The 43,402-nt window shown below is 72.2% G+C and carries 36 protein-coding genes; 27 read left to right on the top strand and 9 right to left on the bottom strand.

From position 1 onward, the window contains the following. The 4 genes from AB0912_RS30560 to AB0912_RS30545 form a co-directional block, all read left to right on the top strand. A partial coding sequence (locus AB0912_RS30560) for a class F sortase (protein WP_366705534.1) occupies positions 1–581 on the top strand: 581 nt, incomplete at its 5' end. A gap of 289 nt (positions 582–870) precedes the next feature. Further along, entirely contained in the window at positions 871–1,362 is a 492-nt protein-coding gene (locus AB0912_RS30555; protein WP_366705540.1) for an RNA polymerase sigma factor, read from the top strand. Continuing rightward, a complete protein-coding gene (locus AB0912_RS30550; RefSeq protein WP_366705532.1) occupies positions 1,346–1,861 on the top strand; it encodes a hypothetical protein in 516 nt (171 codons plus the stop codon). The genes AB0912_RS30555 and AB0912_RS30550 overlap by 17 nt, the downstream gene beginning before the upstream one ends. A gap of 189 nt (positions 1,862–2,050) precedes the next feature. Continuing rightward, positions 2,051–3,415, top strand: coding sequence for an FAD-dependent oxidoreductase (locus tag AB0912_RS30545; protein WP_366705530.1), 1,365 nt, complete (start codon positions 2,051–2,053; stop codon positions 3,413–3,415). A gap of 165 nt (positions 3,416–3,580) precedes the next feature. On the opposite strand, the gene AB0912_RS30540 is transcribed toward AB0912_RS30545, so the two are convergent. Further along, entirely contained in the window at positions 3,581–4,264 is a 684-nt protein-coding gene (locus AB0912_RS30540) for a glycerophosphodiester phosphodiesterase (RefSeq protein ID WP_366705528.1), read from the bottom strand. A gap of 17 nt (positions 4,265–4,281) precedes the next feature. Beyond that, positions 4,282–5,343 carry an adenosine deaminase gene (locus AB0912_RS30535; RefSeq protein ID WP_366705526.1) on the bottom strand — a complete coding sequence of 354 codons (1,062 nt, stop codon included), beginning with the start codon at positions 5,341–5,343 and terminating at the stop codon, positions 4,282–4,284. 286 nt (positions 5,344–5,629) lie between these two features. Here AB0912_RS30535 and AB0912_RS30530 point away from each other — a divergent pair, with 286 nt between their 5' ends. Continuing rightward, positions 5,630–6,769 (top strand): DUF4190 domain-containing protein, encoded by a 1,140-nt coding sequence (locus tag AB0912_RS30530; protein ID WP_366705524.1) that lies wholly within the window; start codon positions 5,630–5,632, stop codon positions 6,767–6,769. A gap of 207 nt (positions 6,770–6,976) precedes the next feature. Here the strand turns inward: AB0912_RS30530 and AB0912_RS30525 are convergent, their stop codons facing one another. Together AB0912_RS30525 and AB0912_RS30520 are read right to left on the bottom strand one after the other, a co-directional pair. Continuing rightward, on the bottom strand, positions 6,977–8,584 hold the full coding sequence (locus AB0912_RS30525; RefSeq protein ID WP_366705538.1) for an MFS transporter: 1,608 nt from the start codon (positions 8,582–8,584) through the stop codon (positions 6,977–6,979). Between the two features lie 287 nt (positions 8,585–8,871). Continuing rightward, positions 8,872–9,423 (bottom strand): NADAR family protein, encoded by a 552-nt coding sequence (locus tag AB0912_RS30520; protein WP_366705522.1) that lies wholly within the window; start codon positions 9,421–9,423, stop codon positions 8,872–8,874. Positions 9,424–9,631: 208 nt separating this feature from the next. Between AB0912_RS30520 and AB0912_RS30515 the strand changes: the two genes are divergently transcribed. The 8 genes from AB0912_RS30515 to AB0912_RS30480 all read left to right on the top strand — a co-directional run bounded on the left by AB0912_RS30515 (position 9,632) and on the right by AB0912_RS30480 (position 19,588). Beyond that, a complete protein-coding gene (locus AB0912_RS30515; RefSeq protein ID WP_366705520.1) occupies positions 9,632–11,158 on the top strand; it encodes a gamma-aminobutyraldehyde dehydrogenase in 1,527 nt (508 codons plus the stop codon). 73 nt (positions 11,159–11,231) lie between these two features. Continuing rightward, positions 11,232–12,479 (top strand): spermidine/putrescine ABC transporter substrate-binding protein, encoded by a 1,248-nt coding sequence (locus AB0912_RS30510; RefSeq protein ID WP_366705517.1) that lies wholly within the window; start codon positions 11,232–11,234, stop codon positions 12,477–12,479. After that, positions 12,476–13,636 carry an ABC transporter ATP-binding protein gene (locus AB0912_RS30505; protein ID WP_366705515.1) on the top strand — a complete coding sequence of 387 codons (1,161 nt, stop codon included), beginning with the start codon at positions 12,476–12,478 and terminating at the stop codon, positions 13,634–13,636. Before AB0912_RS30510 ends, AB0912_RS30505 begins: the two co-directional genes overlap by 4 nt. Then, positions 13,636–14,565: an ABC transporter permease gene (locus AB0912_RS30500; protein WP_366705513.1), complete on the top strand. Its 930-nt coding sequence runs from the start codon at positions 13,636–13,638 to the stop codon at positions 14,563–14,565. Before AB0912_RS30505 ends, AB0912_RS30500 begins: the two co-directional genes overlap by 1 nt. Beyond that, a complete protein-coding gene (locus tag AB0912_RS30495) occupies positions 14,566–15,366 on the top strand; it encodes an ABC transporter permease (protein WP_366705511.1) in 801 nt (266 codons plus the stop codon). It abuts the gene before it with no gap. 31 nt (positions 15,367–15,397) lie between these two features. Beyond that, the gene (locus tag AB0912_RS30490; protein ID WP_366705509.1) at positions 15,398–16,825 is read left to right on the top strand and encodes an FAD-dependent oxidoreductase; all 1,428 of its coding nucleotides are present in this window, start codon (positions 15,398–15,400) and stop codon (positions 16,823–16,825) included. A gap of 161 nt (positions 16,826–16,986) precedes the next feature. Next, positions 16,987–17,439: a hypothetical protein gene (locus AB0912_RS30485; protein ID WP_366705507.1), complete on the top strand. Its 453-nt coding sequence runs from the start codon at positions 16,987–16,989 to the stop codon at positions 17,437–17,439. A 358-nt stretch (positions 17,440–17,797) separates the two neighbouring features. Continuing rightward, positions 17,798–19,588 (top strand): glycoside hydrolase family 18 protein, encoded by a 1,791-nt coding sequence (locus tag AB0912_RS30480; protein ID WP_366705505.1) that lies wholly within the window; start codon positions 17,798–17,800, stop codon positions 19,586–19,588. Positions 19,589–19,675: 87 nt separating this feature from the next. On the opposite strand, the gene AB0912_RS30475 is transcribed toward AB0912_RS30480, so the two are convergent. Beyond that, positions 19,676–20,503: a phosphatase PAP2 family protein gene (locus AB0912_RS30475; protein WP_366705503.1), complete on the bottom strand. Its 828-nt coding sequence runs from the start codon at positions 20,501–20,503 to the stop codon at positions 19,676–19,678. A gap of 171 nt (positions 20,504–20,674) precedes the next feature. Next, positions 20,675–22,009 carry a 4-aminobutyrate--2-oxoglutarate transaminase gene (gene gabT, locus AB0912_RS30470; RefSeq protein ID WP_366705501.1) on the bottom strand — a complete coding sequence of 445 codons (1,335 nt, stop codon included), beginning with the start codon at positions 22,007–22,009 and terminating at the stop codon, positions 20,675–20,677. A 402-nt stretch (positions 22,010–22,411) separates the two neighbouring features. Here gabT and AB0912_RS30465 point away from each other — a divergent pair, with 402 nt between their 5' ends. The 10 genes from AB0912_RS30465 to AB0912_RS30420 all read left to right on the top strand — a co-directional run bounded on the left by AB0912_RS30465 (position 22,412) and on the right by AB0912_RS30420 (position 38,099). Next, positions 22,412–24,556, top strand: a complete 2,145-nt coding sequence (locus tag AB0912_RS30465; RefSeq protein WP_366705499.1) for an ATP-binding protein — start codon at positions 22,412–22,414, stop codon at positions 24,554–24,556. A 251-nt stretch (positions 24,557–24,807) separates the two neighbouring features. Further along, positions 24,808–26,466 carry a PucR family transcriptional regulator gene (locus AB0912_RS30460; RefSeq protein ID WP_366705497.1) on the top strand — a complete coding sequence of 553 codons (1,659 nt, stop codon included), beginning with the start codon at positions 24,808–24,810 and terminating at the stop codon, positions 26,464–26,466. A 188-nt stretch (positions 26,467–26,654) separates the two neighbouring features. Further along, positions 26,655–28,100 carry an aldehyde dehydrogenase family protein gene (locus AB0912_RS30455; RefSeq protein ID WP_366705495.1) on the top strand — a complete coding sequence of 482 codons (1,446 nt, stop codon included), beginning with the start codon at positions 26,655–26,657 and terminating at the stop codon, positions 28,098–28,100. A 233-nt stretch (positions 28,101–28,333) separates the two neighbouring features. Next, positions 28,334–30,265, top strand: coding sequence for an acyl-CoA dehydrogenase family protein (locus AB0912_RS30450; RefSeq protein WP_366705493.1), 1,932 nt, complete (start codon positions 28,334–28,336; stop codon positions 30,263–30,265). 110 nt (positions 30,266–30,375) lie between these two features. Further along, positions 30,376–31,632, top strand: coding sequence for a 1-deoxy-D-xylulose-5-phosphate reductoisomerase (gene dxr / locus AB0912_RS30445; RefSeq protein ID WP_366705491.1), 1,257 nt, complete (start codon positions 30,376–30,378; stop codon positions 31,630–31,632). Continuing rightward, a complete protein-coding gene (locus AB0912_RS30440; RefSeq protein ID WP_366705489.1) occupies positions 31,629–32,933 on the top strand; it encodes a site-2 protease family protein in 1,305 nt (434 codons plus the stop codon). The genes dxr and AB0912_RS30440 overlap by 4 nt, the downstream gene beginning before the upstream one ends. A gap of 162 nt (positions 32,934–33,095) precedes the next feature. Then, positions 33,096–34,253, top strand: a complete 1,158-nt coding sequence (ispG, locus tag AB0912_RS30435; protein WP_366705487.1) for a flavodoxin-dependent (E)-4-hydroxy-3-methylbut-2-enyl-diphosphate synthase — start codon at positions 33,096–33,098, stop codon at positions 34,251–34,253. 515 nt (positions 34,254–34,768) lie between these two features. Then, the gene (locus tag AB0912_RS30430) at positions 34,769–35,617 is read left to right on the top strand and encodes a GNAT family N-acetyltransferase (protein ID WP_366705485.1); all 849 of its coding nucleotides are present in this window, start codon (positions 34,769–34,771) and stop codon (positions 35,615–35,617) included. A gap of 149 nt (positions 35,618–35,766) precedes the next feature. After that, on the top strand, positions 35,767–36,336 hold the full coding sequence (locus tag AB0912_RS30425) for a GNAT family N-acetyltransferase (protein ID WP_366705483.1): 570 nt from the start codon (positions 35,767–35,769) through the stop codon (positions 36,334–36,336). A gap of 71 nt (positions 36,337–36,407) precedes the next feature. Next, on the top strand, positions 36,408–38,099 hold the full coding sequence (locus tag AB0912_RS30420) for a proline--tRNA ligase (protein ID WP_366705481.1): 1,692 nt from the start codon (positions 36,408–36,410) through the stop codon (positions 38,097–38,099). Between the two features lie 388 nt (positions 38,100–38,487). Here AB0912_RS30420 and AB0912_RS30415 read toward each other — a convergent pair whose 3' ends face one another. The 3 genes from AB0912_RS30415 to AB0912_RS30405 are packed head-to-tail and all read right to left on the bottom strand — an operon-like array spanning position 38,488 to position 40,607. Continuing rightward, complete coding sequence (locus AB0912_RS30415; protein ID WP_366705536.1) at positions 38,488–39,432, bottom strand: aminoglycoside phosphotransferase family protein; 945 nt, start codon at positions 39,430–39,432, stop codon at positions 38,488–38,490. Positions 39,433–39,471: 39 nt separating this feature from the next. After that, positions 39,472–39,945, bottom strand: coding sequence for a ferritin-like domain-containing protein (locus AB0912_RS30410; RefSeq protein WP_366705479.1), 474 nt, complete (start codon positions 39,943–39,945; stop codon positions 39,472–39,474). Continuing rightward, positions 39,942–40,607 carry a hypothetical protein gene (locus AB0912_RS30405; RefSeq protein WP_366705477.1) on the bottom strand — a complete coding sequence of 222 codons (666 nt, stop codon included), beginning with the start codon at positions 40,605–40,607 and terminating at the stop codon, positions 39,942–39,944. Before AB0912_RS30405 ends, AB0912_RS30410 begins: the two co-directional genes overlap by 4 nt. Positions 40,608–40,928: 321 nt before the next feature. Between AB0912_RS30405 and rimP the strand changes: the two genes are divergently transcribed. From rimP to AB0912_RS30385, 4 genes are all read left to right on the top strand, one after another. Continuing rightward, entirely contained in the window at positions 40,929–41,426 is a 498-nt protein-coding gene (gene rimP, locus AB0912_RS30400) for a ribosome maturation factor RimP (protein ID WP_366705475.1), read from the top strand. Positions 41,427–41,428: 2 nt separating this feature from the next. Then, a complete protein-coding gene (gene nusA / locus AB0912_RS30395; RefSeq protein WP_366705473.1) occupies positions 41,429–42,427 on the top strand; it encodes a transcription termination factor NusA in 999 nt (332 codons plus the stop codon). A gap of 101 nt (positions 42,428–42,528) precedes the next feature. Then, positions 42,529–42,807 (top strand): YlxR family protein, encoded by a 279-nt coding sequence (locus AB0912_RS30390; RefSeq protein WP_366705471.1) that lies wholly within the window; start codon positions 42,529–42,531, stop codon positions 42,805–42,807. Positions 42,808–42,953: 146 nt separating this feature from the next. After that, positions 42,954–43,402 (top strand): translation initiation factor IF-2 N-terminal domain-containing protein (locus tag AB0912_RS30385; RefSeq protein ID WP_366705469.1); only part of this gene is annotated, 449 nt, incomplete at its 3' end.

Here is a 43,402-nt window from a genome sequence, read left to right as displayed (position 1 = left end):
CGGACGGCCGGGGACGGGAGGCGCCGGACGCGACCGGCGGGAGTACGGCCGGCCGGGCCGGCGCCACAGCGCCCTCCGCGTCCCCGTCCACCCGCGCCGAACCGGAACCGGCCCGCCCGCTGGCGCGTTCGGTCCCGGTCGCCCTGCGGATTCCCGCCATCGGCGTCGACACCCCGGTCATCCGGCTGGGGCTGGCGCCGGACGGCAGCGTGCAGGTGCCACCGGTCGTGGCGCACGACCGGGCCGGCTGGTACCGGCACTCGCCGACGCCGGGACAGACCGGCCCCTCGGTGATCCTCGGTCACGTCACGGTCGGCGCGTACGGGGACGGCGTCTTCCGTCACCTCGCGCGCCTGCGCCGGGGCGACCGGATCGAGGCGCGCCTGGAGAACGGCACGTCCGCGGTGTTCACCGTCGGCTCCGTACGGACCGTCGCCAAGGCGGAGTTCCCCTCCGAGGACGTCTACGGAGACGTGGACCGGCCGGAGCTGCGGCTCATCACCTGCGGTGGTCCCCGTACGGGCGACGGCTACGCGGACAACGTGATCGTGTTCGCGGCGCTCGGCACCAACGGGCCCTGACGGGCGGGCGGACGGCTCCGCTGTCCCGGCCGGGACACCGTTCGTCGTACAACCGCGAGCAACCGCGACCGACTGACAGCAACCGCGAGCAACTGCGAGCAACTGCGAGCGACCGACAGCAACCGCAAGCAACCTCAAGGCAACCGCAGAGCATCCGCAAGGCGGGAGCGGGGCCCCCGGGGGCCCGAGGCGGGATGCTGGGCCGACGGACCGTACATCCGCGGCCCAGGATCCCGCCCCCCGCCGGGGGTGAAGCGTTTCCCGCGTTCCGTCACGACCATGGAGAGTGTTGAAAGGGTCCCGCGAGAAGGCAGCGTCCGAGCTGTTCGCCGCCCTCTACCCGCGCCTCGCCGGCTGGTGCCGCCGTCTCGTCGACGACGACGGGACGGCCCACGAGATCGCCTCCGAGGCGTTCACCCGGCTCTGGGCGCGCTGGACGACCGTGGCCGAACCCCGCGGCTTCCTCTACGTCACCGCCGCCAACCTCGTCCGGGACCACTGGCGCAAGCTGGAGCGCGAGCGGCGGGCCGTGCACCGGGCGACGGCCGAGGTGGCCGTCGGGCCGCCCAACGAACAGGCCGACCCCTCGGTCCGGCTGCTCGTGCAGTCGCTGCCCGAACGGCTGCGCGTCCCGATCCTGCTGCACTACTACGCTGACATGCCGATCCGGGAGGTGTCCGTGCTGACCGGGCGCAAGGAAGGGACCGTCAAGGCCGATCTCCACGCGGCCCGCGAACTGCTCCGCGCGCACCTGAGGAGAAGCCTTGATCACACACTCTGACGACGAGGGCCCGGACTTCGAGTCCGACGACCCGCTCGCCGTCATCCTGCGGCCCCCCTCCGACCTCCTCGGCCCCCCGGCCGGCCGTTACGAGGCGATCCGCAGGGGCGCGGCCCGCCGCCGGCTGGCCCGCGCGGCGGCCGGAGCGGGCCTGGTGTGCGCGGTGGCGGCGCTCGTCGTCCTGCCGCTCCGGGCGGCGCGGCCCGAGGCACCCGCCCCGCCCACGGTTCCGCTGGCCCCGCCGCCCGCGAGCACTCCGTCGACCGTGCCCGACCCGTCCGCCTCGCAGCGGCCCGCCAGTCCCCGGCCCGGGGTGAGCGATCCGCCCGGCCGGGCGCCGGAGACCTCCGCTCCGAGGACCCCGCCCACCCGTGGCTCCACGGACCCCTCCTCCGTCCCCGGCCGGACACCGCCCACCACGCCGACCGCCGTCTCCGTCGAACCCTCGGCTGCCCGCACCGGCACCGCCCCGGCGCCTTCACGCCGGGAGCGCATGTAGGGGAGGGGGAGTCGGGAGAAGCGGCGGCCCGCTCATAAAGGAGAAGCGGCGGCCCGCTCATAAAACAGTCCTTGGCCCCCCATAAGCCGCCCTTATGAGGTCATAGCCCGGACCCGCCTACTGACTTAGGTTTGCCTTAGTTTAGGCTTCCCGTCGAGCCCCCTGCCTCTGCCCGAAGGGAACCTGATCATGCCTCGCCCTCTGCGGGTAGCCATTGTCGGAGCCGGCCCCGCCGGAATCTACGCCGCCGACGCGCTCCTGAAGTCCGCAGTGGCCGCCGAGCCCGGTGTGTCCATCGACCTGTTCGAGCGGATGCCGGCCCCGTTCGGTCTCATCCGCTACGGCGTCGCGCCGGACCACCCCCGGATCAAGGGCATCATCACGGCCCTGCACCAGGTGCTCGACAAGCCGCAGATCCGCCTCTTCGGCAACGTCGACTACCCGCGGGACATCAACCTGGACGATCTGCGCGCCTTCTACGACGCGGTGGTCTTCTCGACGGGCGCCACGGCGGACCGGGCCCTCGACATCCCGGGCGTCGACCTCGACGGCTCGTACGGCGCGGCCGACTTCGTCTCCTGGTACGACGGCCACCCGGACGTTCCGCGCACCTGGCCGCTGGAGGCGGAGAAGGTCGCCGTCCTCGGAGTCGGCAACGTCGCGCTCGACGTGGCGCGCATCCTCGCCAAGACCGCCGAGGAACTGCTGCCCACCGAGATCCCGCCGAACGTTCACGAGGGGCTCAAGGCCAACAAGGCCCTGGAGGTCCACGTGTTCGGCCGACGCGGCCCGGCGCAGGCGAAGTTCAGCCCGATGGAGCTGCGCGAGCTGGACCACTCGCCGAACATCGAGGTCATCGTCGACCCCGAGGACATCGACTACGACGAGGGCTCGATCGCCACCCGGCGCGGCAACAAGCAGGCCGACATGGTCGCCAAGACCCTGGAGAACTGGGCCATCCGCGACACCGGCGACCGCCCGCACAAGCTGTTCCTGCATTTCTTCGAGTCCCCGTCCGAGATCCTCGGCGAGGACGGCAAGGTCGTCGGCCTGCGCACCGAGCGCACCGCCCTCGACGGCACGGGCAACGTCAAGGGCACCGGCGCCTTCAAGGACTGGGACGTCACCGCCGTCTACCGCGCCGTCGGCTACCTCTCCGACAGCCTGCCCAAGCTCCCCTGGGACGTCGACTCCGGCACGGTCCCGGACGAGGCCGGCCGGGTGATCGAGGAGAACGGCGGGCACCTCCAGTCCACCTACGTCACCGGCTGGATCCGGCGCGGCCCGATCGGTCTGATCGGCCACACCAAGGGCGACGCCAACGAGACGGTCGCGAGCCTCCTCGACGACCACGCCAACGGCCGTCTGCACGAGCCGACTTCACCCGACCCGACGGCCGTCGACGCCTTCCTCGGCGAGCGCGGCGTCCGTTTCACCACCTGGGACGGCTGGTACCGGCTGGACGCCGCCGAGAAGGCACTCGGCGAGCCCCAGGGCCGCGAGCGCGTGAAGCTCGTGGAGCGCGAGGACATGCTGAAGGCAAGCGGCGCCTGAGCACAACGCCCCCGCCGGGCAGGGCAGTTCTGGAGACTGGTTCACGGCAGCGCGTACGCCCCTGACCCGACCCCGGAGCCGCCCCGACCCCGGAGCCGTCCCGGCCTCAGAGCCGCCCCGCCCCGGAGTCGCGCCGCCCCGGGGTGTCGGCGGAGCGGCGCCGGTTCAGGCGTCCCGCAGGGCGATCAGGGTGCTGACGCGGTTCGTGGTCAGCGAGTCGACGCCCGCTGCGATGAGGCGGCGCATGGTGCGGCGGGTGTCCGGGGTCCATACCGACACCAGCATGCCGTCCCGGTGGACGCGGGCCACGAGGTCCCGGTCCACCAGCCCGAAGCGGTAGTTGAGCCAGCGCGGGCGCACCGCGTCGAGCAGCGCCGGGCGCGGCGGGGCCAGCGTCGTCCAGGTCAGGGCGATCTCGGCGGCGGGATCGACGGCCCGCACCGCGAGCATCGCGGCCGCGCCCGCGCAGTAGTACACCCGGTCCTGGGCCCCGCACGCCCGCACCACGTCCACGACCTCGCGGACCGCCTTCTCGTCCACGGGGGCCGGCAGATCGACCATGACCCGGTGGCCGTCGGTCGCCCCGAGGGCGTCGGCCAGTGTCGGCACCCCGCCGTCGGTCAGGCCCTTCACCTCGTCCGAGGAGAGCGACCGCAGCGGACGGTCGTGCCCCCACAGCCGGTTGAGCGTGTCGTCGTGCAGTAGCACGGGTGTACGGTCACGCGTCAGTCGGACGTCGATCTCGACGGCGTCCGCGCCCTGGCGGAGCGCGGAACGCAGCGAGTCGATCGTGTTCTCACGGACGCGGTAGGGGTCGCCGCGGTGGGCGACTGCGGTCACGGTGCGCATGGGCCCATTGTGCGGGGTCAGAGGGCCAGCCAGGTCGCGGCATAGGTGTCGATCTCGGCCGCGAGTTTCGCCTTGGATGCCTCGTCGAGGAACGCCGCCTCCACCGCGTTGCGGGCGAGCGAGGCGACGCCCGCCTCGTCCAGGTCCATCAGCCGGGCGGCGACCGCGTACTCGTTGTTGAGGTCGGTGCCGAACATCGGCGGGTCGTCGGAGTTGACGGTGACCGTCACCCCGGCCGCCACGAACTGACCGATGGGGTGCTCGTCCAGGGTGCGCACCGCGCGCGTCGCGATGTTCGAGGTCGGGCACACCTCCAGGGCGATCCCGTGCTCGGCGAGGTGGGCGAGCAGCCTCGGGTCCCGAGCGGAACTCGTGCCGTGGCCGATGCGCTCGGCGCCCAGGAAGTTCAGCGCGTCCCAGACCGTCTCGGGGCCCGTTGTCTCGCCGGCGTGCGGCGCCGACCGCAGGCCCGCCGCGATCGCCCGGTCGAAGTACGGCTTGAACTGGGGCCGGGGAACGCCGACCTCGGGTCCGCCGAGCCCGAACGAGACGAGCCCCTCGGGCCGCAGCCGGTCGTCGGTCGCGAGCCGCACGGTCTCCTCGGCCGCCTCCAGACCGGCCTCGCCCGGGATGTCGAAGCACCAGCGCAGGACGACGCCCAACTCGGCCTCGGCGGCCCGGCGGGCGTCCTCGATCGCCTCCATGAAGCCGAGTTCGTCGATCCCGCGCCGGGTGGACGACCACGGGGTGATGGTCAGCTCGGCGTAGCGCACCTGCTGACGCGCCAGATCCCGGGCGATCTCGTACGTCAGCAGCCGGACGTCTTCCGGGGTGCGGATCAGGTCGACCACGGACAGGTACACCTGGATGAAGTGGGCGAAGTCCGTGAACGTGAAGTAGTCGGCGAGCGCCTCGGGATCGGTCGGCACCATCGAGTCGGGGTGCCGGGCGGCGAGCGTGGACACGATGCGCGGGGAGGCGGATCCGACGTGGTGGACGTGCAGTTCGGCCTTGGGCAGCCCGGCGATGAAGGAGTGCAGGTCGCGTACGTCGTCGCGGGCGGTGATGTGCTCGGTCAAGGGGTTCCTCCCCGGAACGGCGTCTCCGGACCGTGCGCACGTGCTCGGCGGGACGCGGGTGATCGGCTGATCGATGACTCGGGATCATCGTAGGCGCCGGGTCCGGCCGGGCGGGGCCGGCCTGTCCGGGCGGAGGATCACCGACGGCGGGCCACGGCTCGGCCGTCGCCCCCGGCCGCGCCGACGCCGGAACGGCCGCCTGTCCGGGGGCCGTCCTCCCGTGGAGATCCACAGGACACACCCGGGCCGTAGCATGACGGCACGCAGAAGAGAGGGGACTTCGCGCATGTCCGAGGACGCGAGGACACCGGGGACACCACGTGACGCCGACTCGTGGACACCGACCGGCCAGGGGAACGGGTGGACCGCGCCGGGCGACGGCGAGAACGGTACGCGGGGCGACCACGGCGCCCGGTGGGTGGACGACGCGACGGGGGAGGGCCCGCAGTACGCCGTGTCCGGTGAGTCCGGTGAGTCCGGTGAGCGGGGTGCGCGGAGCGAGTCCGGCGGGCCTGTGACCGGTGAACGCGGTGCACTCGGTGAGGGGGCCGGGGCCGGTGAACAGGCCAGGCCCCCGGCAGAGCGGGCTTCGGCCGAGGGACCGGGCTCCGTCCAGTCCCCGGCTGACCGGGCCCCGGCCGACGGCACCCAGCGTGCGGTGCCCGCCCAGGCCGGCGAGCCGTTCGCCGCGCCCGCCCGGACGCCCGCCCCGCCGGTCTCCCTCGGCAAACCCGGCACCGACCGGCAGCCGGAGCCCAATCCCTGGGCGCCGCCCCAGGAGACCGACGCGTCCGGCGGGAACGGCCGGGGTGGCGGGAACGGCACTCCCGCTCCCGCCCACGGCCTGCCGACGATCACCTCGTTCCCCGGCGCGGGGGTCCCGTCCGGCCCCACGGTTCCCGGCGGACCGGCCTGGGACAACCCGTTCGCGGCGCCGACCGCGCCCACGCCCTACCCGCAGCCCGGCCCGGGGGAGCCCGTGCCCCCGCCGCCGATAGCCCCCGACGGCCCGGGCCAGGTCCCGTACGGCTACGGCTATCCGCAGTACCCCGGCGCCGGTCCGGCCGCGCACGGCGGGGTCCCCGGCTACGGCTGGCCGCCGGCCCCGCCCGCGCCGAGCAACGGCATGGGTACGTCCTCGCTCGTCCTCGGCATCATCGCGGCGGTCCTGTTCTGCGCGTGGCCGCTGGCGATCCTCCTCGGCATCCTCGCGGTGATCTTCGGTGTGATCGGCCGGGGCAAGGTGCGCCGGGGCGAGGCGACCAACCCGGGTCAGGCGCTGGCCGGGATCATCTGCGGAGTGGTCGGCATCGTCCTCGGCGCCGTGCTGATGGTCGTCGTCATCGCCGTGCCGGACGACTTCGGCGTCGACGACTCGGATGGCTCGGACGGGTTCAATACGTCGTTGGTGACGCAGCAGGGTTGATCCGCCGGGAGCCGGGAGCCGGGAGCCGGGAGCCGGAAAGCCGGGAGCCGGAAAGCCGGTTGCCGGTGGCCAGTACCGGGGAGCCGGTGCACGGCGCGGTGGGCGGTGCACCGGCCGCGAGGGGCGCGCGGCCCGTGGGACGCCGGGCGCCGAGCCGGGCCGCCAGGCGACTGGCCGACGCTCGTCAGCCGCCGCGTCGGACGTGCGTCAGGCGCTCGTCCGGCGCTCGCCCTCGGAGGCCCCGGAGGCACCGGAGGCATCGGAGGAAGGTCCCGAGGGCGTCGGAGCCGTCGCGGCCGGCCGCTGGCCGGTCTCGGTGGTGGCGGGTGTCCCCTTGCCTCCGGGGTGGCGCAGGGCGACGAGGAACGCGATGCCGAGCGCGATGGCCATGCCGTAGAAGACCCACTGGTTGGCCTGCGCGAAGTCCATCCGCACGCTCGACATCGCGTCGCGGGTGGCGGTGGCGGCGGCCCCGGTGCCGGTGGGCTGCCGGGTGTCGCCGTTTCCGGTGACCGCCTCGGCGATGTCCTTCGCCACCCCGTGGGCGGTGCCCGAGGGCACTCCCCGGGCGGTCAGCGTCGACACCACGTTCTCGGTGGTCCGGTGCGTGAGGATCGTCCCGAGGACGGCCAGGCCGACGCTCGCCGCGTAGTTGCGCACGGTCTGCGTGATGCCGGTGACCTCGCCGTACGAGGCTCCGATGGCCCGGTTGACGGCGTCCGTGGAGGCGGGCGCCAGGATGAACCCGATACCGGCGCCGGCCAGCGCCACGTAGGGCCACTGGTCGTGCATCGACAAATCGGTGAGCTTGTTGGCCCACAGGGCGAAGCCGACGGCGCCGACGATCGTGCCGATCTTCATGGCCGGCCGGGGTCCCTGCTTGTCCAGCATGCGCCCGCCCCACTGGGAGGCGATCGCGAAGCCCGCGAAGAAGTACAGCAGGTACAGCGCCGCCTGGTTGGGGGAGGCGCTCAGGGAGACCTGGGCGTAGACCGAGGCGAAGAAGAACACCGGGACGAAGGCCAGCATGGCGAAGAACAGCACCAGCGAGTCGACGGTGAACGCCTTGTCGCGGAAGACGGCCAGGTTGACCAGCGGGTGCCGCTTGTCCCGTTCGTAGCGCCAGAACAGCACGAGCACCGCCAGGCCGCCCGCGATGCAGCCCCAGGTCGCCGCGCTGTCCCAGCCCCAGGTCGCGGCCTGCTGGAAACCGAGCACGCTCAGGCCCATGCCGACCGCGATGAGGACGGCGCCGACGCCGTCCAGCGACTCGTCGCGCCGCCGGTCCGGGACGCGCGCCATCATCGTCAGGACGAGGGCCACGACGGCGACGGGCACGTTCACCCAGAAGATCGCCCGCCAGGTCCAGGAAGTGAGCCAGCCGCCCAGCAGCGGGCCGATGGCGGTGAGCGCCCCGGACAGGCCGAAGAACAGCGCCAGGGCACGGCCGCGCCGCTCCACCGGGAAGACGGCGACCACCACGGCGAGGGCGGCCGGGAAGAGGAGCGCCGCGCCGAGGCCCTGTGTGGCCCGGAAGATGATCAGCCAGGTCTGGGCGAAGTCTCCCTTGGGGACGCAGCCGCAGAGCACGGAGGAGATCACGAAGACGAGGGTGCCGATGATGACGACCCGGCGTGGCCCGAAGAGGTCCGCCAGGCGGCCGCCGAGGGCGAAGAACGCCGCCAGCGACAGCAGGTACGCGTTTACCACCCACTGCATGCCCGACGCCGTCAGGCCCAGCTCGTTCACGATGTCCGGGGCCGCGATGGAGACGATCGTCTGGTCGATGAAGGTCATCGCCACCGCGAAGAGCATGGCCGCGAGGGCCAGCGTCTGGTTCGGGGTCCTGGGCGCCGGTTCAGCGGCCGCGCCCCGTGCCGAATGAGAGCCACTCACCCCAGCATTCTCAGCCCCCACGAGGGGCGCCGCATCTCCACGACGATCACCCCCGCCGGCCTCCGGCCACCACCCCGGCCGCCGAGTTCGCCCAGTCCGACCGGCAGGCGACCCGCGCCTTCAGGAACGGCCCGGGCCGGCAGCGACGACACCCGAAGCGAGCCGCCGCCCACCCCCCCCGGAGCGCCGCCGGCCCCCGCCCGCTACTACCTGACCCTCTCCCGCGCCTCCATCAGGGCGAAGCCCAGCAGGTTGGTGCCCCGCCAGCGGTGGGGGTCCGAGGCCGCTTCGTCCGTCGCGGCGAGGCCGATGCCCCAGACGCGGTCCAGGGGGCTGGCCTCGACGAGGACGCGGTCGCCCGTGCCGGTCAGGAACGCTCTGAGGTCGTCGTGCGCGGTGAACTTGTGGACGCTGCCCTCGACCACGATGCCGAACCGCTCGCGCTCCCACACGGCCTCGTCGAAACCGCGCACCAGGCGGCCGGCCTTCTTCGCCAGCGCCGGGTTCGCCGCCTCCACCGCGCGGCGCTCCGCCTCGGTGTCCCCGAAGAGGCGCGCCTTGGAGGCCATCATCCAGTGCTCGGCCGTAGCGTAGGCGGTCCCGTCGACCACGAAGGGTGACGGCCACCACTGGCTGAGACAGCTCGATCCGACCTGTCCGTCCGCCCGGGGGCGGTGCCCCCAGAACGGCAGGTACCTCACCCGCGCCCCCGACTCGATCGCCCTGACCAGTGCTTCCCGCGTGCCGATCGTCCCCATGCACGCCACTGTGGCATGCACCACTGACATTCCGTCCCGCCTTTTCCAGCAGGACTCGACACCTGGTCGAAGGATTCCGTCGCGTAACCAAAAGGCAACAACGGAATCACTTGTTGGAGTCCCTTAGCTCTGTCAGGATCGGCACTCAAATCGAGCTGGAGCTACGCCGACCCCCGTTCCGACGGGGAGGGCGGCGGAGGAGAGCGACATGCACAATCCGGGCCATCGCTTCCAGGCGCAGGACCGCCTCGCCGGCGGAGCGCAGTACATCGCGGGCCGACTGACCAAGGGCACCTCGGGCCGTACGCACGCGGTCGTTGACCCCGCCACCGGCGACGAGGTGTACACCTACGAGCTGGCGGGCACCGCCGACGTGGACGCGGCCGTCGCCGCCGCCCGCGCGGCCTTCCCGGGCTGGTCGGGCGCCACCCCCGCGGAGCGCTCCGAGGCGCTGCACCGCTTCGCCGCCGTGCTCGCCGAACGCGCCGAGGAATTCGCCCAGGCCGAGTCGTTGCAGTGCGGCAAGCCCCTCAAGCTGACCCGCGAGTTCGACGTACCGGGCACGATCGACAACACGTCGTTCTTCGCGGGCGCCGCCCGGCACCTCCAGGGCCAGTCGGCCGGCGAGTACTCCGGCGACCACACCTCGTACGTACGCCGTGAGGCCATCGGGGTCGTCGGCTCCATCGCGCCCTGGAACTACCCGCTCCAGATGGCCGCGTGGAAGATCCTCCCGGCGATCGCGGCCGGCAACACGATCGTGCTGAAGCCGGCCGAGCTGACCCCCCTGACCTCGCTGCTGTTCGCGGAGGCGGCCACCGCGGCCGGCATCCCGGACGGCGTGATCAACATCGTCACGGGCCTCGGCCGCGAGGCGGGCGAGCACCTCGTCGGCCACCCCGACGTGGCGATGACCTCCTTCACCGGGTCGACCGCCGTCGGCAAGCGCGTCGCGGAGATCGCCACCTCCACCGTCAAGCGCCTCCACCTGGAACTCGGCGGCAAGGCACCCTTCGTCGTCTTCGACGACGCCGACCTGGAGGCCGCCGTGCAGGGCGCGGTCGCCGGCACGCTGATCAACACCGGCCAGGACTGCACGGCCGCCACGCGCGCGTACGTGCAGCGGCCCCTCTACGACGCCTTCGTGGAGCGGACGGGCGCCCTGATGGCGAGCGTCCGGGTGGGCGACCCCTTCGCGGCCGGCACCGACCTCGGCCCGCTCATCTCGCACGCCCAGCGCGACCGCGTCGCCGGGTTCGTCGACCGGGCCCGCGGCTACGCGCGCGTGGTCACCGGCGGAGAGGCTCCCCAGGGCGAGCTGAAGTCCGGCGCGTACTATGCGCCCACGCTCGTCGCCGACGCCGGGCAGGACAGCGAGATCGTGCAGGCCGAGATCTTCGGTCCGGTCCTCGTGGTGCTCCCCTTCGACACCGACGACGAGGGCATCGCGCTGGCCAACGACACCCCGTACGGACTGGCCGCCTCCGCCTGGAGCCGGGACGTCTACCGCGCGAACCGCGCGACCCGCGAGATCAAGGCGGGCTGCGTCTGGGTCAACGACCACATTCCGATCATCAGCGACATGCCGCACGGTGGATACAAGGCCTCCGGTTTCGGCAAGGACATGTCCGCCTACTCCTTCGAGGAGTACACGCAGGTCAAGCACGTCATGTTCGACAACACCGCGGTCGCCAGGAAGGACTGGCACCGCACGGTCTTCGGGGACCGGCCGTAGCCGACCGACTACGGCCCTGTGGCAGACCAGGCCGCCGACCACGGCCGAGACGCTTCCGAAAGGGCACCAGAGCATGGAGCAGTACGAGCCCGAACGCATGTCCCCGGTCCAACTGGCCGCGCTGCGGCGCAGCTTCCGGAACGGCCGGGCCTCCCTGAGCCGGCGGTCACTGCTGCGCGCCTCCGCGGGCGGCGCGCTGGCCGTGGGCGGTCTCGGGGCGCTGAGCGGGTGCGGGATCCCGGCCGCCGGCACCACCAAGGGCGGGGTCTCGGCCGAGGACCACTCGGCGAAGGAGAAGACGATCAACTTCTCCAACTGGACCGAGTACATGGACGTCGACAAGAGCGAGCGGCACCACCCCACGCTCGACGCGTTCGCCAAACGGACCGGGATCAAGGTCAAGTACACCGAGGACATCAACGACAACGTCGAGTTCTTCGGCAAGATCAAGCCGCAGCTCGCGGCGGGCCAGGACACCGGGCGCGACATCATCGTCGTCACCGACTGGCTGGCCGCCCGGCTGATCCGGTTCGGCTGGGTGCAGAAGCTCGACGCGTCCAACCTCCCGCACGCCTACAGCAACCTGTCCGCCCAGTTCCGCAACCCCGACTGGGACCCGGGACGCGCCTACTCCTATCCCTGGCAGGGCATCTCGACCGTCATCGCCTACAACAAGAAGGCGCTCGACGGCATCGAGGTCAAGTCGGTCTCCGACCTGCTCGACAACCCCAGGCTCAAGGGGCGGGTCGGCTTCCTCTCGGAGATGCGCGACAGCATGGGCATGACCCTGCTGGACATGGGCAAGGACCCGGCGAACTTCACCGACGACGACTTCGACGCCGCGATCGCCCGCCTCCAGAAGGCCGTCGACAAGGGCCAGATACGCCGCTTCACCGGCAACGACTACACCTCCGACCTCACCAAGGGCGACCTCGCGGCCTGCGTCGCCTGGGCCGGTGACGTCGTCCAGCTCAAGGCGGACAGCCCGGACGTCGACTTCATCATCCCGCCCAGCGGCTACATGACGTCGACCGACAACATGCTGATCCCCAACAAGGCACGGCACAAGACGAACGCCGAGCGGCTCATGGACTTCTACTACGAGCCCGAGCCCGCGGCGCAGCTCGCCGCCTACATCAACTACGTCTGTCCGGTCGACGGGGTGAAGCCCTATCTCGCGAAGATCGACGAGGACGCGGCGAACAACCCGCTGATCATTCCTGACAAGGCCATGGCCGCGAAGTCCCACCCCTTCCGCTCACTGAGCCAGAAGGAAGAGACGGCCTATGAAGAGAAGTTCGCGAAGCTCACAGGGGCGTGACCACGATGACGAATGACAACAGCGGCGACGTCCGCCTCTCCGGGATCAGCAAGACGTACGGCTCCTTCACGGCCGTGCGACCCCTCGACCTGACCGTGCCGCAGGGCTCGTTCTTCGCGCTGCTCGGCGCGTCCGGCTGCGGCAAGACCACCACCCTGCGGATGATCGCCGGCCTGGAGGAGCCCTCCTCGGGCACCGTCATGCTCGGCGACCAGGACGTGACCCACCTGCCGCCCTACAAGCGCCCGGTGAACACGGTCTTCCAGTCCTACGCCCTCTTCCCGCACCTCGACATCTTCGAGAACGTCGCCTTCGGCCTGCGCCGGCGCGGCATCAAGTCGGTGAAGAAGCAGGTCGAGGAGATGCTCGACCTCGTCCAGCTCGGCGAGCAGGCGCGCAAGAAACCGCACCAGCTCTCCGGCGGCCAGCAGCAGCGCGTCGCCGTGGCCCGCGCGCTGATCAACCACCCCAAGGTGCTCCTGCTCGACGAGCCCCTCGGCGCCCTCGACCTCAAGCTGCGCCGGCAGATGCAGCTCGAACTCAAGCGCATCCAGACCGAGGTCGGCATCACCTTCGTGCACGTCACGCACGACCAGGAGGAGGCCATGACCATGGCCGACACCGTCGCCGTGATGAACGCGGGCCGGGTCGAGCAGCTCGGCGCCCCCGCCGACCTGTACGAGAACCCGAACACCACCTTCGTCGCCAACTTCCTCGGCACCTCCAACCTCATCGAGGCCGAGGTCGACTCGAAGAGCGGCGACGAGATCATCCTCAAGGCGGGCGGCGGCAAGCTGGTGCTGCCCGGTTCGCGATGTTCCGCGGACACCCGGCCCGGCGGAAAGCTCCTGGTCGGCGTCCGCCCGGAGAAGATCTCCCTCACGCACGCCGACGAGGCGGGCGAGATCCCGGCCGGCCGCAACCGCATCACCGGCAAGATCGCCGACTCCAGTTTCATCGGCGTCTCCACGCAGTACGTGATCGACAGCGCGGTCTGCCCCGAGTTCGAGGTCTACGCCCAGAACATCGACCGGGACCCCCGGCTCGTCCCCGGTGCCGACGTCGTCCTCCACTGGAGCCCGGCGCACACCTTCGGCCTCGACGCCACGCAGGACATCGACGCGGGCGTCGAGACGGCCGAGGAGGAGGCCGCCTGATGGCCGCCGTCACCGAGGCGCCGGCGCCGCCCCTCGCGCCCCAGCCCGCCGAGAAACCGCCGAGGAAGCGCGGCCGGCTCGTCCCGTACTGGCTGCTGCTGCCCGGCCTGCTCTGGCTGGTCGTCTTCTTCGCGCTGCCGCTGGTCTACCAGGCCTCCACCTCCATCCAGACGGGTTCGCTGGAGGACGGCTTCAAGGTCACCTGGCACTTCCAGACGTACTGGGACGCGCTCTCCGACTACTGGCCGCAGTTCCTGCGCTCCGTGCTCTACGCCGGTGCCGCGACGATCCTGTGCCTGGTGCTCGGCTATCCGCTCGCGTACCTGATCGCCTTCCGCGCGGGACGCTGGCGCAACCTGATCATGATCCTGGTGATCGCGCCGTTCTTCACCAGCTTCCTGATCCGCACGCTCGCCTGGAAGACGATCCTCGCGGACGGCGGCCCGGTCGTCGGCGCGCTGAACACGCTGCACGTCCTGGACGTCACCAACTGGCTCGGCTTCACGTCGGGCGACCGGGTCCTCGCCACCCCGCTCGCGGTGGTCTGCGGTCTCACGTACAACTTCCTGCCGTTCATGGTGCTGCCCCTCTACACCTCCCTGGAGCGGATCGACGGGCGGCTGCACGAGGCGGCCGGCGACCTGTACGCCCGGCCGATCACCACCTTCCGCAAGGTGACCTTCCCGCTGTCGATGCCGGGCGTCGTCTCCGGCACGCTGCTCACCTTCATCCCCGCCAGCGGTGACTACGTGAACGCCGACCTGCTCGGCTCCACCGACACCCGCATGGTCGGCAATGTCATCCAGACCCAGTTCCTGCGGATTCTCGACTATCCGACGGCCGCGGCACTCTCGTTCATCCTCATGGCCGCGATCCTCATCATGGTCACGCTCTACATCCGCAAGTCCGGGACGGAGGATCTGGTCTAAATGGCCTTCGTGAACTGGCTCAAGCGCCATCTCGTCGTCATCGCGGGACTGCTGACGCTCGGATATCTGCTGCTGCCCAACATCGTCGTGACGGTGTTCTCCTTCAACAAGCCGAAGGGCCGCTTCAACTACGAGTGGCAGCAGTTCTCGACGGACGCCTGGCGCGATCCGTGCGGGGTCGCCGACATGTGCGGCTCGCTCTCGCTCAGCCTCCAGATCGCCGTCTGGGCGACGATCGGCGCCACCATCCTCGGCACGATGATCGCCTTCGCACTGGTCCGCTACCGCTTCCGGGCGCGCGGCGCGGTGAACTCGCTGATCTTCCTGCCGATGGCGATGCCCGAGGTCGTGATGGCCGCCTCGCTGCTCACCCTGTTCCTCAACATGGGCGCTCAGCTCGGCTTCTGGACGATCCTGATCGCCCACATCATGTTCTGCCTCAGCTTCGTCGTGACAGCCGTCAAGGCCCGTGTGATGTCGATGGACCCGCGCCTCGAACAGGCGGCGCAGGACCTCTACGCCGGTCCCGTGCAGACCTTCCTGCGCGTGACCCTGCCCATCGCGGCCCCCGGAATCGCCGCGGGCGCGCTGCTCGCCTTCGCGCTCTCGTTCGACGATTTCATCATCACCAATTTCAACGCGGGCTCGACCGTCACGTTCCCCATGTTCGTCTGGGGTTCGGCACAGCGCGGAACGCCCGTTCAGATCAATGTCATCGGTACGGCCATGTTCCTCATCGCCGTACTGTTCGTCCTGTCCGGAATGGTCATCGGAAACCGCCGTAACCGGCAAAAGGCATAACGCTCGTAGTTCTTGTAGGGAGTTGGAAATCATGGCCCCAAGCGCCATGACCCGCGGTCATCAGTGGACGAAGTCTCTCGCGGACGCCCAGCCGGTCTCGTACTGGCTGGACGACCCCGGCAGGCCCCGTCCCGAGCCCGCGCTCACCGGTGCCGACACCTGTGACCTGCTGGTCGTCGGCGGCGGTTACAGCGGACTGTGGACCGCGCTGATCGCCAAGGAGCGCGACCCCGCCCGGGACGTCGTGCTCGTCGAGGGCCGCGAGGTGGGCTGGGCCGCCTCCGGCCGCAACGGCGGCTTCTGCGCCGCCTCCCTCACCCACGGCCTGTCCAACGGGCTGACCCGCTGGCCGGAGGAGATCCGCAAGCTGGAGGAGCTGGGCGCCCGCAACCTGGACGAGATCGAGGCGGCCGTCGCCCGCTACTCCATCGACTGCGACTTCGAGCGCACCGGTGAGATCGACGTGGCGACCGCTCCGTACCAGGCGGAGGAACTGCGCGACTGGCACCAGGAGCTGGAGCGCGAGGGCCTGGCCGAGGGCATCGAGTTCCTCGACACCGAGGCCGTCCGCGAGCAGGTCGCCTCCCCGACCTTCCTGGCCGGCCTCTACGACCGGCGCGGCGTCGCCATGCTCCACCCGGCCAAGCTGGCCTGGGGCCTGAAGCGCGCCTGCCTCCAGCTCGGGGTCCGGGTGTACGAGAACACGCCCGCCCTCGACCTGAAGCCGTCCGGCGCCGGCATGTCCGTGCGCACCCCGTACGGCGCGATCGGCGCCCGCCGGGTCGCCCTCGGCACGAACATCTTCCCGAACCTGGTCAAGCGCGTCCGCTCGTACACCGTCCCGGTCTACGACTACGCGCTGATGACCGAGCCGCTCAGCGAGGACCAGCTCGCCTCCATCGGCTGGAAGAACCGCCAGGGCCTCGGGGACTCGGCGAACCAGTTCCACTACTTCCGGCTCTCCGCCGACAACCGCGTCCTGTGGGGCGGTTACGACGCGATCTACCCGTACGGCGGGCGGGTGCGCGCCGAGTACGACAACCGCCCGGAGACGTACGCCAAGCTCGCCGGGCACTTCTTCACCTGCTTCCCGCAGTTGGAGGGCGTCCGCTTCTCGCACGCCTGGGGCGGCGCGATCGACACCTGCTCGCGTTTCTCGGCGTTCTTCGGCACGGCCCACCAGGGCAAGGTCGCCTACGCGGCCGGCTACACGGGCCTCGGCGTGGGCGCCACCCGCTTCGGCGCGGACGTGATGCTCGACCTGCTGGCGGGGGAGCGCACCGAGCGCACCGAGCTGGAGATGGTCCGCAAGAAGCCGCTGCCGTTCCCGCCCGAGCCCTTCGCCTGGACGGGCATCGCGCTCACCAAGTGGTCGCTGGCGCACGCCGACAGCCACGACGGCCGGCGCAACCTCTGGCTGAAGACCATGGACAAGCTGGGCCTCGGCTTCGACAGCTGAGGCGCGCGGGCGCGTCCGTGATCCACGGGCGTACGCCCAGCTCGTGGGTGTGACCCGGTTCACTACCAACTGGTAGCCGGAAGTCGCGTAATGATCGCCCCGGACCTCCCTCTCTCCCCAGTGACGCGACCCGCGTCATCGCGAGAGAGGGAGGTTCCGTCATGACAGGGCCCAAGGCGGCGGTCGAGTGGCTGACATCCGTGGCTCCGGACCCCGAGGCCTGCCGGTGGGAGTGGGAGCGCAATCCGCAGGGGATCGCGCTGCTTCCGGCGGGCAAGGCCTGGGACGTGCTCATCCTGCCCGGCGAACTCGGCTATCCGACGCTCGACGTGCTGAGCCGGGTGATCGACCAACCCGGCCCCGTGCTGGTCGACTTCGGCGACGCCAGGATGGGTTTCTTCGTGCCGGCGGGCACCGCCGCCCGCTGGCTCGGCACGGGCGTGCGCACAGCGGGCGCCGGCACCTGGATCGTGGTGCCCTACCCGGGACGGGCGACCGGCGGCGTCCGCTGGCTGGTCCAGCCGGACGGCTCGGGAACGCTCACCGATCCGGCACTGCTCGAACTGGCCATGCACGAGGCGGCGGCGGGCCTCGCCGGGAACGGGGACCGCTAGGGCGTGTCGTTTGGATCATGTGGCGGGTCGCGGGGCAGGGCACGCACATCTGCGGCGTTGTCGTCGGTTGCCGACGCTCCGCGTCGTCGCCCTCCTCCGCCTTGCAGCTGCACGCACCCTGCCCCGCTCGGCCCAGCCGACAAGGCGCCGCACTCCGGCGCCACCTGATCCAAACGACACGCCCTAGTTCCGGACCGAAGCGGCGGTGACCTCCTGAAGTCCCGTATCGGCGGGAGGTCTTGACAACGGAATTGGTCTGGACCAAGTTGGGCGCGCTCCACCCTCCCATCCCCCCTCGTGCCCGGAGGCAGCAGTGGACCGTCCCAGACGCAGCAGACCGTCCGAACACCGCCGCAGAATGCTCGCCACGCTCACGGCCACCGTTCTGGCCGTGTCCGGACTCACCGCGCTCTCGTCGGCCGCCCGTGCGGCCGACGCGGACCTCGCCAAGAACGGCGGGTTCGAGTCGGGCCTGGCCAACTGGACCTGTAGTGCCGCGAGCACCGTCAACACCCCCGTGCACAGCGGCGGTTCCGCGCTGAAGGCGACCCCGGCCGGCAGCGACTACGCGCAGTGCTCGCAGACGGTGACCGTGAAACCCGACGCGCAGTACACGCTCTCCGGATTCGTCCGCGGCAGCTACGTCTACCTCGGCGCGAGCGGCACCGGCACGACCGACGTCAGCACCTGGACCCAGTCCGCCGCGGACTGGCAGCAGTTGAGCACCACGTTCCGCACCGGCGCCTCCACCACCAAGGTCACCATCTACACCCACGGCTGGTACGGCACCGGCACCTACTACGCCGACGACCTCTCGCTGACCGGTCCCGGCGTGGACGCGGGCCAGGTGCCGGCCCCGCCCACCGGTCTGAAGACCGGCACGGTCACCGCCTCGTCCGTCGCGCTGTCCTGGACCGCGGTGCCCGGCGCGACCGGCTACGCCGTCTACCGCGACGGGGTGCGGGTCCAGACGGCCACCGCCACCTCGGCGACCGTGAGCGGCCTGACCGCCTCCACCGCCTACTCCTTCCAGGTCACCGCCACCAACGACACCGGGGAGTCCGCCAAGTCGGCCACGGTCACCGCGACCACCTCGGCGGGCTCCGGCGGAGGCGGGGGCGGCGGCTCGGCCGACCTGCCCACGCACGCCCTCGTCGGCTACCTCCACGCCAGCTTCGCCAACGGCGCCGGCTACACCCGGATGGCCGACGTGCCCGCGAGCTGGGACGTCATCGACCTCGCCTTCGGCGAGCCGACCTCCGTCACCTCCGGCGACATCCGCTTCAACCGCTGCCCGGTCACCGAGTGCCCCACGGTCGAGAGCGACGCCGACTTCAAGGCCGCGATCAAGGCCAAGCAGGCGGCCGGCAAGAAGGTGCTGATCTCGATCGGCGGCCAGAACGGACAGGTCCAGCTCACCACCACGGCCGCCCGCGACACGTTCGTCTCCTCGGTCTCGAAGATCATCGACACCTACGGACTGGACGGCCTGGACATCGACTTCGAGGGCCACTCGCTCTCCCTCGACGCGAACGACACCGACTTCAAGCACCCGACCACCCCGGTGGTCGTCAACCTGATCTCGGCCCTGAAGACCCTGAAGGCCAAGTACGGCGCCAAGTTCGTCCTGAGCATGGCCCCGGAGACGTTCTTCGTGCAGAACGGCTACCAGTTCTACGGCACCGGCAAGTGGGGCGGCCAGGACCCGCGCTGCGGCGCCTACCTGCCCGTCATCCACGCCCTGCGCGACGACCTCACCCTGCTGCACGTCCAGGACTACAACTCGGGCCCGATCATGGGCCTCGACAACCAGTACCACTCCATGGGCGGCGCCGACTTCCACATCGCCATGACCGACATGCTGCTCACCGGCTTCCCGGTGGCGGGCGACGCGAACAACGTCTTCCCGCCGCTGCGCCCCGACCAGATAGCCATCGGCATGCCCGCCACCACGAACGCGGGCAACGGCTACGTGGCCCCGGCCGAAGTCACCAAGACCCTCGACTGCCTGACCAAGAAGACCAACTGCGGCACGTACGCCACCCACGGCAGCTGGCCGAACCTGCGCGGCCTGATGACCTGGTCGGTGAACTGGGACCGCTTCGGCGGCTGGGAGTTCTCGCGGACCTTCGACAACTACTTCGGCTGAGGACGCCGATCACGCGCCTCGGCTGAGGACGCCGGTCACGCGCCTCGGCCGAGGGCGACCGTCACACGGTTCGGCCGAGGACGTCCGTCACGCCGGGCGGGAGCGACTGCCCGTCCGGTCGAGGAACAGCCACAGGGCGTACAGCAGCACCGCGCACAGGCACCAGCTCGCCACCACGTCCAGTGGCCAGTGGTAGCCGCGCAGGACCAGACCGGTGACGACCGCCGCGTTCAGGACCGCGCAGACGGTCAGCAGGGCGCGGCGGGCGCCGGCCGTGCGGAGCCAGGGGAGGAGGAGCAGGGTCGCGGCGCCGTAGGCGACGGCGGCCGTGGCGGTGTGCCCCGAGGGGTAGAAGCCGTTGCCGGGTCCCATGACCGCGGGGCCCGGCCGCGCGATGACCTCCTTCAGCGGCACGATCACCGCCGGGAGCAGGGCGATCAGGACCCCGGCCGCCGTGGACGGCAGCCACCAGCGGCGCACGCCCGCGCGACGGGCCCGGACCGCCGCGTACACCAGGGCGGCGGCCAGGACGGGGACGGCGACCGTGATGTTGCCGAGGTCGGCGAGGAGTTCCCAGAACCGGGCCGGGTGGACCAGCGCGTCGCTGAGGCGTTCGTCCGCGCGGGCGAGGGGGCCGTGGGCCGCGACCTGCCAGGTGATCAGCGCGAAGAGGAGGGCCGGAAGGCCGAGGAGGAGGGTCGGCCGCCCCGGAACAGGGGGGGTGGTTCCGGGGCGGCCGACCGGACCGGATCGCCGCGCGCCCCGGGGGGTTTGGGGCGGGCGACTGTCCGATCGGTGAGGAGAACCGGAGCCAGGGGCCCCGGGTGTGTGCGCGAGGGCACGACCAGGGCGAAGCTGGGGAAGCGACGACCCGGAGTCGCCCACAGTCCCCTGTGGGCGGGGTGTATCTCTCATCTGGATAGAACCTACGGCAGGGTGTCCGGCTCCGACAGGCGGAATCGCGTCCCGCCATGCACCCCGCACACGTTCTTCACACGCCCCGACCCGGAACGCCGCGGCGCCGGAACCAAACGGAATCCGCGCCTGGGCGGGCTCCCGTGGTCCGGCGCCGTGGCGCGTCCGGTCTCAGAGGGTGGAGAAGGCCTGCTCGATGATGTCGAGGCCCTCGTTCAGCAGGTCCTCGCCGATGACCAGCGGGGGCAGGAAGCGGAGGACGTTCCCGTAGGTGCCACAGGTCAGGACCAGCAGACCCTCCTGGTGGCAGGCCTTGGCCAGCGCGGCGGTCGCCTCCGGGTTCGGCTCCTTGGTGGCGGCGTCCTTCACCAGCTCGACCGCGATCATGGCGCCGCGGCCCCGGATGTCGCCGATGATGTCGAACTTCTCGGCCATGGCGCCGAGGCGGGCCTTCATGACCGCCTCGATGTTCTTCGCCCTGGCGTTGAGGTCCAGCTCCTTCATCGTCTCGATGGCGCCGAGCGCACCGGCGCAGGCCACCGGGTTGCCGCCGTAGGTGCCGCCGAGGCCGCCGGAGTGCGCGGCGTCCATGATCTCGGCGCGGCCGGTGACGGCGGCCAGCGGCAGACCGCCCGCGATGCCCTTGGCGGTGGTGATCAGGTCCGGGACGATGCCCTCGTCCTCACACGCGAACCACTGGCCGGTACGGCAGAAGCCGGACTGGATCTCGTCCGCGACGAAGACGATGCCGTTGTCCTTGGCGAACTGGCTGATCGCGGGCAGGAAGCCCTTCGCGGGCTCGATGAAGCCGCCCTCGCCGAGCACCGGCTCGATGATGATCGCGGCGACGTTGTCGGCGCCGATCTGCTTGTTGATCATGTCGATGGCCTGCGCGGACGCCTCGGCACCGGCGTTCTCCGCACCGGTCGGCCAGCGGTAGCCGTAGGCCACCGGCACCCGGTAGACCTCGGGCGCGAACGGGCCGAAGCCGTTCTTGTACGGCATGTTCTTGCTGGTCAGCGCCATCGTGAGGTTCGTACGGCCGTGGTAGCCGTGGTCGAAGACGACGACGGCCTGGCGCTTGGTGTGGGCGCGGGCGATCTTGACGGCGTTCTCGACGGCCTCGGCGCCCGAGTTGAACAGCGCGGACTTCTTGGCGTGGTCACCCGGCGTCAGCTCGGCCAGCGCCTCGGCGACGGCCACGTAGCCCTCGTACGGGGTGACCATGAAACAGGTGTGGGTGAAGTCCTGGAGCTGGGCGGAGGCCCGGCGTACGACGGCCTCGGCGCTCGCGCCGACCGACGTCACGGCGATGCCGGAGCCGAAGTCGATGAGGCGGTTGCCGTCGACGTCCTCGATGATGCCGCCGCCCGCGCGCGTGGTGAAGACGGGGAGCACCGATCCCACACCGGCCGCGACCGCGGCGGTGCGTCGGGCCTGCAGTTCCTGCGACTTCGGGCCGGGGATGGCGGTGACGACGCGGCGCTCCTGCGGAAGTGCGGTCATGAGGGGCTCCCTGAGATCGTGCAGACGGGGGTGGGCTGCGGGCGGCGGTGACGGTGGGGTCCCATCGGCTGCCCCGGCGGACGCTGGTCCCGCTTCGCGGTCCTGCTTTTCCTTCTTTCTTCGCAGGCTAGGGCCGGGAGCGGGGGGTCGGCATGCTCCATGTGGGCGTTGTCGGACGATTCGGTTGTCCGTGGTGGACATAGAACCAGCCGGGAACAAGGACGCCGAGGCGCAAAACCGCCGGTGACCGGCCGGGCGGCGGAACCGGGTGGCGGAACCGGCCATGTGGACGGGATCCGGCCGGGCGGCGGACCCGGCCGTGTAAACGGTGAACTCGCCCCGCCGGGGCACTAGATTGACCCGCGGACGAAGCAGGGAGCGGCTGGTCAGGGGGCAAGGGCGATGAACAGCGACGGGACCCAGGACGCGCGGGGCACGCAGGCCGGTCCCGTGCCGCGTCCGGCCGGGCCGCCGGACGGGCACCGGGCGCCCGAGCCGCCGCCCGTCCCGCCGCGCCCCGCGCGGGCGCCCGGCATGCCGCCGCTGCCCGACGGCTCGGCGTTCGTCGCCTGGGCCCGCACACCCCGCCCGGACGCGGCCCCGGGCGTATGGCGCTTCGGCCACCGGCCGCGCCCCGCGGAGGAGCCCGAGCAGACCCCGGCCCGCCAGCTCTTCAGCGGCGCCGTCATCGCCTTCCTGGTCGGCTGGCTGGTCTGGTCCCTGCTCTGGAACGGCTACCTGGGCGGCTGGTGGGTGCTGCCCCTCGAACTGTTCACCCCCGACTCCTGGCGGCACAGCGGCGACCGCGTCGGCAACGCGTTCCTCTGGTACGGCTACTACACGCTCATCGCCCTGATCATCATGGTCGCCGTCGGCCGGCTCGGCCGGTGGAACGAGATCTGGCGGCGCTACGGGCCCCCCGCCTGGCGCGGCGACACCCCCGCGCACGAGAGGCCGCCCGCCCCCGAGGACGACCCCGTCGAGTGGAACCAGCTCCGCGCGGCGGGCGCCACCGAGGCCGCCGACCGGCTCGCCACCGAGGCCCGCCAAGGGCTCATGCGCGATGTCGACCACGCCCGCATCCTCCGCGCCTGGCAGGGCGTACGCAGCGGCCGGCACAGCCTCGCCACCTTCACCGGCGCGGTCCTCAAGGACGGCTCCGCCGCCTGCGTGCACCCCTCCGGCGCCCGCGACCTGCCCAGCCGTGTCGCCCGCCACGACCTGCTCACCGGACAGGTCCGGCTCGGCACCACCGCCGACGACGCCCGCAACCCGTACGCCTACCGCGGCACCGGTCTCGCCCTCGGACCCGACTTGCTCGGCACCTCGCTGCTCGCCGTCGGCCCGCCCGGCTCCGGCAAGACCGGCGGGATCGTCTGGCCGCTCGCCGAGTCGCTGTGCCTGCACGCGCTCGCCGGGCGCGCCGCCGTCGTCGTGGTCGGCGCCGCCGGAGCCGGACTCGGACCCGTCGACGCCTACGACGTCGTCGTCCGCGTCGGCCACCCCGACTCCGTCTACGACCTCGACCTGTACGGCGGGACCACCGACCCCGACGAGGCCGCGGCCGTGCTCGCCGAGGCGCTGGTCGGCGACCTCGCCGACCCCCACCCCGGCGGTGACAGCAGGCGCTCCACCACCGTCCTCGCCCAACTGCTCGGCCCCTTCCAGGCCGTCCACGGCAGGTTCCCCTCCGTGCCCGAGCTGCGCCAGCTCCTCGACGGCGCCCGCGGGCCGCTCGACGCGCTCCGCAAGGGCCTCCAGGACGCCGGACACGCCTCGCTGCTGCGCGAACTCGACGCCCGCGAACGCCAGGCGGGCCACCCCGGAGACCTCGGCGGGGTCCTCGCCGACCGGGTGGCGCTCCTCGACCGGCCCGCCTTCGCCGGGTTCTTCGACACCTCGGGACAGTCCCGGCCCTTCTCGCTGCGCGCCCTCGACCATCCCGTGCGGGTCCGTATCGACCTGCCCGCGCGCGGGCACGCCGACGCCTCCCGGATCCTCGCCCGCCTGGTCCTCGCCCAGTTCACGGCGAGCGTCGCGGTACGCGAGGACCGGTCCCTTTTCGCCTGCCTGGTCCTCGACGACGCGACCGGCGTCGTCACCCCCGAGGCCGTCCGCGGCATCCAGCGGCTGCGCTCCGGGAACGCCGGGGCCGTCCTCACGCTGCGCACCCTGGACGACGCACCCCGGGCGCTGCGCAGCCCCCTGCTGGGCGCGATCGGCTGCCGGATGGCGCTGTCCGGGCTCACCCCCTGGGACGGGCAGGACTTCGCCGAGGTCTGGGGCAAGGAGTGGATCGAGGCCCGCGACGTCACCGACCGGCAGATCATCGCCGAGACACCCGCGGGCAAGGCCGTCCACATGCTGCGCCGGGTGATCACCGGGAACGCGCCGACCGCCCGCGCCGTCACCGTCCGCCAGGTGGAGCGGGAACGCTGGTCCGCCTCCGAGCTGGCGCACGGGGTGCCGCCCGGGCACGCGGTGCTGTCGCTGACCAGCGTCAAGGGCGAGCACGCGCCGCCCCTGCTGGTGGACCTGCGCGGCTGAGCGTCCCCGCCGGACTCCGCCGGACTGCGCCGGACGGGGGCCGGGCGGGGGAGGGGATCACCGCCCGGCGCTGAGCTGGGCGTATGGGCATGGGGGCACGCGGGGACCGTACGGTGAGGCAGAATCGACACAGGCCGTTCATACGCGGCGGCCAAAAGATCACAGAGATCACACCGACCGCACGATCCGGGACCGCCCAGACCCCCCGCCGGCGGTCGCCGAGATCACCCCGGACCCGACCTGAAGGCCCCATGCCCCCCACGCTCGCCTCGCTCGTCCACCACTCCGCGCTGAAGCTCACCGTGCGCGCGGGCGAGGACCGGCTGGACGTGCCCGTCCGCTGGGCGCACGTCAGCGAGCTGGCCGACCCCGTTCCGTACATGGAGGGCGGGGAACTGCTCCTGATCACCGCCCTCAAGCTGGACGCGGACGACCCCGAGGCCATGCGGCGCTACGTGAAGCGGCTGGCCGGCGCCGGAGTCGTCGGGCTCGGCTTCGCCGTCGGGGTCAACTACGACGAGATCCCCAAGGCCCTGGTCGAGGCCGCCGAGAAGGAGGGGCTGCCGCTCCTCGAAGTACCCCGGCGCACCCCCTTCCTCGCGATCAGCAAGGCCGTCTCCGCCGCCATCGCCGCCGACCAGTACCGGGCCGTCACCGCCGGGTTCGCCGCCCAGCGCGAACTCACCAAGCAGGCCCTGAGCGACGGCCCCGAGGGGCTGCTCGCCGCGCTCGCCGGACAGGTCGACGGCTGGGCCGCGCTCTACGACGCCTCCGGTGCCGTCGTCGCCACCGCGCCCGAGTGGGCCGGCCGCCGGGCCGCCCGGCTCACCCCGGACGTGGAACGGCTGCGGGAGCGGCCCGCGCCGGCCAGCTCGGTGGTGGGCGGCGAGGACCGCGTCGAACTGCACTCCCTGGGCACCGGACGCCGGCCCCGCGCCGCCCTCGCCGTCGGGACCGCCGCCGCCCTCGGCACCGCCGAGCGCTACGCCGTCCACTCGGCGATCGCCCTCCTCACCCTCACCACCGAACGCTCCCGGTCGCTGCACGCCGCCGAACAGCGGATCGGCGCGGCCGTGCTGCGGATGCTGCTCGCCGGGGAGCCCGACCACGCCAGAGCCGTCGCGGGCGACCTCTACGGCGGACTGCTCGACGCGCCCTTCCGGCTGATCATCGCCGAGTCGGCGTCCGGGTCGGCCGCGCGGGCCCACGCCGACGGGCACGCGCGCGTGGCCGCCGCCACGCCCTCCAAGACGGCCGTCGCCGTCCCCGACGTCGGCGGCGACCCGCTGGGCGGCCTCGCCGAGGTGGTCGAGTCCGCCGCCGCCCGCTCCGGGGAGTCCGTGCTCGTCGTGCCCGACGGGGAACGGCTGGTCGTCCTCGCCGTGGACGGCGGCGCGGCGGTCACCGCCTGCGGGGACTACGCCGTGGTGCTGGAGGCCGCCCGGGCCGCGCGGCGCGAGCAGCCCGCCGGGGACGAGGACGAACTCGTCGTCGGGCTCTCCGCGCCCGCCGGTCCGATCGCCGCGCGGGCCGCCTACAAACAGGCCGAGCAGGCGCTGTCCGTCGCCCGGCGGCGCGGCCGCTTCCTCGTGGAGCACGAGGAGCTGGCCGCCGGGTCCGTCCTGCCGCTGCTCGCGGACGACGCCGTACGGGCGTTCGCGGACGGCCTGCTGCGCGCGCTGCGCGAACACGACGCCACCGGCCGGGGCGACCTGGTCGCCTCGCTGCGCGCCTGGCTGTCACGGCACGGCCAGTGGGACGCCGCCGCCGCCGACCTGGGCGTCCACCGGCACACCCTGCGCTACCGGATGCGCCGCGTCGAGGAGATCCTCGGCCGCTCCCTCGACGACCCGGACGTCCGCATGGAACTCTGGCTGGCCCTGAAGGCGACGGCGGCGACGGGGGAGTAAGGGCCCCCGATGGGGGTGACGCCGGCAGCGGGGGGACGCGTCTGCCCGGTACCAGGCCAATCCGGCGTAGCCCGGTTTTCCACTGCTACGCGCCGGACAAACGACCCCCGGTCGTGGCGGCCCTACCGTGGAGGCCGACAGGGCAATCGCCAGCAACACCCCCCAACACGGAAGGGCCCGGGACTCGCATGACTTCCACCCACGCCTTCTGGCTCGCCGGCCGCCAGGCCACCGGTGAGACCACGTTCGACGTCACCTCGCCCTGGGACGGCCGGGTCGTCGGACAGGTCAGCGTGCCCACCGAGGCCCAGGTCGAGGAGGCCGTGGCCGCCGCGTACGCCGTGCGGGACGAGTTCGCCGCCACCCCGGCCCACGTACGCGCCGCCGCCCTCGACCACGTCTCGCGCCGCCTCGTGGAGCGCACCGAGGAGATCGCGCAGCTCATCTCCGCCGAGAACGGCAAGCCGATCAAGTGGGCCCGGGGTGAGGTCGGCCGCGCCGTCTCCGTCTTCCGGTTCGCCGCCGAGGAGGCCCGCCGGTTCAACGGCGGCGAGGCCCAGCGTCTCGACACCGACCAGGGCGGCCAGGGCCGGCTCGCCCTCACCCGCCGCTTCCCCAAGGGCGTCGTCCTCGGCATCGCGCCGTTCAACTTCCCGCTCAACCTGTGCGCCCACAAGGTCGCCCCGGCCATCGCCGCCGGCGCGCCGATCATCCTGAAGCCGGCGCCCGCGACCCCGCTGTCCGGCCTGATCATCGGTGATCTGCTCGCCGAGACCGAGCTGCCGGCCGGCTCGTGGAGCATCCTCCCGGTCGCCAACGACAAGATGCCCGCCCTCGTCCAGGACGAGCGCCTCCCGGTCATCTCCTTCACCGGCTCCGAGAAGGTCGGCTACGCGATCATGGACTCGGTGCCGCGCAAGCACTGCACCCTGGAGCTGGGCGGCAACGGCGCGGCCGTCGTCCTCGCCGACTTCGCGAGCGACGCCGACCTCGACTGGGCCGCGACCCGCATCGCGACCTTCTCGAACTACCAGGGCGGCCAGTCCTGCATCTCCGTGCAGCGCGTGATCGCCGACGCCTCGGTGTACGACCGGCTGCTGCCCCGCATCGTCGCCGCCGTCGAGGCCCAGGTCACCGGCGACCCGTCCGACGCCGCGACGGACGTGGGCCCGCTGGTCAGCGAGGCCGCCGCCGAGCGCGTCGAGTCCTGGGTGAACGAGGCCGTCTCCGCCGGCGCCACCCTCCTGACCGGCGGCAAGCGCGACGGCGCCTCCTACGCGCCGACCGTCCTCGCCGACGTCCCGGCCGACGTCACGATCTCCTGCGAGGAGGTCTTCGGCCCGGTCCTGACCGTGCAGAAGGTCGACGGCGAGGCCGCCGCGTTCGCCGCCGCCAACGACTCCAAGTACGGCCTCCAGGCAGGCGTGTTCACCCACGACCTGCAGACCGCCTTCCGCGCCCACCGCGCGCTGGAGGTCGGCGGCGTGGTGATCGGCGACGTCCCGTCCTACCGCGCCGACCAGATGCCGTACGGCGGCGCCAAGCAGTCCGGTGTCGGCCGCGAGGGCGTCCGCTTCGCCATGGACGACTACACCTACGAGCGCGTGCTGGTCCTCACCGGCCTCGCCCTCTGACGGACGATCCAGCGGGACCACACCGAAGCCGGCGGCCTGAGCCCACTGTGCGGGGGCTCAGGCCGCCGGCGTGTCCACGCCCGGCGGCGAGGACGGCGCGGCCGGCGTTGGGCCGAACGCCGCGCGCGGGCTGGTGGGGTGACAGGGAATCGGGTACACGGGTACAGACGATCGAGTAGCACCGGTCGGTAACGCATTGTCCCGTGTCCCCTATGCGCGGCGAGGTGAGCCTCATGTCCGCAACACCCCAACAGCCCACAGTCACCGAACGTGAGGCACGCCAGGTCGCCGAGGCCGCGCGCGAACAGGACTGGCACAAGCCCAGCTTCGCCAAGGAGCTGTTCCTCGGCCGCTTCCGGCTCGACCTCATCCACCCGCACCCGCTGCCCGCCGACGAGGACGCCCAGCGCGGCGAGGAGTTCCTCGCCAAACTCCGCGACTTCTGCGAGACGAAGATCGACTCCGCGCGCATCGAGCGCGAGGCCCGGATTCCGGACGAGACGATCGACGGGCTCAAGGAACTCGGCGCCCTCGGCATGAAGATCGACACCAAGTACGGCGGCCTCGGCCTCACCCAGGTGTACTACAACAAGGCGCTCGCCCTGGTCGGCTCCGCGAGCCCCGCGATCGGCGCCCTGCTCTCCGCCCACCAGTCGATCGGCGTACCGCAGCCCCTCAAGCAGTTCGGCACCCAGGAGCAGAAGGACACCTTCCTGCCCCGCTGCGCCCGCACCGACCTCTCCGCCTTTCTGCTCACCGAACCGGACGTCGGCTCCGACCCGGCGCGGCTGGCCACCACCGCCGTACCGGACGGCGACGACTACGTCCTCGACGGCGTGAAGCTGTGGACGACCAACGGCGTCGTCGCCGACCTCCTCGTCGTCATGGCCCGCGTCCCGAAGTCCGAGGGGCACAAGGGCGGCATCACCGCGTTCGTCGTGGAGGCCGGCTCCGAGGGCATCACCGTCGAGCACCGCAACGCCTTCATGGGCCTGCGCGGCCTGGAGAACGGCGTCACCCGCTTCCACCGGGTCCGCGTCCCGGCCGCGAACCGCATCGGCCCCGAGGGCGCGGGCCTGAAGATCGCCCTCACCACCCTCAACACCGGCCGGCTCTCGCTGCCCGCGATGTGCGTGGGCGCGGGCAAGTGGTGTCTGAAGATCGCCCGCGAGTGGTCGGCGGCACGCGAGCAGTGGGGCAAGCCGGTCGCCCTGCACGAGGCCGTCGGCGCCAAGATCTCCTTCATCGCGGCCACCACGTTCGCCCTCGAAGCCGTCCTCGACCTGTCGTCGCAGATGGCCGACGAGAACCGCAACGACATCCGCATCGAGGCCGCCCTCGCCAAGCTGTACGGCTCCGAGATGGCCTGGCTGATGGCCGACGAACTGGTCCAGATCCGCGGCGGACGCGGCTTCGAGACCGCCGAGTCGCTGGCCGCCCGCGGCGAGCGCGCCGTCCCGGCCGAGCAGATCCTGCGCGACCTGCGCATCAACCGCATCTTCGAGGGCTCGACCGAGATCATGCACCTGCTGATCGCCCGGGAGGCCGTCGACGCCCACCTGTCGGTCGCCGGTGACCTCATCGACCCCGAGAAGTCCCTCGCCGACAAGGCGAAGGCGGGCGCGAACGCCGGTGTCTTCTACGCCAAGTGGCTGCCCAAGCTGGTCGCCGGGACCGGTCAACTGCCGAACTCCTTCAGCGAGTTCAAGCACGAGGTCGACCTCTCCCCGCACCTGCGCTACGTCGAGCGCGGCGCCCGCAAGCTCGCCCGGTCGACCTTCTACGCCATGTCGCGCTGGCAGGGCCGGATGGAGACCAAGCAGGGCTTCCTCGGCCGGATCGTCGACATCGGCGCCGAACTCTTCGCGATGAGCGCGGCCTGCGTCCGGGCCGAACTGCTGCGCGGCAACGGGGAGCACGGCCGCGAGGCCTACCAGCTCGCCGACATCTTTTGCCGCCAGGCCCGCATCCGCGTGGAGGAACTCTTCGGGCGCCTGTGGTCCAACACCGACGATCTCGACCGCACCGTGGTCAAGGGGGTCCTGTCGGGCACGTACACCTGGCTGGAGGAGGGCGTGATCGACCCGTCCGGCGAAGGCCCCTGGATCGCCGACGCCACACCCGGCCCGAGCGAGCGGGAGAACGTCCACCGCCCCATCCGCTGACCCGCCGGCCGCGGTCCCCGGCGGGCCCCTGCCGGCGGAATCGGGTGGGAAGGGGCGGGAATCGGGGATGCCCTGCCCGGCCGGGGACGCGATGCGGCCACAATGGGGGGATGAGCGACAGTCCAGCCCCCCTCGCTGATCCGCATCTCGTCTTCGATCCCGTGGACGGAGTCCGTGATGTCGTGATCCTCGGCTCCACCGGCTCGATCGGCACCCAGGCCATCGACCTCGTGCTGCGCAACCCCGACCGCTTCCGGGTCACCGCGCTCTCGGCCGCGGGCGGCCGGGTCGCGCTGCTCGCCGAGCAGGCCCGCCGGCTGCGGGTCCGGACGGTCGCCGTCGCGCGCGAGGACGTCGTACCGGCGCTGAGGGAGGCCCTCGCCGGCCAGTACGCCCCGGGCGAGCCCCTTCCCGAGATCCTGGCCGGCCCCGACGCCGCCGCCCACCTCGCCGCCTCCGACTGCCACACGGTCCTGAACGGCATCACCGGCTCCATCGGCCTCGCGCCGACCCTCGCCGCGCTGGAGGCGGGCCGCACCCTCGCGCTCGCCAACAAGGAGTCGCTCATCGTCGGCGGCCCGCTGGTCAGGGCGCTGGCCAAGCCGGGCCAGATCATCCCGGTCGACTCCGAGCACGCGGCCCTGTTCCAGGCGCTGGCCTCCGGCAGCCGCGCCGATGTGCGCAAGCTCGTCGTCACCGCCTCCGGGGGCCCGTTCCGCGGCCGTACGAAGGCGGAGCTGGCCGACGTGACACCGGCCGACGCCCTCGCGCACCCCACCTGGGCCATGGGCCCGGTCATCACCGTCAACTCCGCGACGCTGGTGAACAAGGGACTGGAGGTCATCGAGGCCCACCTCCTCTACGACATTCCCTTCGACCGCATTGAGGTGGTCGTGCACCCGCAGTCGTATGTCCACTCGATGGTGGAATTCACGGACGGCTCGACGATCGCCCAGGCGACGCCCCCCGACATGGGAGGGCCGATCGCCATCGGCCTCGGCTGGCCCGAGCGGGTCCCGGACGCGGCCCCCGCCTTCGACTGGACCAAGGCGTCGAGCTGGGAGTTCTTCCCGCTCGACACCGAGGCCTTCCCCTCCGTGGGACTCGCCCGGCACGTGGGGCGGCTCGCGGGGACGGCCCCGGCGGTGTTCAATGCCGCCAACGAGGAGTGCGTGGACGCGTTCCTGAACGGCACCCTGGCGTTCAACGGGATCATGGAGACCGTCACCCGGGTCGTCGAGGAACACGGCACACCGCGAACGGGAACTTCCCTGACCGTCGCGGACGTCCTCGAAGCGGAGACCTGGGCGCGCGCCCGGGCTCGTGAACTGACGGTACGGACGACAACCGCGGAGGCTCGTGCATGACGACCCTGATGATGATCCTCGGCATAGTCGTCTTCGTGGTCGGCCTGCTCATCTCGATCGCGTGGCACGAGCTGGGACATCTGTCGACGGCCAAGCTGTTCGGCATCCGGGTGCCGCAGTACATGGTCGGCTTCGGCCCGACCATCTGGTCGCGCAAGAAGGGCGACACCGAGTACGGCGTCAAGGCCGTCCCCCTCGGCGGCTACATCCGCATGATCGGGATGTTCCCGCCCGGCCCGGACGGCCGGGTCGAGGCCCGCTCGACCTCCCCCTTCCGGGGCATGATCGAGGACGCCAGGTCGGCGGCCTTCGAGGAGCTGCAGCCCGGCGACGAGACCCGCCTCTTCTACACGCGCAAGCCGTGGAAGCGCGTGATCGTGATGTTCGCCGGTCCCTTCATGAACCTCATCCTCGCCGTCGTGATCTTCCTCGGCGTGATGATGACGTTCGGCGTCAACACCCAGACGACCACGGTCGGCAAGGTCTCGGACTGCGTCATCCAGCAGAGCGAGAACCGCACGAAGTGCGCGAAGGGCGACGAGGCCGCGCCCGCCAAGGCGGCGGGCCTCAGGGGCGGCGACAAGATCGTGGCGTTCGACGGCAGGCCGGTCGCGGACTGGGCGGCCCTCCAGTCGGACATCCGGGCCAACCCCGGCAAGGACGTCACGCTCACCGTCGAGCGCAAGGGCGAGCGCGTCGACCTGAACGCCCACCTGATCAGGAACCAGGTGAGCAAGACGGACGGCGACGGCGGCTACGTAGAGGGCAAGTACGTGTACGCCGGCTTCCTCGGCTTCACGCCCGCCTCCGGCATCGTCCAGCAGTCCTTCGGACAGTCCGTGAACCGCATGGGCGACATGATGGAGAACGGCGTCGAGTCGCTGGTCGCGCTGCCCGGCAAGGTCCCCGACCTGTGGGACGCGGCCTTCGGCGACGGCCCGCGCAAGGCCGACTCCCCGATGGGCGTGGTCGGCGCCGCCCGCATCGGCGGTGACGTGTTCACGCTGGACATCCCCGCCTCGCAGCAGGTCGCGATGATGCTGCTGCTGGTCGCCGGGTTCAACCTCTCCCTCTTCCTGTTCAACATGCTCCCCCTGCTGCCGCTCGACGGCGGGCACATCGCGGGGGCGCTGTGGGAGTCGCTGCGGCGGAACACGGCGAAGGTGCTCAAGCGTCCGGACCCGGGCCCGTTCGACGTGGCGAAGCTGATGCCGGTGGCCTATGTGGTGGCCGGGGTCTTCGTCTGCTTCACCGTCCTCGTCCTCATCGCGGACGTGGTTAACCCGGTGAAAATCTCCTAGCAAGACGCCGTTGGCGGCGGTCGGGCACCCTGGTGTCCGGCCGCCTTCCATCGAGTGGGTTTGAGGGGCGTGATGTGCTTGGCCGCGCGCCCGTACCGTAATCTCGAAGCCGGGAGCCCACGATTCCGGGACCTTGATCCACAACTTGGGGTTGCACAGCAGATGACTGCGATTTCTCTCGGCATGCCGTCCGTTCCGACCAAGCTGGCCGAGCGCCGCAAGAGCCGGCAGATCCAGGTCGGAAGCGTCGCCGTGGGTGGAGACGCACCCGTCTCGGTGCAGTCGATGACGACCACGCGTACGTCGGACATCGGCGCCACGCTCCAGCAGATCGCCGAGCTGACCGCGTCCGGCTGCCAGATCGTGCGCGTCGCCTGCCCGACGCAGGACGACGCCGACGCGCTCGCCACCATCGCCAAGAAGTCCCAGCTCCCCGTCATCGCGGACATCCACTTCCAGCCGAAGTACGTGTTCGCCGCGATCAACGCCGGCTGTGCTGCCGTCCGGGTGAACCCCGGCAACATCAAGCAGTTCGACGACCAGGTCAAGGAGATCGCCCGGGCCGCGAAGGACACCGGCACCCCGATCCGCATCGGCGTCAACGCGGGCTCCCTCGACAAGCGGCTGCTCCAGAAGTACGGCAAGGCGACCCCCGAGGCGCTCGTCGAGTCCGCCCTCTGGGAGGCCTCCCTCTTCGAGGAGCACGACTTCCGGGACATCAAGATCTCGGTCAAGCACAACGACCCGGTCGTCATGGTCAACGCCTACCGGCAGCTCGCCGCCGCCTGCGACTACCCGCTGCACCTCGGCGTGACCGAGGCGGGACCGGCGTTCCAGGGCACCATCAAGTCGGCCGTCGCCTTCGGCGCCCTGCTCTCCGAGGGCATCGGCGACACCATCCGCGTCTCCCTGTCGGCCCCGCCGGTCGAGGAGGTCAAGGTCGGCCTCCAGATCCTGGAGTCGCTGAACCTGAAGCAGCGCGGCCTGGAGATCGTCTCCTGCCCGTCCTGCGGCCGCGCCCAGGTCGACGTCTACAAGCTGGCCGAGGAAGTCACCGCCGGCCTCACCGGCATGGAGGTCCCGCTCCGCGTCGCCGTCATGGGCTGCGTCGTGAACGGCCCGGGCGAGGCCCGCGAGGCCGACCTCGGCGTCGCCTCCGGCAACGGCAAGGGCCAGATCTTCGTCAAGGGCGAGGTCATCAAGACCGTCCCCGAGTCGAAGATCGTGGAGACCCTCATCGAAGAGGCGATGAAGCTCGCCGAACAGATGGAAGCAGAGGGCACCCCTTCCGGGGAACCGACCATCTCGGTCGCCGGCTGAAACCCCGGCCCGGGGGACGGCCTCAGGGGCGCGAGGAACTGCGCGCCCAGCCCCCACCCACCCGCAGCGCCCCGGCGTCTGGAGGCCCCCCCTTCCGCTGGCCGGGATCCCCACCCGGGCCCGGGGGGTCGGCCTCAGGGGCGCGGGGAACTGCGCGCCCAGCCCCCACCCACCCGCAGCCACCGGGCGTCCGGAGGACCCCGCCCCCCCGCCGGCCCGGATCCCCACCCCGCCCAGGGGGACAGACTCAGGGGCGCGGGGAACTGCGCGAGCAACCCCCACCCACCCGCAGCGCCCCGGCGTCCGGAGGACCCCCCCTTCCGCAGGCCGGGATCCCCACCCGGGCCCGGGGGACAGACTCAGGGGCGCGGGGAACTGCGCGAGCAACCCCCACCCACCCGCACCCGGGACCCGACCCCCCGCCCCCGGGGTCGCCCGGGGACAAGGGGCGGCGCCCCACAACCGTGGCAGGTACAGTGCGGAGATCAGCAGCCCCCAGGGTGAGGCCCCCGCACGTGTTGACCCAGACCACCACCAGGGTCCTCGAACCGAGTGACCTGGACGCCGCACTCGCCGTCCTCGACCGCGAGCCTGTGGCCAACGCCTTCGTCGCCTCCCGCGTGCAGGTCGCGGGCCTCGACCCCTGGCGGCTAGGCGGCGAGATGTGGGGCTGGTACGAGGACGGCATGCTCCAGTCCCTCTGCTACGCGGGCGCCAACCTCGTCCCGATCTGCGCCACCCCCCGCGCCGTACGCGGCTTCGCCGACCGGGCCCGCCGGGGCGGCCGCCGCTGCTCCTCGATCGTCGGCCCCGCCGAACCCACCGCCCAGCTGTGGCGGCTGCTCGAACCGAGCTGGGGCCCCGCCCGCGACGTCCGCGCCCACCAGCCCCTGATGGTCACCGACCGGCTGCCCGCCACGGTCACCCCGGACCCCTACGTCCGCCGCGTCCGCAAGGACGAGATGGAGACGATCATGCCGGCGTGCGTGGCGATGTTCACCGAGGAGGTCGGCGTCTCCCCGATGGCCGGCGACGGCGGACTCCTCTACCAGGCCCGGGTCGCCGAACTCGTCGGCTCCGGCCGCTCCTTCGCCCGCCTCGACCAGGACGGCAAGGTCGTCTTCAAGGCCGAGATCGGCGCCGCGACCGCCCACGCCTGCCAGATCCAGGGCGTCTGGGTCGCCCCCGAGTACCGCGGCCAGGGCATCGCCGCCCCCGGCATGGCGGCCGTCCTGCGCTACGCCCTCACCGACGTCGCCCCCGTCGTCAGCCTCTACGTGAACGACTTCAACACCGCCGCCCGGGCCACCTACCGCAGGGTCGGCTTCCAGGAGGTCGGCGCGTTCATGAGCGTCCTGTTCTGACCCCCGGCTCCGGCTTCTGACCCCCCGGCCCCCGGTTTCCGAGTCCCAGGCCCCCCGGGTGCTGACCTCCCGCCCCCGACAGGCGCCCGCGCCCGAGACCGCTCCCGCGCACCTCACGCGCCCCACGGTTCGCCAGGTAGTCTCCCCGCATGCTGCGCTTTCCCGGTCACGGCCACCGCAACTCCGACGACGTGGCCGTCGGCCCGCTGGATCTCGCGGCGCGCGTCGACGAGGCGCTCGCCGTGCAGGCCCTCGCGTTCGGGCTCGGCGCCGACGAGATCGCCGTACGCCGGCAGATCGTGCTGCGCCACCTCACGTACCCGGGAGCCCACGCGCTCGGCGCGACCACCGACGACGGACGGCTCGTCGGCTTCGTCTACGGCATGCCCAACGACCGCGGCCACTGGTGGTCCACCGTCGTCGAGCCGTATCTGCGCGCACAGGGCCACGAGACCTGGCTCGACCACTCCTTCGTGATCACCGAACTGCACGTCCACCCCCGGTTCCAGAACAGGGGCGTCGGCCGCGCCCTGATCACCCGGATCACCTCGACCGCCGCCGAGCCGCGTTCGATCCTCTCCGCGATCGACGTCGACAGCCCGGCCCGCGGCCTCTACCGCTCCCTCGGCTACGAGGACCTCGCCCGGCAGGTCCTCTTCCCCAGCGCCCCCCGGCCGTACGCCGTGATGGGCGCCCCGCTGCCGCTGCGGCGGCGCTGACGGATTTCCGGGACCGGCCGCCCCCCGGCTAACCTCCTGGCATCACCCTTACGCAGCAGGAGTCGAGAATCATGGCCCAGGTCCAGCGCATGTCCCGTTTGATGGTCAAGACATTGCGTGACGACCCGGCCGACGCCGAGACGCTCAGCCACAAGCTGCTCGTCCGCGCCGGCTACGTGCGACGCAACTCCGCGGGCATCTGGACCTGGCTGCCGCTCGGCAAGAAGGTCCTCGACAACATCTCCCGCGTGGTCCGCGAGGAGATGGACGCGATCGGCGCCCAGGAGGTCCTTCTCCCGGCCCTGCTGCCCAAGGAGCCCTACGAGGCCTCGGGCCGCTGGGAGGAGTACGGCGACCTGCTCTTCCGCCTCAAGGACCGCAAGGGCGGCGAGTACCTGCTCGGCCCGACGCACGAGGAGATCTTCACCCTCCTCGTCAAGGACCAGGCGTCCTCGTACAAGGACCTGCCGGTCATGCTGTACCAGATCCAGACGAAGTACCGCGACGAGGCCCGCCCCCGCTCCGGCGTGCTGCGCGGCCGCGAGTTCCAGATGAAGGACTCGTACTCCTTCGACACCACGGACGAGGGGCTCGCCGAGTCCTACCGGCTGCACCGCGAGGCCTACCAGAAGATCTTCACCCGCCTCGGTCTCGACTTCCGCATCGTGTCCGCCGTCTCCGGCGCCATGGGCGGCTCCGCCTCCGAGGAGTTCCTCGCGCCCGCCGCCGCCGGTGAGGACACCTTCGCGGACTGCCCCGCCTGCGACTACGCCGCCAACACGGAGGCCGTGACCTTCGCGCTCGCGCCGGTCACCGCCGAGCACGGCCCGGTCGAGGAGCTGGACACCCCCGACACCCCCACCATCGAGTCGCTCGCCGAGCACCTCGGCGTCCCCGCCTCCGCGACGCTGAAGAACCTGCTGGTCAAGGTCGACGGCGAGATCGTCGCCGTGGGCGTCCCCGGTGACCGCGAGGTCGACCTCGGCAAGCTCGGCGAGCACCTCGCCCCGGCCGTGGTCGAACTCGTCACCGCCGAGGACTTCGAGGGCCGCGACGACCTCGTACGGGGATACGTGGGCCCGCAGGGCCTGGAGAAGGTCCGCTACATCGCCGACCCGCGCGTGGCCCCCGGCACCGCCTGGATCACCGGCGCCAACAAGGCCGACACCCACGCGAAGAACGTCGTCGCCGGCCGGGACTTCGAGGTCGACGACTACCTGGACGTCGTCGTCGTGGAAGAGGGCGACCCCTGCCCCGCCTGCGGCACCGGGCTCAAGCTGGACCGCGCCATCGAGATCGGCCACATCTTCCAGCTCGGCCGCAAGTACGCCGACACCTTCCAGCTCGACGTGCTTGGCCGGCAGGGCAAGCCGGTCCGGGTGACGATGGGCTCGTACGGCATCGGCGTGTCCCGCGCGGTCGCCGCCCTGGCCGAGCAGTCGGCGGACGAGCAGGGCCTGTGCTGGCCCAAGGAGATCGCTCCCGCCGACGTCCACGTGGTCGCCGCGGGCAAGGCCCTGCAGACCGAGCTGGCGCTCGACGTGGCCGAGAAGCTGGGCGGCGCGGGTGTCCGCGTCCTGGTGGACGACCGCGCCGGTGTCTCGCCGGGCGTGAAGTTCACCGACGCCGAGCTGATCGGCGTCCCGAAGATCCTGGTCGCCGGCCGCCGCTCGGCCGAGGGCGTCCTGGAACTGAAGGACCGCCGCACCGGCGAGCGCGAGGAACTGACCGTCGACGAGGCCATCGCCCGCCTGACGGCCTGACAACCCTACGGCGGCGCCCGTCACCCCCCAGGGGTCGACGGGCGCCGCCGCTTTGCTTCCTCCCAGCGCCGGGCCGACCGCGGGCACCGGCGCCGCCCGCCCCGCCGTGAACCCCGTCCTCGGGCCGTCGCTGAGCCGCCCACCGCGGGTCCGACGACCGCCGACCCCCCCGGGCCCGCCCGGCAAGCGCGGTCCCGGCCCCCGGGACTCCCGCCCGGCAAGCGCGGTCCCGGCCCCCGGGACTCCCGCCGGGCAAGCACGGTCCCGGCCCCCGGGGACTCCCGCCCGGCAAGCACGGTCCCGGCCCCCGCTCCGACCGGCCCCACCAGGGCCCGGCGCGTTGTCCCGCGCCTGCGGGGAGGCCGGCGCGGCAGGGGAGCGCGCCGGCTCACACCCAGCCGGCGAACTCCAGCAGGAGTTCGGCGTCCCGGGGCCGCCCCACCCGTCCCGCGCGTACGCCCGACTCCACCGCCCGGAACAGGGTCCAGCCGCGCAGCCGCTCCTGGTCCACCTCCAGCGACTCGGCGAGGCGCTTGACGCGGCGCCGGGTGATCGAGGCCCCCGAGGGCGAGGCGATCAGGTCCTCCACCCGGTCGCGGACCAGCCGGGCCAGATCGAAGGCGCACTCGCCGACCACCGGGTCCGGCCCCACCGCCAGCCACGGCGTCCGCTCCCCGGCGAGCACCTTGCTCTGCCGGAACGTGCCGTGCAGCAGCCGCGTCTCGGGCGGCTTTGCCAGCAGCTCGTCGCGGGCCGCCAGCGCGGCGTCGACGAGCGCGCCCACCTCAGCGCCGCCCCCGGCCCCGCCCCCGGCCCCCTCCGCGACCGCCGCCCGCATCGCCTCGGCCTGCCGCCCGGTCCGCTCCCCGACGGTCTCGAAGACCTGGCCCGCGGGCGGCTCGACCCACAGGCGCCGCAGCGTTCCCGCCGCCTCCAGCAGGGCCTTCGCCTCGGGCAGCGTCCGTACCGACACGTCCGGGTGCAGCCGTTCGAGAAGCAGTACGCCGTGGGCGTCCCCGGGGTTGAGGAGACGGACCGCGCCCCGGCCGTCCCAGTGCGCGAGGGCCGCCCGCTCGCTCTCCGGACGCGCCCGGTCCGGGGCCAGCTTCAGCACGGCGGGCGTCCCGTCCGCCTGCCGCACCAGCACGACCAGACTGCTGCGCCCGCCCGGCGCCTGCACCCGCTCCACGGTCAACTCGCGCTGTTCGACGGCCTGTCGGGCCAGCTCGGGCAGCTTCTCCAGCCACCCGTCGGCTCCGTCGGCGCCCTCCGACCCGCTCCGCCGGTTCTCGCCGAGTGCCCGCAGAAGGCGCTGCGGCGGTTCGAAGACCATGCGCGAGTCCATGCGCGAGATGTTCCCTTCCAGGTCGCGTTACGTCGGCGAGGACGCCGAGGGGGCCGGGGTGCCCGCCCGCTCGGCGAGCCCAGGGAAGGCTACGCTCTCGCCGTTCCAGCGCACCGCGCGGACCGCCGCCTCGCGCAGCGCCCCGGCCGCGGTGCGCCGCCGGTCGCCCGTCGTGGCCCGGACCAGGTCCGAGTACACGGCCGCCACCCGCTCCTCCAGCTCGGCCGCGAACCGGACGGCGCCGGCCGTGTCCGTCACCGCAAACGGCAGCACGTACGCCGCCGACGCGACCTCGGGCGTGCCGCCCAGGTCCTTCACCGCCCGCACCAGCGCGTCACGGCGGGCCCGGTGGGCGTCGTAGCCCGACCGGGCGTCGCCGCGCCGCTTCTCGCCGATCTTGCCGCCGACGACGCCGTAGCCGTACACGGCGGCGTGCTCGGCGGCCAACGCGGCCTGCAACGCCTTGAGTTCGGCCTTCTCGGCGTTCTTCCGCTCGCTCACTTCGCGGCCTCCGTCAGCAGAAACGCGTGCGCGGCGCCGGCCGCCGCCACCGAGGCCAGCAGCCTGGCCAGTTCCCCGGGAAGCTCCACCAGCGCCTGGGTGCGCTCGTCGGCGAGCGCCAGTTCGGCCGTGGCCAGCTCCGACAGCGCGTCCTTGGGCCGGGCGGCCACATCGGCCGAGGCACCAGCCGATGCCGATGCCGATGCCGATGCCGAAGCTGAAGCTGAAGCGGAGGCGGAGGCGGAAGCCGAACCGGTCGCGTCCGTGCCGGGCGCGGCGGGCGAACCCGACGCCGGAGGAGAAACCGTGCCGGGCCCGGATGCCGACGGGGACGCCGACGAGCCCGCGTTGCCGGCCCCGGCCCCGGCCCCGGCGCCGAACGCCTGCGCGTGTCCGAGGACCTCCGCCCGCAGCGGGGCGAGCCTCCCCTCCAGGCCCGGATGCGCAGCGATCACCGCGGCGTACCGGCCCGCGAGCGTCGTACTGTCCCGGGCCGCACGCGCGCGTGCCCGTTCCGCGGCGGAGGGGCGGCTGCCGCCGGCCGTGTCGCCGGACGGCTCGGCGGCGGAACAGCCCGCGACCGCGAAGGAGCCCGCGGCGACCGCGAGCAGGGTCCTTCGGCGCGGACCCGACGGGGTGCGTGACGACAGGGGGAACGGCACGGCAGACGTCCTCGGAGGGCTCGTACGAATGTGTGGGCGAGCTGCCCGTGATCACGGTACCCGCGCGGGGGCCGAACACCGTCCAGCGGCTCTCTCCCATCCGCCGCACGAGCCGCTTTCCCGCCCGGTCCGCCGCGCCGCCCGCCGTCCGACGGGGCGCCCGGCACCCCCCGCGCCGTCCCGCCGCGTCCCGTCCCCTCCCGGACCGCCGGGCGCGGAAGCACCCGTACCGGTGGACGGCAACACCCCCTGCGACCGGATACCCTTTGACCTGACACGCGACCAACCCACAACAGCACACGCGGCCGAGGAGTCACCCGGATGAGCACGACCCAGAGCGAGAGGCTGCGAGAACTGCTGGATCCGCTCGTGACCTCCCAGGGACTCGATCTGGAAGAGATCGAGGTGGAGTCCGTCGGCAGGAAGCGTGTTCTGCGCGTCGTCGTGGACTCGGACGAGGGTGCCGACCTGGACGCGATCGCCGATGTGAGCCGCGCGCTCTCGGCGAAGCTGGACGAGACGGACGCGATGGGTGCCGGCGAGTACACCCTCGAAGTCGGAACCCCCGGTGCCGAGCGCGAGCTGAAAGAGCACCGTCACTACGTACGCGCCACCGACCGGCTGGTGAAGTTCCAGCTGGCGGACGGCGACGACCTGACCGCACGCGTCCTGAACGTGGAGGCCGACGGCCTCGACGTCGAGGTGCCCGGCGTGAAGGGGCGCAAGCCCACCGCCCGGCGACTGGCCTTCGAGGACATCGCCAAGGCCCGTGTGCAGGTCGAGTTCAACCGCAAGGACAAGAAGGAAGAGGAGGCGTAGCCGTGGACATCGACATGAGTGCCCTGCGGGGTCTGGTGCGGGAGAAGGAGATCTCCTTCGACCTGCTGGTCGAGGCGATCGAGTCGGCCCTCCTCATCGCCTACCACCGCACCGAGGGAAGCCGCCGCCACGCGCGCGTCAAGCTCGACCGGGAGACCGGCCATGTGACCGTGTGGGCGAAGGAGGACCCCCAGGACCTGGAGGAGGGTCAGGAGGCGCGCGAGTTCGACGACACCCCCTCGGGGTTCGGCCGGATCGCCGCGACCACCGCCAAGCAGGTGATCCTCCAGCGTCTGCGGGACGCCGAGGACGACGCGACCCTCGGCGAGTACGCGGGCCGCGAGGGCGACATCGTCACCGGTGTCGTCCAGCAGGGCCGCGACCCGAAGAACGTGCTGGTCGACATCGGCAAGCTGGAAGCCATCCTGCCGGTGCAGGAGCAGGTCCCCGGGGAGACCTACGAGCACGGCCTGCGCCTGCGCTCGTATGTCGTCCGGGTGGCGAAGGGCGTCCGCGGCCCGTCCGTGACCCTCTCGCGCACGCACCCCAACCTCGTGAAGAAGCTCTTCGCGCTGGAGGTGCCGGAGATCGCCGACGGGTCCGTCGAGATCGCCGCGATCGCCCGCGAGGCCGGCCACCGCACCAAGATCGCCGTCCGCTCCACCCGCAGCGGCCTGAACGCCAAGGGCGCCTGCATCGGCCCGATGGGCGGCCGGGTGCGCAACGTGATGGCCGAGCTGAACGGCGAGAAGATCGACATCGTCGACTGGTCCGACGACCCGGCCGACATGGTGGCGAACGCGCTCTCCCCGGCGCGCGTGTCCAAGGTGGAGGTCGTCGACCTCCAGGCCCGCTCCGCGCGGGTGACGGTCCCCGACTACCAGCTGTCACTGGCGATCGGCAAGGAGGGCCAGAACGCCCGCCTCGCCGCCCGCCTCACCGGCTGGCGGATCGACATCCGTCCGGACACCGAACAGCCCGCCGACCAGCGCGGCGAGTGACCGGGGAATAGATCCGCGCCACAGGTGGCTTGGATCACGACAACAACCGTTCGATTCTTGCCCCAAAGGGGTGAGGTCGTTACGGGGAGGTAGACTTAAGAGTGTCTGGCCGGACGCGAGCCCGCGCATGCCCTGAACGCACCTGTGTGGGGTGCCGGGAGCGAGCGGCCAAGAGAGACTTGCTGCGCATCGTGGCGGTCGAGGGCGAATGTGTCCCCGATCATCGCGGTACGCTGCCCGGCCGGGGTGCGTACGTGCATCCCGCCCTGGTCTGTCTCGACCTGGCGGTCCGCCGCCGGGCGATCCCACGGGCGCTGCGCGTCCCGGGACCGCTCGACACCGCGGCTCTCCGCCACCACGTCGAGCAGGCAACACCGTAAGAAGCGTCGCGCGGAACCCCCGTGCGGCCCTGGTACCCCGCGAGTTGGAAGTAGGTCGAGATTGCGATGAGCACTCGATGAGCACGCGATGAGTACGCCCATGAAGTAGCGACGGTCCGGACAAACCCGGACCTAAAAGGAGCGAAGTGGCTAAGGTCCGGGTATACGAACTCGCCAAGGAGTTCGGCGTGGAGAGCAAGGTCGTCATGGCCAAGCTCCAAGAACTCGGTGAATTCGTCCGTTCGGCGTCCTCGACGATCGAGGCGCCCGTCGTACGCAAACTGACAGATGCCCTCCAGCAGGGCGGCGGTGGCGGCAAGCCCGCACCGCGCAAGGCAGCCCCGGCCAAGCCGGGCGCCCCCTCCCCGGCGCAGGCCGCCCGTCCGGCCGCCCCGCGCCCGCCGACCCCGAAGCCGGCCCCGGCCGACACGCCCGCGGCTGCTCCGGTGACCCCGGCCGCCCCGGGCCCCCGCCCGGGTCCCAAGCCCGCGCCGAAGCCCGCTCCGGCGGCTCCGGCTCCGGCCGCGCCCGAGTTCACCGCGCCTCCGGCCGCCGCGCCGCAGGCCCCGTCGGCCCCGGCCGCCGGTCCCCGTCC

This window comes from Streptomyces sp. NPDC007084, assembly GCF_040703595.1.
Taxonomy (GTDB): Bacteria; Actinomycetota; Actinomycetes; order Streptomycetales; family Streptomycetaceae; genus Streptomyces.
Note: the sequence above shows the minus strand (reverse complement) of the source record. Positions and strands in the feature narration are given on the sequence as shown.

Excerpts from the sequence above, each read along its gene's own strand:
- AB0912_RS30545 (WP_366705530.1), top strand. The coding sequence starts at position 2,051 with ATGCCTCGCCCTCTGCGGGTAGCCATTGTCGGAGCCGGCCCCGCCGGA.
- AB0912_RS30540 (WP_366705528.1), bottom strand. The coding sequence starts at position 4,264 with ATGCGCACCGTGACCGCAGTCGCCCACCGCGGCGACCCCTACCGCGTC.
- AB0912_RS30530 (WP_366705524.1), top strand. The coding sequence starts at position 5,630 with ATGTCCGAGGACGCGAGGACACCGGGGACACCACGTGACGCCGACTCG.
- AB0912_RS30525 (WP_366705538.1), bottom strand. The coding sequence starts at position 8,584 with ATGCTCTTCGCGGTGGCGATGACCTTCATCGACCAGACGATCGTCTCC.
- AB0912_RS30520 (WP_366705522.1), bottom strand. The coding sequence starts at position 9,423 with ATGGGGACGATCGGCACGCGGGAAGCACTGGTCAGGGCGATCGAGTCG.
- AB0912_RS30515 (WP_366705520.1), top strand. The coding sequence starts at position 9,632 with ATGCACAATCCGGGCCATCGCTTCCAGGCGCAGGACCGCCTCGCCGGC.
- AB0912_RS30510 (WP_366705517.1), top strand. The coding sequence starts at position 11,232 with ATGGAGCAGTACGAGCCCGAACGCATGTCCCCGGTCCAACTGGCCGCG.
- AB0912_RS30500 (WP_366705513.1), top strand. The coding sequence starts at position 13,636 with ATGGCCGCCGTCACCGAGGCGCCGGCGCCGCCCCTCGCGCCCCAGCCC.
- AB0912_RS30495 (WP_366705511.1), top strand. The coding sequence starts at position 14,566 with ATGGCCTTCGTGAACTGGCTCAAGCGCCATCTCGTCGTCATCGCGGGA.
- AB0912_RS30490 (WP_366705509.1), top strand. The coding sequence starts at position 15,398 with ATGGCCCCAAGCGCCATGACCCGCGGTCATCAGTGGACGAAGTCTCTC.
- AB0912_RS30485 (WP_366705507.1), top strand. The coding sequence starts at position 16,987 with ATGACAGGGCCCAAGGCGGCGGTCGAGTGGCTGACATCCGTGGCTCCG.
- AB0912_RS30480 (WP_366705505.1), top strand. The coding sequence starts at position 17,798 with ATGCTCGCCACGCTCACGGCCACCGTTCTGGCCGTGTCCGGACTCACC.
- AB0912_RS30475 (WP_366705503.1), bottom strand. The coding sequence starts at position 20,503 with ATGAGAGATACACCCCGCCCACAGGGGACTGTGGGCGACTCCGGGTCG.
- gabT (WP_366705501.1), bottom strand. The coding sequence starts at position 22,009 with ATGACCGCACTTCCGCAGGAGCGCCGCGTCGTCACCGCCATCCCCGGC.
- AB0912_RS30465 (WP_366705499.1), top strand. The coding sequence starts at position 22,412 with ATGAACAGCGACGGGACCCAGGACGCGCGGGGCACGCAGGCCGGTCCC.
- AB0912_RS30460 (WP_366705497.1), top strand. The coding sequence starts at position 24,808 with ATGCCCCCCACGCTCGCCTCGCTCGTCCACCACTCCGCGCTGAAGCTC.
- AB0912_RS30455 (WP_366705495.1), top strand. The coding sequence starts at position 26,655 with ATGACTTCCACCCACGCCTTCTGGCTCGCCGGCCGCCAGGCCACCGGT.
- AB0912_RS30450 (WP_366705493.1), top strand. The coding sequence starts at position 28,334 with ATGTCCGCAACACCCCAACAGCCCACAGTCACCGAACGTGAGGCACGC.
- dxr (WP_366705491.1), top strand. The coding sequence starts at position 30,376 with ATGAGCGACAGTCCAGCCCCCCTCGCTGATCCGCATCTCGTCTTCGAT.
- AB0912_RS30440 (WP_366705489.1), top strand. The coding sequence starts at position 31,629 with ATGACGACCCTGATGATGATCCTCGGCATAGTCGTCTTCGTGGTCGGC.
- ispG (WP_366705487.1), top strand. The coding sequence starts at position 33,096 with ATGACTGCGATTTCTCTCGGCATGCCGTCCGTTCCGACCAAGCTGGCC.
- AB0912_RS30425 (WP_366705483.1), top strand. The coding sequence starts at position 35,767 with ATGCTGCGCTTTCCCGGTCACGGCCACCGCAACTCCGACGACGTGGCC.
- AB0912_RS30420 (WP_366705481.1), top strand. The coding sequence starts at position 36,408 with ATGGCCCAGGTCCAGCGCATGTCCCGTTTGATGGTCAAGACATTGCGT.
- AB0912_RS30415 (WP_366705536.1), bottom strand. The coding sequence starts at position 39,432 with ATGGTCTTCGAACCGCCGCAGCGCCTTCTGCGGGCACTCGGCGAGAAC.
- rimP (WP_366705475.1), top strand. The coding sequence starts at position 40,929 with ATGAGCACGACCCAGAGCGAGAGGCTGCGAGAACTGCTGGATCCGCTC.